A 56,287-nucleotide genomic window follows, 5' to 3' on the forward strand; every position below is an offset into this window, starting at 1 on the left:
ACCCCTGTCCACTACCGGGACCAGGTCAGCGACCGCGCTACACCACTATCGGGGACTCAACTCCTCGCCGTCGTGGGGCTGGCCACGCGTGCCCGCGATGCACTGGCACGTCCGCTCGTCAACCGCGGTGTCGAGGGCGGTACGGGCGTCGTCATGCTTGGTTTCGCGGGGGCTCTGGCCGCGGAGGGCTGACCTCGCGCCCGTTCGGCCGCCAGATTCGTGGTCGGTGGGCGTCCCAGGCAGGGTGCGGATAGGTTGAAGGCATGGCAACCAAGCGCATCACCTACGTGCTCATCGACGGCGAGAACATCGACGCGACGCTGGGCACGTCCATCCTCGGACGACGACCGCACCCGGACGAGCGGCCGCGCTGGGATCGGCTGCTGCGCTTCGCGGAGCAGGAGTGGCGTCAGGACGCCAAGGGCCTGTTCTTCCTCGCCGCGAACGGCCCCGAGCTGCCGATGTCGTTCATCCAGGCGCTGACGGCCCTGGGTTACCAGCCGATTCCGCTCTCCGGTGCGTCCGACGAGAAGGTCGTCGACATGGCCATCCAGAAGACTCTGGACGCGCTGCGGACCTACCAGGCCGACGTCATGCTCGTCAGCCACGACGGAGACTTCCTGCCGCAGGTGGAGCCGCTGCTCGGAGGCTCGCGCAAGGTGGGACTCATCGGCTTCAAGGAGTTCCGCAACTCGGGCTTCGCTCCCCTCGAGGCGCAGGGCATGGAGTTCTTCGACCTCGAGCACGACGTCAAGGCGTTTAACGCGACGCTGCCGCGTCTGCGCATCATCCCGATCGACGAGTTCGACCCGATCGCCTACCTCTGAGTGCTGGCCCGCCTCCGCACAGGGAAAGCAGGCTTCGCCCGAGAAGGGCCTCGTGGGAGCGTCACCGCGCCCACGAGGCCCTTCTTTCGTTACGGTCGCCGCGCCAATTGCTCCCGTGACGCGACGAAGGCCCTCACCTGTGCGGTGAGGGCCTTCGTCGTTCAGTGGAGGTAAGGGGACTCGAACCCCTAACCCCCTGCTTGCAAAGCAGGGAGGATAGTCAAGTTTTGCCTGATAAACGAGGGTTCCTGAAAGCCTCGGGGCGCACACGGGGCGCACATCCCTTCTTGCTCCCGAAGACGGGTTCGATCGACGGCGTCCTCGTTCCTCGGTCAACGCTTCCGATCACACGGCAAACGCCGACCCGCAGATGAGGCAGTAGAGAGTCCCGGTGTGATCTTCAGGGACCTTCACCGGCTCGAAGTCATGGCAGGGCGAGGTCACGATGACCATGTCGTCGGGTTCAACGAGTGGTTCGGCCGGCTCCGTCACGTCATCCCGCCCGCGCTGGTACGTGAATCCCTTCGTCCTGCGGAACATCGACTCAAGCTCGTCCTGCACGGCCTCGAGCACCACAGGCATGGCCACCGGTTCGAACAACTCGACCTGCTCTGGGGTGTTCCACGAGTCATCGGCGGCCGGCTGACCGCACAGTGGGCAACTGTAGGCCGCTGGCCGGGCATGGTTCTCTGCCTCCTCATTGGCAGGCCCGTTGTGCCATTTGAACTGCCGCCCGCAGTGCGGGCACTCTCGACGCAGGAAGCCGTCTGCGTCGAGCGGGACCGACACCTGGATCGTGTACTCATCGTCCACTTACGAACTCCTCAGCTCTGATCTCCACACCATCGGCTGTCTTCCCGGTAAGCACCACTGTGAAGTAGGCAGGCGATGACGACGCCATCGAAAGGAACCGGGCAGCACTTACGGACTTCCCAGCTGGCAGCCTCGGTACCGGGAACCCCTCCTCGCGCCACTCGCGCGTGCTTTCCCGGTCGTCGGCCAGAGCGAAGTCGAGGTCATACACATCGCCGGGCCCGTGGTTGGTGATGGTCATGCGCTGCTGGCTCTTGCCTGACTTGCTAAGGGTCGCCTCAAGGCGCGGCTGGCCCGACGTCTGGGATGAAGGAAGCTTGCGACCGAGCGGCAGCCCGCCGCCTGGCGGGGCCGGCGGTGTCAGGTCACCCTCGGTGTGCCAATCGGTGCCCCCTAGGTTGACGGCGCATCCGGCGGTGCCCAGGCGCTGGGCAAGTTGCTGGCGCTTCGCCGTGCTGTTGTCGAGACGAACCACGTGACGACCGTGAATGTCGCTGAAGCTCTTGATCTGACCGAGCTCCACGATGATGGTCCGGTCCGCATCGCGCGCCAACGCCATGCCCGCCTCGAAGAGGACATTCGGACGAGGCTGCATCTGCGGGCTTGTCTCTGGGTCGCCAGGGTAGGTCAGCGACTCATGAAGGTGCGCGACGTCGTCTGGCGTCTGAAGCACAACCACAGCCTGGGCCGCTCCGAAGGCGACGTTGAGGACGTCCCCGATGTACGGCGATCCCTGTCCGGTCATCGAGATTGCCTCGGACCACTCAATAGGCTCCAGCCCAATCGAGCGAAGAAAGGCGAATAGGCCCTTTCGCGCGGCCTCATTCCGCCCGTGGATGACGAAGACCGCTCGACGGTCGGCCTCCGATTGTGCTTCTGTCACTGGCAGTCCCTCTCGTCCGACTTGTGTCCAAGCCTAGATGGCCGCACCGACAACGATGGCTACTCGGGGAACGCATCCCGGTCGGGTCAGCCCGATCAAGACATGGTCGCGACGATCGCGTCGATCTTCCCCATGAGCGGCGCGAGACCCTTCTTCGAGAGGTGCCCGTACCGGTCGAGCGTGATCGACGGGCGGGCGTGACCCATCGCGTGCGAGACGCTCAGGAGGTCGGCACCGGCCTCGGAGAGGGAGATGGCGGCGAAGGTGTGCCTCAGCCCGTGAACGGTGAGGCGGGGGGCCCTGTTCCGGCCGACCCCCGTTCGCCTTCGTGATCGCTCGAGTCAGGGCCTGGTTGGGGAACTGCGTGGCGATCGCGCAACCTGCCTTGCGGGTGCTCGGAAACAGCCAGTCGGACTTGGGGCGATCGCCTGCGAGGTCGACCAGCCAGGGAAGCACTGTCATCGGGATGGGGAGCACCCGCCGTGAAGCTGTCGTCTTCGTGGTATCGGTGCCGGCCCCGCCGTTCTTCACGCAGGTGTCCCTCCCTCAGGTCACCGACGAGCAGTGATCGTGCTTCCCCGGATCGGTGGTCGTCGGCTTCCGGGCTTGTTCCGCTGCTTCGCGCTTCCGGCGAAGACTGAGGGCCCGCGCGCGAGGCTGCCGGTCGAGTGCGTAATTGTGGCTTTCGCCGGGACGCACGGGCGCACATGGTCGGATCGCCGGTTCACCACCCGCGTCATCCCGCGGATCTCAGGACGCACGAGACGCAGCCGACCCAACACAGACTCATACCGATATTCGACCAATCTAGTACCAATGCGCACCGGTCACCGAACCTCGGGTACGACGACACGGATGCAGCAAAGTGCCGCTGACCTGCACCGATGCTTACGCCGAAGGCCCGCACCATCCCTGGTGCGGGCCTTCGGTTTCGGGTGGAGGTAAGGGGACTCGAACCCCTAACCCCCTGCTTGCAAAGCAGGTGCGCTACCAATTGCGCCATACCCCCGGAGGGTGACGGTCAGTTCTTGCCCGGTGCGGTGTTCTCCGGCTGATCCGTCGCTTTCGCCCACAGCTCCTTGCCCAGTTGTTGCTTCTGGTACTCACTGTTCGCGTAGATGGCTGTCGCCGCGGCGGCGGCGGCGAGAAGAACCTTGTACATCGGGAACTCCCAAGCGAACTCGAGGGGCAGTGGTGGTGGGCCTAACTGGACTTGAACCAGTGACCTCTGTCTTATCAGGACAGCGCTCTAACCGACTGAGCTATAGGCCCCTGCACCGCTTCCGCGCCTGCTCGTTCACCGAGCGGCACGAGCGTTGAGATTACCCTACGCCGCGCGCGCCCCGCAAATCCGAGGGGCACCGGCGACGCAGGGGCCGTCGCGCAGACGAGCCCCACCCGGATCTGGGGAACTTCTGCCGATCTGACGGCGATATATCGCGGCCAGATCCACACATCTGCACCGGCCCGAACCGAGGATGCCCACAGACGCCCGAAGGCCCCCACCACGAGTGTGGTGAGGGCTTTCGAAACAGCTCCCGCGGGCCTGAAAACCCAGCAGCAGACCAACCGGACCAGCGCAGACCTTACGAGACCACGCTGGAAGCCGACCGCCCCCGAAGGCCTGTCGCACCGAGGCTGGGCAGCGAGCTTGCGAGCTGCCCAGCCCGGAAGACGGGCCGAGGGAGCTCACTCGTCGCTGAGGGTCAACTGCACGCCGCCGACGAGGGAGGCGCAGATGTTGTAGAGGAACGCGGTGAGGGTGGCGATGGCCGTCATGAGGATGATGTTGAGCACGCCGATGACGATGCTGAACGAGATGGCGCGTCCGAATCCGACGTAGTCGAGGATGTCGAACTGCGATCCCTGACGGTCGAGGGTGCGCAGCATGTCGTTGGCGGCGCTGAAGGTGCCCATGCCGGCGAGGACGGTCCACAGCGTCGCGACGAGCACGACGGACGCGATGGCGACGGCCACGGACAGCAGGAAGGCGATCTTCAGAACCGACCAGGTGTCGACGCGCGACAGGGTGAGGCGCACGCGACGAGGCGTGGTGCGCCGCGGTGCCGGACGCCCCGCGCCGCCCTTCGGCGCTCCCGCGGCCGAGCGGCCGGCTGGTGACGCGACGCGCTGCTGCGGCGGGCGTCCCTGGCGTGGTGCCGCTGCGGTCGCCTCAGCGCCCGGCAGTTTGGTGCGCGGTTCTCGCGAGTTACTCACTCACTGTCTCCCGACTCGTCGTTCTCGGCGGTAACGGCGTCCTCCGAGGGGTTTGTCACCTCTGCGTCATCAGCCGTATTCGCATCCGAACCTACCTGCTCGTCGGCAATTTCCTCGGCTTCCTTCTCGGCGTTGCGCGCAACCGCGACGATGGAGTCGCCCTTGCCCGGGGTGGCGAACTGGACGCCCTGGGTGTTGCGCCCGGTCTCGCGCACCTCGCTGACGGCGCTGCGCACGATCTTGCCCTTCTCCATGACGACCATGACCTCGTCACGGTTCTCGACGACGAGCGCGCCGACGAGGTCGCCGCCTCGTTCGGAGATCGTGGCGACCTTGACGCCGAGCGTCGCGCGGCCCTTCGTCGGGTACTCCTCGACGGGGGTGCGCTTCGCGAGGCCGTTCTCGAAGACGACGAAGACGTAGAGCTTCTCGGCGGCGCCGCGCTCCACCTCGTTCGAACCCTCGGGCACGACGCTGAGCGACAGCAGTTCGTCGCCGTCGCGGAACTTCATGCCGGTGACACCGGACGTGGAGCGGCCCATCGGGCGCAGCGAGTCGTCCGTGGCGGCGAAGCGCACGGCCTGACCCTTGCGCGAGACGAGCAGGACGTCGTCGCTCGCCTCGGCGAGCTTGGCGCCGACGAGTTCGTCACCGTCACGCAGGTTGACGGCGATGAGGCCGCCGGAGCGCGGCGAGTCGTACTCGGACAGGCGCGTCTTCTTCACGAGGCCGTTGCGGGTGGCGAGCAGCAGGTACTCGTGGTCGGAGTACGTGCGCAAGCGCAGCACCTGGGCGATCTGCTCGCCCGGCTGGAACGCGAGCAGGTTCGCGACGTGCTGGCCCTTGCTCTCGCGCGAGCCCTCGGGCAGTTCGTAGCCCTTGGTGCGGTAGACGCGGCCGGCGTTCGTGAAGAACAGCAGCCAGTCGTGCGTCGACGTGGTGAAGAAGTGGCCGACCACGTCGTCGCCGCGCAGCGTCGCGCCGCGCACGCCCTTGCCGCCGCGACGCTGGCTGCGGTACTCGCTCACCTTCGTGCGCTTGACGTAGCCGCCGCGCGTGATGGTGACGACCACGTCCTCCTCGGGGATGAGGTCTTCCATGTTCATGTCGCCGTCGAACGGCACGATCTGGCTGCGACGGTCGTCGCCGTACTTGTCGACGATCTCGGCGAGCTCGTCGGAGACGAGCTGACGCTGACGCTCCGGCTTGGCCAGGATGTCCTTGTAGTCGTCGATCTGCGCCTGGATCTCGTCGTGCTGCTCGATGATCTTCCGACGCTCGAGGGCCGCGAGGCGGCGCAGCTGCATGTCGAGAATGGCGTTGGCCTGGATCTCGTCGACGTCGAGCAGGTCGATGAGGCCGGCGCGGGCCTCCTCGACCGTGGGGCTACGACGGATGAGGGCGATGACCTCGTCGAGCGCGTCGAGCGCCTTGAGGTAACCGCGCAGGATGTGGATGCGCTTCTCGGCCTCGTCGAGGCGGTACTGCGTGCGTCGCTGGATGACGTCGATCTGGTGCTCGACCCAGTAGCGGATGAACGCGCTGACCGGCAGCGTGCGGGGCACACCGTCGACGAGGGCGAGCATGTTCGCGCCGAAGTTCTGCTGAAGCTGCGTGTGCTTGTAGAGGTTGTTGAGCACGACCTTCGCCACGGCGTCACGCTTGAGCACGATGACGAGGCGCTGGCCGGTACGACCCGACGTCTCGTCGCGGATGTCCGCGATGCCCGCCATCTTGCCGTCCTTGACGAGCATGGCGATCTTCTCGGCGAGGGCGTCGGGGTTGACCTGGTAGGGCAGCTCCGTGACGACGAGGCACTGACGGCCCTGGATCTCCTCGACGTTAACGACGGCGCGCATCGTGATGCTGCCGCGACCCGTGCGGTAGGCGTCCTCGATGCCCTTCTTGCCCATGATGAGGGCGCCCGTCGGGAAGTCGGGGCCTGGGATGCGGCGCAGGCACTCCTCGAGCAGCGCCTCACGGCTCGCCTCGGGGTTGGCGAGCAGCCACTGGGCGGCGTCGGCGACCTCGCGCAGGTTGTGCGGCGGGATCTGAGTGGCCATACCGACGGCAATGCCGGCGCTGCCGTTGACGAGCAGGTTCGGGAAACGGCTCGGCAGCACGGTGGGCTGCATCGTCTTGCCGTCGTAGTTCGGCTCGAAGTCGACGGTGTTCTCGTGGATGTCGCGCACGAGTTCCAACGCGAGCGGCGCCATGCGGCACTCGGTGTATCGCGGGGCGGCGGCGCCGTCGTTACCCGGCGAACCGAAGTTGCCCTGGCCGTCGACGAGCGGGTAACGCATCGACCACGGCTGAACGAGGCGCACCATGGCGTCGTAGATGGCCGAGTCACCGTGCGGGTGGTACTGACCCATGACATCACCGACGACGCGGCTGCACTTGTTGTAGCCACGGTCCGGTCGGTAGCCACCGTCGTACATCGCGTAGACGATGCGGCGGTGCACGGGCTTCAGGCCGTCACGCACGTCCGGAAGCGCACGGGAGACGATGACACTCATCGCGTACTCGATGTAGCTGCGCTGCATCTCGGCGTTGAGGTCGATGGGGTCGACGCGGTGGGCGACCGGGGCCTCGACGGCGGCGCGAGCCTCCGGAGTGTTCGGCACCTTCGGCGTCTCGCCGTCACCGGGCGTGCCGGCGGTGGCCGCTGCGGCGCCGCTCACGGGCGCGTCGGGGTCTCCGGCGGGCACCTCGGGGAGGTCGGCCGCGTCGTCACCCGGCAGGTTCGTGTCGTCAGACATAGTTTCTTTCCTTCGACGAAGGGAAATTCATTGAGTTCTTAGGTGGTGTTCCACGTGAAACGAAGGACGGGAACGTCCGACCGTTCCACGTGAAACACGATGTTCAGTTGGCAAGGATCGCAACCCAGCGCGCACCTCGCGTCAGATCCGACCCCGGACGGCGACGCCCCCTACGGGAGCCGACCGCCCACGACGTCGCGCCGCCGATCAAGCGCGGGAAGCAGGGGATGCGACGAAGGAGCAGACCCTGAAGCCCGCGCGCTGAGAAGGCGCGACAGAGGTTAGATATCCAGGAAGCGGACGTCCTTGGCATTGCGCTGGATGAAGCTGCGGCGCGACTCGACGTCCTCACCCATGAGCACGGCGAAGATCTCGTCGGCTGCCGCGGCGTCCTCGAGGGTGACCTGCAGGAGCGTGCGCGCCTCCGGGTCCATCGTGGTCTCCCACAGCTCCTGGTAGTTCATCTCCCCGAGACCCTTGTAGCGCTGGACGCCGTTGTCCTTCGGCAGACGACGGCCCTTCGACTGACCTTCGGCGATCATCGCGTCGCGCTCGCGGTCGGTGAACGCGAACTCGTGCTCGTGGTTGCTCCACTTGAGGCGGTAGAGCGGCGGCTGCGCGAGGTAGACGTAGCCGGCCTCGATGAGCGGGCGCATGAAGCGGAAGAGCAGCGTCAGCAGCAGCGTGCGGATGTGCATGCCGTCGACGTCGGCGTCGGCCATGAGCACGATCTTGTGGTAGCGCGCCTTGTCGATGTCGAAGTCCTCGCCGATGCCGGTACCGAAACCGGAGATGAGGGCCTGGACCTCCTGGTTGGCGAGCACCTTGTCGATGCGGGCCTTCTCGACGTTGAGGATCTTGCCTCGGATGGGCAGGATCGCCTGGTTGAACGGGTTACGACCCTGCACGGCGGAGCCGCCTGCGGAGTCACCCTCGACGATGAAGACCTCGGACAGGCTCGGGTCCTTGCTCTGGCAGTCCTTGAGCTTGCCCGGCAGACCGCCGCCCTCGAGCAGGCCCTTACGGCGTGCGGTCTCACGTGCCTTGCGGGCCGCCATGCGCGCCGAAGCGGCGGCAATCGCCTTGTTGACGATGGCCTTGCCCTCGCGCGGGTGCATCTGCAGCCAGTGGTCGAACTCGTCGCGCACTGCGGCCTGGACGAAGCCCTTGATCTCGGAGTTGCCGAGCTTCGTCTTCGTCTGGCCCTCGAACTGCGGCTCGGCAAGCTTGACGGAGATGACGGCGGTGAGACCCTCGCGGATGTCGTCACCCGTGAGGTTGTCGTCCTTCTCCTTGAGCAGCTTCTCGCGGCGGGCGAAGTCGTTGACGAGCTTCGTCATCGCGGCGCGGAAGCCCTCTTCGTGCGTGCCACCCTCGTGCGTGTTGATCGTGTTGGCGTAGGTGTGGACCGACTCGTTGTACGCCGTCGTCCACTGCATCGCGACCTCGACGGAGAGGTAACGCTCGGTGTCCTCGGCCTCGAACGCGATGATGTCCTCGTTGACGACCTCGGCGCGCTTGCTCGAGTTGAGGTGCTTGACGTAGTCGAGCAGACCGTCGTCGTAGCGGTACGTGACCGACTTGCCCTTCTTCGCCTTCTCGGCTGCGGCGTCGGCCGTCTCCGCGTCGCCGCCCTCGGCTGCTGCGTCAGCAGCGGCCTCGTCGGCCGCGCCCTCGTCGAGCACCTCGGCACGCTCGTCGGTGAGCGCGATGGTGAGGCCCTTGTTGAGGAACGCCATCTGCTGGAAGCGAGCGCGCACCGTCTCGAAGTCGTACGTCGTCGTCTCGAAGATCTCGGGGCTGGCCCAGAACGTGATCGTCGTACCGGTCTCGTCGGTGGCCTCCTCCTCGCGCAGGGGGCCGAGCGGCACGCCGCCCTCGAACTCCATGCGGTAGACGTGGCCCTTCTGGCGCACCTCGACCTCGAGGCGCGTGGAGAGCGCGTTGACGACGGAACTACCGACGCCGTGCAGACCACCGGAGACCTTGTAGCCGCCGCCGCCGAACTTTCCGCCGGCGTGCAACTGCGTGAGGACGAGCTCGACGGTCGACATGTCGTACTGCTCGTTGCGGCCGGTCGGGATGCCTCGACCGTTGTCGCTGACGCGTAGACCGTTGTCCGGCAGGATCGTCACGTCGACGCGGTCGGCGTGGCCGGCGAGGGCCTCGTCGACAGAGTTGTCGACGATCTCCCACACGAGGTGGTGCAGGCCGCGTTCACCGGTCGAGCCGATGTACATACCGGGGCGCTTGCGAACCGCCTCGAGGCCTTCGAGGACCTGAATGGCGCTGGCGTCGTACTCGGTGTCGATCTGCGAGCGCACGTGTGCCTCGGGCGGAAGCACCTGCTGTGCTTCGCCGCCGGGGATCGGCTCGTTCGTCGCGTCGTCGTGCGTGGGCTGGTCGGCCACTGTGCTCCTTCACCGTGCGGTGCCTGCCACGGTGGTGCGGACGCGACACGGGGTCGAACGTCACAGATCGGCGTACGAAGGCCGAGAGAGGGTGGCAGGTCCTGATCGTGTCCATTCTACCGGGTCAGTGGACGCAGGACTGCCCCGAAACATGCCCACACAGGCATTTTCCGCGATTTTCTCTCGCCCGGCGTGCCGGGGATCGTCCCTGGGGCCACCGAAGGCGCTCGGGGCCGTCTGCGACGTGTCGCGCGTCCAATCTGAAGGGGATCAGCCGGCGCCTTCCTGAACCCAGATGTCAACGTCGGGATCGCTCGCCCGGAAGCAGTTGACGAGCCCACCCCGGCGCGAGCAGGTGAGGTCGATGTACCCGTCGGAACCGGCGACGTTCTCCTTGCGATAGGCGCTGTAGACCTTCAACGGGAAGGAGGCTGTGTCAGGCTTTCGCGCCACCTGGCTCAACGCTGCGTCACGCACGGTGACGAGGAAGGGGCAACTCGAATAGTGCCCCTGCCCTTGGCGCACCTGAACGGCGGTGTTGGTCTGCTGACTCGTGCGGTCGCCACACAGGTTCCACGTCGTGGCCGGGAACGGCGTCAGACCCGTTCGCGTTGGAGTCGGGGTGCTGGTCGGAGCCTCGGCCACGGAGCTTCGGCTCTCACTGTGCGCTGGGGACGACGGCGCAGGCGCCGCGGTTCGGGAGTCGCCACCGGTCTCGCTCGTCGTCGACGACGGCGCCGAGGACGAACTGCTCGAGGAACTCGAGGAGGAGGAACTCGAGGAGGAGGAACTCGACGTCGACCGCGCGTCGCTCGAGGTAGCGGGGTCGGAGGGCGGCGGCGGGGATGCGTCCTTCTGTCCGCGCGTCAGGGCGAGCGCCCCCAGTGCCAGCGCGAGGACGAGCACGGATGTGAGCGCGACGGCGATGACAAGGCCACGTGAGGGCGATCGCCGCTCCGGCGTCTCGGCCTCTGGCTCGTTCCAGAACGCCGGGGTCTTCGGTTCCGCGTCGTGCTCGGGGCCCGACGCGCGCGTCTCCTCGTCGTGGGTCATGGCCCGACCGAGTCCTTCACCCACGCCCTCACAGCAGTGCCACCCGTGCAGAGGCTGAGGTGATCGGAGCGTTCACAGGTGAGCGGCACGTACGCGCGCTTCGCGACGCTGTAGGGGTTGATCGTGAACGAGGTAGCGCCCGAATCCTGGGCGAGGTGCGCCAGCACGTTGCTCCGGATCTCCACGACGTAAGCGCAGCTCGTGTTCGACTCGCGTGCAATGCGGATGTCGGGAACGGTGATGGGGTCGCCCTGGCCGCACGTCGTCACGCTGTCGTTGGGGAAGGTGGCCTCGGCAGCGCTCGGGTCGCTGGGCGTGGAGGACGGTGCCGAGGCAACGGTCGAGGACTGGGTGCTCGCCGGCGTCTCGTCGCCCCCGGATATGAAGAAGGTGACGGCGGCGAAGCCGACGATCGCGGCAGCGACGAGCAACACCGGTACGAGCCACTGCTTCGGCCCGCGAGGGGGTTCTCCGTGGTACTGCTGCGACGCGCCCCCGCTGTCGGCCATCGTCCGGTCGGCCGTGACCCACGACGTCGGTGCTTCGTGTGGCTTCGGCGACTGCGGTAGCCCCGTGTCTCGTCCTCGTACATGGTGATCGTCTTCCCCTCTCCGCCGTCAGTCTAGGTGGAGGAGGAGACGCCGGTTGCCACAGTTCAGCCGACGCTGTCGCTCACCCAGAGACGAACGTTGGAACCACCGGTGCATTCGGAGAGGTGGTCGGCGCGGGTGCAGTGCAACGTCACGACCTTGCGCAACGAGGAGCTGTACGGACTGACCGTGTAGGTCGTGGCACCCGGATTCTCCGCGAGGTGCGCGTTGACCTTGGTCACGACGTCGGCGACGTAGGAGCAGGTGGAGTTCGTGCCGCGGGCGAGACGAACGCTGGACGTGGGTACGGCCTCGCCCGAGCCACACGTCGCCACGGTACCGGCAGGAAAGGATGCCTTGGTCGCCGCGGAGGAGGAGGGCGTCGTCGACGAGGACGTCGGCGCCTCGGACGTCGATGGAGCGGCTGTCCCGGTCTGCGGCTGCGTCCTGGACGACGGTGTGTCGGAGGGAGCCGTGGCCGCCGACGGCTGAGCGACGGGTGGCCGGCTGCCCGATCCCCGGGTGATGAACCACGCCGTGGCGAACGCGAGGCTGGCGAGCACGATGACGAGCGCCGGCGCCAACCAGTCGGGTCGGCGTGAGGTGCGGTAGGGCACCGGTTCGCTGGCCTGACCCCACAGGTCGGCCACACCGGGCTCGGTTTCGGCACCCGGGTCGGAGCCACTGCCGCGTGACGGGGGTCGGTCGATCCCCCGATTCCACTCGTCGAAACCGTTCGGATCGTTCATTCGTCACCTCTCGTTCCGTCCTCATGTTCCACGTGAAACGCGGGGTGAAGCGATCGCGCCCCCTATGGCGCCGGACATACCACGCTAGCGGTGGACTGCGTTGTGTCGGAAATGTCAGCCGTAGGTGTCCCGCGGACCACGCCCGGCGACACGTCGGGGACCTCGCACCCAACTGGGGGCAGAGGGACCGACGATCTTGAGCTCCGCCACCACGCCGTCACCGACGCCCTGTTCGATCGACCGGATGATCGTCGACGCAAGCAAGGTCAGCTGGGTCGCCCACGCCGTCGACTCCGCCCGTACCGTGAGAATGCCGTTCTCGAAGCTGACGGGAGAGGCGTGGTCCGCGACACCCGGTCCGACGAGATCGGCCCACCGTGACATCACGGTGCCCGCGGCGACATCGACATTCCATCCGCGGTCCTCGAGCAGTCGCTTCATGTTGTTGCCGAGCAGCAGCGGGTCGCGACCGTTGCGTCCGCCTCGTCCTTTGCGCGCGTCGTGTGTGTCCGTGGCGCGTGGGCTTCGACGCATGGGTCGAGACCCCGGACGGAACCCGCGTTCGGCGGCACCCCGTTGAGCGCGAGCCAACGCCGCTCGGGCTGCCGTCAGGGGGTCGTCCTCGACAGCAGACGTCGCGGGTGCCTCCACCGAACTCTCGTCGAGTGCCGCGTGCGTCGACCGGGCGTCCGTGGACTCGTCCCCGCGGCCGTCGCCGTCGCCGTCAGTCATGATCGGCACCGCCGTCATCGGACGTTGCGTCGGCCGACCCCGAGGTGGTGCCGGATTCGGTGAGCGGGGCAGCATCCGCCTCCTCGGCGGAGACCGACCCCTTCGTCACGTAGTACGTGCGCCCGCTGAGTGCGTCGGGGACGTCCTCGGCCACCGCGGCGGTGATGAGCACCTGCTCGGCGTCGGCCACCATGGCGGCCAGGCGCTCGCGTCGTCCCGCGTCGAGCTCGGCGAAGACGTCGTCGAGCACGAGAACCGGGTCGGTCTTGAGGTCGTTGCGCAGGAGGTGGAAGGCCGCAAGACGCAGGGCGAGGGCGAACGACCACGACTCACCGTGGCTGGCGTAGCCCTTCGCGGGCAGGTCACCGAGTGTCAGCGTGACGTCGTCGCGGTGCGGCCCGACGAGGGTCACGCCCCGGTCGATCTCGCGCTGACGCATCTCCTCGAACGCTTGGTGGAAGGCCTTCTCCAGTTCCTCGCGCTCGGGCACCTCGCCGTCGGCGATCCGACGAGCGACGGCCTCCGGCAGCGACGAGACGTACGTGAGCCGAGCCTCCGAGCGGCCCGCGCTCACCTCGTCGTACGACGACGCCACGTGCGGTGCCAGATCGCGCAGCAGACGCAGGCGAGCATAGAGGAGAGAGGCGCCCACCGCGGCAAGGTGGGTGTTCCACTCGACGAAGGTGTCGAGAGTCGTTTCACGTGAAACGGCCTCTTCGGGGGTCAGCGTGCCGCCCCGGCTTCCCTTTCGCAGGACGGGCTGCGCCGAACGGAGGAGGGCGTTGCGCTGCTTGAGGATCTTGTCGTAGTCGGAGCGTGCGCCAGCCCACCGAGGCTGGCGAGCCACGAGCAACTCGTCCAGGAAGCGGCGACGTTCTCCGGGGTCGCCCTTGACGAGAGCCAGATCCTCCGGCGCAAAGAGCACGGTACGCAGCGTGCCGAGGATGTCACGGGGGCGCGTGGCAGCCGATCGCCCTACGCGTGCCCGGTTCGCTCGGCCGGGCACGATTTCCAGTTCGAGCACTGTTTCACGTGAATCACGGACGACGGCCGCACGGACGAAGGCGCGTTCCGCACCGAACCGGACGAGGGGAGCGTCGTTCGAGACACGGTGCGACCCCAGGGACGCGAGGTAGCCGGCGGCTTCGACGAGATTCGTCTTGCCCTGGCCGTTGAGTCCTACGAATGTGGTGACTCCTTCGGTGAGATCGACTTCCGCTTCGCTGTAGGAGCGGAAGTCACGCAGCGACAGGTGACGCAGCCTCACGTCGAACTCGTGTGCCCTGGGGTCGAAAGAGGAAGACTCAGTGCTCGCTCTTGGCGGCACCCGGACGCGACGCGCCGTCGTCCTGCTTGGGCTGGGCCGCGGGCGAGACCTCGGCCTGGCCCTCCTTGGCGACGCGGTAGGGCTCCTGGCCGAACTGCATGACCTCGTGACCGCCGAACTGTCCGCGCAGCGCGGCGACGGCCTGCATCTGCGGGCTGTTCTCCTGGCGCGACGTGAAGCGGGAGAAGAGAGCGGCGGCGAGCACCGGCATCGGCACGGCGTTCGCGATGGCCTCCTCGAGCGTCCACCGACCCTCACCGGAGTCGGTCGAGTACTCGGAGATTCCCTCGAGGTGCGGCGTCTCCTCGAGCGCCTTGACCATGAGATCGAGCAGCCAGGACCGCACGACCGTGCCGCGCGTCCAGGCCTTGAAGCAACCGTGGACGTCGGTGACGATGTCCTTCGCCTCGAGCAGTTCCCAGCCCTCGGCGTACGCGTGCATGAGGCCGTACTCGATGCCGTTGTGCACCATCTTGGCGTAGTGACCGGCGCCCACCTTGCCCGCGTGGACGAAGCCCTCTTCGCGAGGTCCTTCGGGGCGCAGCGCGTCAAAGACGGGCATCATGCGCTCGACGTCCTCCTCGGCGCCACCACACATGAGGCCGTAGCCGTTCTCCTTGCCCCACACGCCACCGGACACGCCGCAGTCCATGAAGTGCACGCCGGTCTCGGCGAACTGCTCCGCGTGCCCCAGGTCATCGGACCACTTGCTGTTGCCGCCGTCGATGACGAGGTCACCCTCGGCGAGCAGGCCCTGCAGCTCGGACATGACCGAGTCCGTGATCTTGCCGGCCGGCACCATGACCCAGATGTTGCGGGGAGCCTCGAGCTTCTCGACGAGTTCCGCGAGATCGGCGACGTCGCTGATCTCGCGGTTGGTGTCGAAACCGATGACGTCGATGCCGGCGGCCTTCATGCGGTCACGCATGTTGCCGCCCATCTTGCCGAGGCCGATGAGTCCGAGCTGCATGGTCTAACTCCTTGCTGAGGAAGTCTGGTTGCCGCACCCGAAGGCGCGGCGTTCGGTGCTCACGCTACGCCGCCGTCGCGGGAACGACCACATGCCGTCCGACACCGCCGGACGAGGCTGGTCAGTTGGCGAAGCGCACCGGCATGATGAGGTAGCGGTAGCTGTCGTCGGCCTCGCCGTCGAGCTCGTCCTGACCGGACAGCACGGCCGGACGCGTGGGCTGGGTGAAGCCCAGGCGCACGTACTTCGTGCCGACGACCCCGAGGCCGTCGAGGAGGAACTGGGGGCTGAAGGCGATCTCGAGTTCCGGCCCTTCGATGCGGGCTTCGAAGGTCTCCGAGGCCTGGGCGTCCTCGCCGGTACCGGCCTCGATGCGGACGGCGTCGTCACCGAAGCGCAGACGCACGGGCATGTTGCGCTCGGCGACGAGCGAGACACGCTTGGCGGCCTCGACGAGCATCGCCGTCTCGACGACCGCCGTCGTGTCGACGCTCGTGGGGAACAGGCTCGTCACCTTGGGGTAGTCGCCGTCGAGCAGGCGCGTCGTCATGCGGCGCTGGCCTGCCTCGAAACCGGCGAGGCCGGAGCCGGTCGACGCGCCGCTGAGCGACAGCGAGACGCTGCCCGCCGCACCGAGCGCCTTGGCCAGGGAGTCGAGCGTGCGAGCCGGGACGAGGGCCGCGTACTGCGCGTTCTCGTCACCGCCGTTCCACAGCACCTCACGCATGGCGAGGCGGTAGCGGTCGGTGGCCAGCAGGGTGAGCTTGTTGCCCTGAACCTCGATGCGCACACCCGTGAGGATCGGCAGGGTGTCGCCGCGGTCCGCGGCCACGCTGACCTGCGCGACGGCCTGGGTGAAGACGTCACCGCCGATGACGCCGGTGGGCTCGGGGTTCTCCGGCAGCGTCGGGTACTCGCCCGTCGGCATGCTCTGGAGGCTGAACTTGGCCGAACCGCAGGTGACCTGGACCTTGGAGCCCTCGCTCACGAGCTCGATCGGCTTGTGCGGCAGGCTCTTGCTGATGTCGGCGAGCAGGCGGCCGAGCACGAGCACGGTGCCGGGCTCCTCGACGTCGGCGTCGACGGTGACCTTGGCCGAGACCTCGTAGTCGAACGCGGAGAGCGTCAGGCCGTCCTCGGTGGCTTCGAGCAGGACACCCGCGAGCACCGGAACCGGCGGGCGCTGCGAGAGACCTCGAACGGCCCACGCCACAGCTTCGGCCAACACATCACGTTCAACCCGGAGCTTCACGTCCACCGTCCTCGTCACTTCGTGGTTCGCCTACGTCGTGGGGAAGCGAGCGCAGGAGCACAGGTATTCGCGGTGAGCTTAACGCAGGTGGAGCTGACGCCCCAAGCGTCGAGGAGCTGTCCTAGGCGGTCGCCGCGGTTGGCCTGGGTGTGGATTCGTGGGGCGCTTGATCGCGATGGAGAAAGAGTTGGTCGTCGTCATAGGGGGTGTGGATTCTGGGGACAACCACATCTGTGCCGGAGATCCCGCGGTTTCCGGTTGTGGGCAGCGTGGGGATGGTCGTTGGGGACGACACAGTGGGGGTGTGGACGGATTTTTCGCGTCCACAGACGCCGACGGCGCTCAAGGGGTGTTATCCCCTGATTTCGACCGTTGTCCACGGAGTTATCCCCAGATTCTGTGGAAAAGCGTGTGACGAAGGGGTCCTGTTCATGTGGGGCAGGTGAATCACAGTGGTGTTGTCCACAAATCCACAAGGATGTCCCCAGGCGGATTTTCGCGGAATGTCGGGGCTTCTCCGGCTGTGATGGGGCGTCCGAGCGGTCGTTGCACACAGCGTCCCCAGGGTTGTCCCCAGAACCTGTGGACAACCCCGACTATCGGCCCCAAGCTCAAGACCGACGGGACGAGCCGGGGACAGTGCGTCGGACGCTCTGACGGAGCGCGTTGACGGGGCGGGTCGAGACGAGGTGCCACAGCCACATCGCGGCCCCGAGCATGACGAGACCGAGCGCCGTGACCGCCATCGTCCAGGCGCTCTCGGCCGCGAAAGGAGCCACGAGACCTGCCACGAGAGCGCTTGTCACGAGGTTGACGAAGGTGCCCGCCGACGCCGCGCTTCCGCGGGCGTGGGGGAACTGGTCAAGCATGGCAATTTGCAGGGTGGGCAGTGACAGCCCGATCCCATAGGCGATGAGAGCGGGAGCCACGATGGCCCACGGCAGGACGTCGCCGACCGGCGTCACCGAGACAATGGCGCCCGCTGAGGCCGCGAGGAGGGCGAAGCCCAGGCCGTAGGTGATCTGACGGTCGCTCGTCACCCGTCCGGCGAGCCGTCCACTCGTCCAGGATCCGGTGATCATGCAAGCCACCATCGGGACGAAGAACACCCAGAAGTCTGATTCGCCGAGACCGAGCAGTCCGATGAGGAACAACGGTGCGGCGGAGATGTAGAGGAACTGGCCCGCAAAGGAGAACGCGGCTGCGAAGGCCACGCGCATGAAGCGGCCGCTCCGCATTGCGGCGAGCAGCCCAGACACGAGTGAGCCCACGCGCAGCGGCGTCCGGTGCTCGGCGGGGAGGCTTTCCGGCAGAGAAAGAGCAACCGAGACGGCCATGATGATGCCGAAGGCGACGAGGAACCAGAAGATCGTGCGCCAGGAGCCCACCTGGAGGAGGAGCCCGGACAGGACGGGCGCCACGGCCGGTGCGACACCGAAGATCATCGAGACCTGGCTCATGAGTCGCTGCGCTTCCGCTCCCTCGAAGAGGTCACGGATGACGGTTCGCGCGATGATCTGCCCTGCACCGGCCGCGAACCCTTGGAACATGCGGAAGACGAGCAGCATCTTCAGGGAGGTCGACAGGGCGCATCCGATGGACGCGACGACGTAGACGCCGATGCCGATGAGCATGACGGGACGCCTGCCCACGGCGTCGGAGATGGGGCCGTGGAGCAGGCTCATCAGCGCGAAGGCGAGGAGGTAGACGCTGACGACCAACTGCATCGCGGCTGGTTCCACGTGAAACTCCGCACCCATTTCGCCGAAGGCGGGCAGCGGCGCATCGACGTTGAACGGGCCGAACATCGACAGGCCGGCCAGGATGAGGGTCAGCAGGACGCCGGCGCGTCGTGGGGCGGAAGTCACCGACCGAGCCTACGAGAGAGGGTGTGTTTCACGTGAAACACACCCTCGTGGATCAAGCGCTGCGGCGCCTGATCTGTGTCGTCAGCTCGGTGATCTGGTCGTAGATCGGCTGACGTTCGCCGATGAGCTGGCGGATCTTCTTCTCCGCGTGCATGACGGTGGTGTGGTCACGTCCACCGAAGTGCTGCCCCAGTTGGGGGAAGGAGTGCTCGGTCAGTTCACGCGAGAGATACATCGCGATCTGGCGCGCGGTGACGAGGTTGCGCGAGCGGGACGTGCCCTTGATGTCGTCCACCGTGACACCGAAATAGACGGCCGTCTCGGAGATGATCTGATGCACCGTGATCTGCCCGGTCTCACTCGGTACGACGTCCTTGAGGACGAACGCCGCCTTGGCCCGGTCGACCGGCTCCTTCTGGAGCGAGGCGTACGCAGCGACGCGGATGAGCGCGCCCTCGAGCTCTCGGATGTTCGTCGAGATCTTCGAGGCCACGAGTTCGAGGACGTCGTCGCCGATGTCCATGCGCTCGGCGTTGGCCTTCTTGCGCAGGATCGCGATGCGGGTTTCCAGTTCGGGAGGGTGCACGTCCGTCGTGAGGCCGGACTTGAACCGGCTGCGCATGCGGTCGGCGAACGTCGTCAGCTTCTCCGGCGGCTGGTCGGAGGTGAGCACGATCTGCTTGCCCGAGGAGTGAAGAGCGTTGAACGTGTGGAAGAACTCCTCCTGCGTCTGCTCCTTGCCCTGGAGGAACTGGATGTCGTCGATGAGCAGGACGTCGACGTTGTCGCGGTAGCGGCGCTGGAAGGTGGCCGCACGGTCGTCGCGGATGGAGTTGACGAAGTCGTTCGTGAACTCCTCGGAGCTGACGTAGCGCACCCGCAACTTGGGGTGGTAGTCGTGCACGTAGTGCCCGATGGCGTGCAGCAGGTGGGTCTTGCCGAGGCCCGAGTCACCGTGGATGAACAGCGGGTTGTAGGCCTGTCCGGGCTCCTCGGCGATCGCGATGGCGGCCGCGTGGGCGAAGCGGTTGCTGTCACCGATGACGAACGTGTCGAAGGTGTACTTCGGGTTGAGCCGTGGCGAGTACTCCTCGTCGCTCGGCGGCGGAGCGTCCGTGCGGCCACCCACGGAACGGGGGGGCAGAACGACGCCGGGGTGCGCCGATCGAGGACGCGGAACCTGCTCGGCCGCGATCTGGGAGCCGCCCGGCAGCGAGAATCCGAGTGTGCCGTCGGAGTGGTCGGGCTCCTGGGCGTTCATGTCGGGATTCGCATCTGCGCCAGTCTGTGCAGCACCTTCCGCATCGGCGCCCGCGCCGTCGAGTTCCTGGACTGCGGCCTGGAGGCTCTCGTCGACGGAGATGGCGACGCGAACCTGCTGTCCGAGCTGGTTCGAGAGTGCCTCGGCGACCTGGTCGCGCAGCGGACCTTCGAGCATGCGCTTGGTCTGTTCGAAGGGAACGGACAGCAGGACGTTCTCACCGATGAGGCCGACGAAGCGCGTGAGGTTGAGGAAGGCTCGGTCACGAGAACCGATGCCGTGCTTGCTCATTTCCGCCAGGGCGGCGTGCCACGTGCGTTCGTAGTCGACGGGTTCGTCGGTGGTCACGAAGGCTCCTCCTGGTGCGGTGCTCGTCTGTGGAACGCCCATACTAAGGGTGGTTTCCACAACGTTATCCACAGCCTGTGTACCGGAGTGTCGCGGCTTCGGGGCGCTGGAGAGGACAACGGGTTTGCTTCCGGACACGTTAACGGCGTGTCGACTGGATTTCACCCCGCCCGTATGAATCACACATGTGTTAGTTGCGCGTGCGCGCCGTTGAACATCGAGTCGCGCGTGTGTCGTTTTGACCGGCTTGGTCGCGGCCCGTACAGTTGACGGCGATTGTCTGCGCCCCAAATGGGGCTCGGGTCGAGACGCGCACATCGCCACATCGCCCGAAACAACCGAGAAATCGGCGGCGCGACAACTAGACCACCAGTACGACGGCGACGCGTCAGCGCTCGCCCATTTCATCGGAGATCGACGTGAGCAAGCGCACCTTCCAGCCCAACAACCGTCGCCGCGCCAAGACGCACGGCTTCCGTCTGCGTATGCGTACCCGCGCCGGCCGCGCCATCCTGGCCAACCGCCGCGCCAAGGGCCGCAGCAAGCTCTCCGCCTGAGCCTCGGCGGCAACGGCCGTGCTGCCAGCGCCTCACCGTCTGCGTGACGCCGGGCAGTACCGCGCCGTTCTGCGGAATCGCCGCTCCGGTCGAGCCGGCGGTTCGCTGCTTGTGGTCCAGATGATCGACGCCGACGCGTCCGGCCTCGCGCACCCGGAAAGGGTGGGGCCGCGCGTCGGTTTTGTCGTATCCAAGGCCGTGGGAAACGCCGTGGTTCGCTCGCGCACGAAGCGGGTGCTGCGTCATCTCGTGCGTGACGAGTTGCCTCGCCTCGATCCGAGTCTCGACATCGTCGTGCGCGCCAACCCGGCCATCGCCGGCGCCGGCACGGACGCCGTCCGTGCCGAACTGCAGCGCATGCTCACGAAGGCGCACAAGCGGATTCGGACCGACGACGGCGTTCCACGTGAAACGGCGAGTGCCGGAGCGGAGCGATGACGACGTCCACGGCCGACGATGTGACGGGTTGGCGACATGTTGCCGTCTGGCCCCTGCTCGTCATCGTGCGCTTCTATCGCCGCTGGATCTCGCCCGCGCTACCTGCTACCTGCCGGTTCTACCCGACGTGCTCGTCCTACGGCCTCACGGCGCTCACCCGGTTCGGGCCGATCAAGGGCACCTGGCTCACCCTGAAGCGTCTCGCGCGCTGTCACCCCTGGAACCCCGGCGGGGTCGACCACGTTCCACCGAAGGGCCACTCGGCCCACGGGGAGCACGGACGGTCCGACGCCGCACCTGCACCCGTCAAAGCGAAGGATGATTGATGCTTGACACCCTGCTCTATCCGCTCGAGTGGTTCGTCGCCGCCATCATGGTCGGCTGGCACAAGCTCTTCACCCTCGTCGGGCTGCCTGAAGCGTCGGGCTGGACCTGGGCCCTCTCGATCGCCGGACTCGTGATCGTCCTGCGTATCTTGCTCATCCCGCTCTTCGTCAAGCAGATCCACGCCTCGCGCCGCATGCAGCTCGTGCAGCCCGAGATGCAGAAGATCCAGAAGAAGTACAAGGGCAAGAAGGACCCGGAGTCCCGCCAGAAGCAGCAAGAAGAAATGATGGAGTTGTACCGGACCACCGGTACCAACCCCATGGGTTCCTGCATGCCGATCCTGCTGCAGGCACCGTTCTTCTTCGCGCTCTTCCGCGTGCTCAACAACCTCGACGACATCGCCCGCGGTGACCGTGGGCCCATCGGCTTCCTCACGAAGGAGCTCGCGAGCCAGGCCGAGAGCTCGACTCTTCTCGGAGCGAAGCTCTCGTCCACCTTCATGGGAACGTCGGGCTGGGGTGCAGCCAAGTGGGTCGCCGTCCTGCTCATCATCCTCATGTCGGCGACGTCGTTCATCACGCAGCACCAGCTCATGCGCCGCAACATGCCGAAGGCCGCGCTCGAGGGCCCGATGGCCAAGCAGCAGCAGATCATCATCTACCTCATGCCGCTATTCTTCGCGATCTCCGGTGTGAACTTCCCGATCGGTGTTCTCATCTACTGGTTCGTCACGAACCTGTGGACGATGTTCCAACAGTGGTACGTCATCCGTCGCATGCCGACCCCTGGTTCGGACGCCGAGAAGAAGCTCGAGGAGCGCAACCGTTCCAAGGGCCGTGAGCACAAGACCGTGACGATGGACGACCTGCGCAAGGAGAACGAGGGCAAGCCGAAGACGCGTTTCCAGCAGGCGATGGACCGCGCTCAGGAGCAGGCCAAGGCGCAGCAGGCCGCGAAGAGCGGTGCCACGCCGGCGTCCGCGAAGAAGGACAAGTCGGTGAAGACCTCGGACACCTCCACTGAGGTTTCCAGCCCGGTCAAGGAGAACGTCCGTCCGGCCAAGGCCCAGCAGACCGGCCCGCGTAACCAGCCCAAGAAGAACACCCCGCGCGCGAAGCGCAAGAAGAACTGAAAGCAGAGGTAGCAAGGATGTCCGAGAACACCTCCGCGCGTTCCGACGTGACGAACCTCGAGCGCGAGGGCGAGATCGCTGCCGACTTCCTCGAGAAGCTGCTCGACATCGCCGACCTCGACGGTGACATCGACGTCGAGGTCGACGGTGACCGCGCGTCCGTCTCCATCGTCGACTCCGAGGAGGGGCAGGTGCCCCGCTCGCTCGTCGGTTCGAACGGCAAGACCCTCGATGCGCTGCAGGAACTCATGCGCCTCGCCGTCCAGGCCGAGACGGGTGAGCGCAGCCGCGCGATGCTCGACATCGCCGGCCACCGCGCCGAGCGACGCTCGACGCTGGAGACCAAGGGTGCCGAGGCTGTCGCGCGCGTCAAGGAATCCGGCGAGAAGGTCGAGATGGAGCCGATGAGCGCGTTCGAGCGCAAGGTCGTCCACGACGTCGTGCTGGCCGCCGGTCTCACCTCCGAGTCCGAGGGCACCGAGCCGAACCGCTACGTCGTCGTTCTTCCGAACTGACGTTTCACGTGGAACGACCGGACGTGAACACCCCGGAGGAGCAGCCGACGATCGGTGAAGCGGCTCCACCGCCGCCCACTCCGGATGCCGCGCGAGAGTTTCTCGGTGCGCGTGTCGACGTCATGGAGCGCTACGTCGCGCACCTGTGTGACACAGGGGTGACGCACGGCCTCGTCGGGCCACGTGAGGTTCCGCGCATGTGGGAACGGCACGTGCTCAACTGCGCCGTCGTCCATCCCGGTATTGCGGACGAGAGCGCCGTCGCCGATATCGGCGCCGGCGCCGGACTGCCCGGCTTGGTGCTCGCCATCGCACGGCCGGACCTGCGCTTGACGCTCGTCGAGCCGTTGCTGCGCCGCACCGTCTGGCTCGAGCGCGTCATCGACGACCTCGAACTCGACAACGTCGAGGTGGTGCGGGCTCGGGCTGACGAGTTGTGGGGCAAGCGTTCGTTCGACGTCGTCACCTCCCGTGCCGTGGCCCGGATAGGCGAACTCGCCCGATGGTCGTTGCCCCTCGTTCAGCGGGGTGGCGAGATGTTCGTGCTCAAGGGTTCGAGCGCGGCTCTCGAACGGGACGAGGACGCCTCGATCCTGCGCAAGCTCAAGGTCGTCGAGGCGGACGTCGAGACGTGGGGCGCCGGAATTGTCGACCCGGAGACCGTCACCCTGCGCCTGAGTGTCGAGGGCGTGGCACCGCAGCTCACCCGGAAGCAGGCCGGAACCGGCCCGTCAACGGCGAAGAAGAAGGCGGCGCGCAGACAGGGTCGTCGCGACTGAGCCCAGTTTTCTTGACGTTGTCCCCAGGTGTGCCGGCTAGCCGGCACACCTGGGGACAACTGCGTTCGGGGCCGTTCGCGAAGGTGACACAATGGGCGGGCTCGTCAACGCGACTTCAAGGAGAAACGGTGACAACGACCGCACCCGTGGGCTGGCCGGCGATCACGCCGGGCGCCGCTGAATCTGCCTCTTCACCGACACCGGTGGGATGGCAGGGGTTGCCGACGTCGGCCGTTGAGGAAGTCGTCGTCGAGACCGCTGTCGACCTTGACGGCGCCCCTCGTGATTCACGTGAAACGAGGATGACGAACTCGGAAGGCGCAGAGTCAGTGGTGCTCGACCCGCAGACGCCGGTGCAGGCGGAGGCGCTCGAGCCGATCGCCGAGACCCCTGCTCCTGAGAACGATCCAGATGCCCGACGTGATGTTCCGGCGGACGATGCTTCAGGCGTCGCTCCCTCCGAGGCGAAGGGCTACGACATCCTCCTCGGGAGCCACGATGTTTCCCGTGAAACATCGCAGGTGGATCAGCCCGCGGTGACACAGCAGGACGGCGCTTCGACACACAAGCTCGAGGAAGTCGCCGTCGAGGACGAGGCCGCGGTGGGTGACGCGGCAACGACCGTCACCGAGGTACCGGCGGCAGATCCGGCCGAGGCGAGCGAGCCCGCCTACGTGCCTCGGCATCACGCGTCGGGGGCCGACATTTCGGCCTCTTCGGAGGGTGCAACGGCACCGGCGTCGACCGAGTCGGCCACCGCGGCCGGCGCCCTCAGCGCACCTGCTTCCATTGACGACGATGCTGCGCAGATCCCGGCCGACACCGCCTTGGCCGCTCAGGCTCTGCCCTCCCGCAAGGCTCGCCGAGCCGGACGACCGCGGGTGCCGAGTTTTGACCGCGTCACGGACGATGCCTGGCGCGAACAGGAACCCGACGAGGACGAGCCGGCGGTTCCCGCTTATGCCCCTCTCGGGTCGACCGTCACGCACGAGACGTCCGGCCAGGACATGATGACGAGCGAGGAACCCATGGAAACGCCGCTCGCGCAGAGCTCCGACGGGGAGCAGGAGGTCCGGGCACGCGCGGCCCGCGCCGCCCTCACGAGTGTGGAACGACTTCCGCGTCCGGCCCACCCGCGGGTGCTGACTGTGGCCAACCAGAAGGGTGGCGTCGGCAAGACGACGACCACGGTCAACGTGGCCGCCGCCCTCGCCCAGGCCGGCCTCCAGGTCCTCGTCATCGACATCGACCCCCAGGGCAATGCGTCCACGGCACTGGGCATCGAGCACCACTCGGACGTGGCGAGTGTCTACGACGTCATCGTCGAGGGCACGCCCCTGGCCGACGTTGTCCAGGAGTGCCCGGAGATCCCGGGCCTGTGGTGCGCTCCTGCCACCATCGACCTGGCCGGCGCGGAGATCGAACTCGTCTCGCTCGTCGCCCGCGAGTCGCGCCTGCACCGAGCGATCAACGCGCAACTTGCGGCGGCGAGTGACGAAGACCGCTACGACTACGTCTTCATCGACTGCCCGCCGAGCCTCGGTCTGCTCACGGTCAACGCCTTCGTTGCGGCGGACGAGGTCTTCATCCCGATCCAGTGCGAGTACTACGCTCTCGAGGGGCTGAGCCAGCTCCTCAAGAACATCGAGATGATCAAGATGCACCTCAACCCGGGCCTCCACGTCTCGACGATCCTGCTCACGATGTACGACGGACGCACCAACCTGTCCGCGCAGGTGGCCGAAGAGGTGCGCACGCACTTCCCGGACCAGGTGCTCGGCGCCCTGGTGCCGCGTTCGGTGAGAATCTCGGAGGCACCGAGCCACGGCGAGACGGTCATGACGTACGACCCGTCGAGTACCGGCGCTCTCAGCTACCGCGACGCTGCGAGGGAGATCGCGCTGCGCGGCACAGAGGTTCCGGAACCCTCCGGACGTATCGGCCGATGACGCCCACACACCACCCCGCCGGCTCGACCGGCATGTTCGGATCACGAGCCGTGAGCGGTTCGATCGACTCAGTAGGAAGTGGACTGCGATGAACGACAAGCGACGCGGCCTCGGGCGAGGTCTCGGTGCCCTCATCCCCAACGCGACCGAGCCGACACGGGTGACGCGACCCACCGACGTCTTCTTCACCGACAGCAAGCGCGAGCAGGCTGCTCAGGAGGCCGCCGCGGCCCCCGCAGCCCGTGAGTCGCGCTTCAGCGAGGCCCTCACGCCCCGCCCTTCGTACAACCAGCCGCGCGAGACCGAGCCCCGCACGGCGCCGCGCTCGGCCACGCACCGGCGTGCTGACCTCGCGGCCGCGGCGGCCGCGGTGACGCAGCCCGCCGGCAAGGCTCCCACCGTTTCACGTGAAACGGAGATCGAGAAGCTCGAGAACGCCACGCCGAGCGAGACGCCGACCGAAAAGGAACAGCCGGAACTCGCTCCCGTGCCCGGCGCCGAGTTCGCCGAGATTGCACCTGCGCTCATTCGCCCGAACCCGAAGCAGCCGCGGTCGGTGTTCGACGAGGAACACATGGCCGAGCTGGTCCACTCGATCGGCGAGATCGGCGTTCTCCAGCCCATCGTCGTGCGTCCCGTGCCGGCGGAAGACCCCGAGCACGCGACGACACCGTACGAGCTCATCATGGGTGAGCGCCGTTGGCGCGCCTCGCAGGAAGCCGGCCTCGAGGCCGTACCGGCCATCGTCCGTTCGACCACGGACGAGGACCTGCTGCGCGACGCGCTGCTCGAGAACCTCCACCGCAGCCAGCTCAACCCGCTCGAAGAGGCCGCCGCGTACGCGCAGCTGCTCGAGGACTTCGGCTGTACGCACGACGAACTCGCCTCGAAGATCGGTCGCAGCCGCCCGCAGATCTCCAATACGATCCGTCTGCTCAAGCTGCCCCCGGTCGTCCAGCGTCGTGTCGCAGCAGGCGTGCTGTCGGCCGGCCACGCCCGGGCCCTGCTCGGCATGAGCGACCCGGCCGCCATGGAGCGTCTCGCCCAGCGCATCGTCGCCGAGGGCCTCTCGGTGCGTGCCACCGAGGAGATCGTCGCGATCGGTGAGGACAAGAAGCCCCGCCGCACCGCCACGCCGCGGGAGCCCAACCCGGAGCTCGACGACCTCGCGTCGAACCTGTCGGACAAGCTCGACACGCGCGTCGGCATCACGATGGGCAAGAACAAGGGCAAGCTCACCGTCGAGTTCGCCTCCGTCGACGACCTCAACCGCATCATGGACGCCCTCGGGATCGATCGTGACTGAGCGCAAGAACCCCACGCCGGACGGCGACCTGCCTGAGAACTCCGAAGCCAAGGGCGCTCAGGGGGAGCACCTGAACCCCGACGGCAGCAGTGCCCTCGACTCGACGCAGGACGGACGCTTCACCCGCGACGACGTCGCGAACTCCCCGTTCCAGCAGGGCACGGACCCGTTGAGCGACCGGGCGATCGATCGGCGCACCGGTCGTCCCTCGATCCAGCTCATCGTCTTCGCGATCCTGGCCGTCGTATTCGGGTACTTCTTCGTCAGCGACCTCATCAACGGCGAGTGGCTGAAAGCCGTCCTCGGCGCGGCAGTGCTGGGCATCTGTGCGGTCGCAATCACCCGTGAGCTGCGGGGTGGGCGTCCCCGCGACTGACCGAACCATGCCCGCTCGAGCGGGCGAGCGCACCGGCCCCACGTCCGACATCGGGCGTGGGGCCGCTGTGCACACCCGCACAGACACACGGAACATCTGACGAAACACCGGCGTCTTCAACCAGTTTCATTCCGGCATCGGCTCTCTGCGCACCGTAGGGTACGGGGCATGGAAGCAGCAGCCGACTTCATTGCGACGATCAACGACAAGTTCTGGTATCTCGTCATCGCCCTGCTCGTGGCTGCGGGCCTCTGGTATTCGGCGCGCACCCTGGTGGTCCAGGTGCGGCTGCTGCCGGAGATGTTCCGAGCCATCAAGGAGACGCCCTCCGGTGCCGGCGAGAACGACGGGATCTCGGCGTTCCGCGCCTTCACCATCTCCGCGGCGTCCCGCGTGGGTACGGGCAACATCGCCGGTGTCGCGGTAGCCATCGCCATCGGTGGCCCCGGCGCCGTGTTCTGGATGTGGATGCTCGCCATCCTCGGTGGTGCCACCGCGTTCATCGAGTCCACGTTGGCGCAGCTCTACAAGGTGCGCGGCAAGGACGGCTACGTCGGTGGTCCGGCGTACTACATCCGCGAAGGCTTGGGCCGCAAGGGCATGGCCGCAACGTTCGCCGTCGTCATCACCGTGACGTACGGCTTCGTCTTCAACGCCGTGCAGGCCAACTCGATCAGCGCCTCGGTGCAGGCCAACTTCGACGACGCCAAGGGCCTGGCCTGGATCATCGGGCTCATCGTCGCCGCGCTGACCGCAGCCGTCATCTTCGGCGGCGTGCGTCGCCTCTCTGCCGTCACGGAGATCATCGTGCCGGTCATGGCCGTCGCCTACGTCGGCGTGGCGCTCGTCGTCGTCGCGATGAACATCGGCGAGGTTCCGGCGATGATCGGCCACATCGTCGGTCACGCCCTCGGCTTCGAGCAGGTCACGGGTGCTGCGTTCGGTGCGGCCCTCATGCAGGGCATGCGTCGTGGTCTGTTCTCCAACGAGGCCGGTATGGGTTCGGTGCCGAACGCCGCCGCAACCGCAGAGGTATCGCACCCGGTCAAGCAGGGTCTCGTGCAGGCCTTGGGCGTCTACTTCGACACGATCATCGTGTGTTCGGCGACGGCGTTCATCATTCTGCTGACGCAGCCTAAGTACGGCGTGAGCGACCCGGAGGGCATCGGACTGACGCAGACCGCCCTCCAGTCGCAGGTCGGATCGTGGGCCGGGCCGTTCCTGTCGATCGTCATCTTCTTCCTCGCCTGGTCGTCGATCCTCGGCAACAGCTACTACGGCGAGGCGAACATCCGCTTCCTCACCGAGTCCAAGCCGGGCGAGGGCCTGCTCACGGCGTTCCGTGTCGGCGTCCTCGTGTGTGTAGTCGGCGGTGCTCTTGGTTCGGTGGCCCTCGTGTGGAACATAGCGGACCTCGCGATGGGCATCATGGCCACGATCAACCTGCTTGCCCTGCTCCCGCTCGGCGGGCTGTCCGTGGCGCTGCTCAAGGACTTCCTCACGCAGCGTGCCGCCGGCAAGGATCCCGTGTTCGAACGCTCGAGCCTCCCGCAGGCGAAGAACGTCCAGCTCTGGGACGCGCCCCCGGCGCGCAGCGCAACACCCGAGTGATCGGCGCCTGACCTCCGTCAGCGCTCGACACGAAAGACTGCGGCCCCGTCGATTCGACGGGGGCCGCAGTCTTTGCTGAAAGCGATGATCAGCCGATGAAGGGCTCAAGCTCGCGCAGGAGCTTCGGCTTCGGCATGGCGCCGACGATCGTCTTGACGACCTCGCCGTTCTGGTAAACGTTCATCGTCGGGATACCCGTGATGCCGTACTTGGCGGACGTCGCGGGGTTCTCGTCGGTGTTGAGCTTGAAGACCTCGATCTTGTCGCCGTTCGCGGCGGCGATCTCCTCGAGGATCGGCGCGATGGCGCGGCACGGGCCGCACCATTCGGCCCAGAAGTCGACGAGGACGGGCTTGTCGTTCTTGAGAACGTCAGCCTCGAACGTGGCGTCGGTGGTGGGCTTGGTGGTTGCCATGGGGCATTCCTTCCGGGACGTCGGTCAGTGCTGGTGAAGAGAAACGGTGGGGACGACGCGCGTCAGCGCGGCTCGTCCGTGCCCTGCGGCTCTGCGGTGAGGGACGCGTCGGGCTTGGGCTCGCCGGCGGCGTCGAGCGAGGCGAGGAAGCGCTCCGCGTCGAGGGCGGCCGAACAGCCGGAACCGGCGGCCGTGATGGCCTGGCGGTAGACGTGGTCGACGAGGTCGCCGCAGGCGAAGACGCCGTCGACGTTGGTGTGCGTCGTGCGGTCCTGGACGAGGACGTAGCCCTCGTCGTCGAGGTCGATCTGGCCGGTGACGAGTTCGTTGCGCGGCAGGTGGCCGATGGCGATGAACAGGCCCGTGGTCTCCTGCTCGCGCTCCTCGCCGGTGACGGTGTCGCGCAGCGTGACGCTCGAGACCTTGGCGTCGCCGTGGATCGCGACGACCTCGCTGTTCCACGCGAAACGGATCTTCGGGTCCTTCTCGGCGCGCTCGGCCATGATCTTGGAGGCGCGCAGCTCGTCGCGGCGGTGCACGAGGGTGACGCTGTTCGCGAAGCGCGTGAGGAACGTGGCCTCCTCGACGGCAGAGTCGCCGCCGCCGACGACCATGATGTCCTGGTTGCGGAAGAACGCGCCGTCACACGTGGCGCACCACGAGACGCCGTGACCCGACAGGCGCTTCTCGTCGGGCAGCCCCAGCTCGCGGTAGGCCGAGCCCATGGCCAGGATGACGGCGTTCGCCCTGTGAACGACGCCCTCACCGTCGGTGACCGTTTTGACATCGCCCGTGAGGTCGACGGCGGTGACGTCGTCACGCACGAGCTCGGCGCCGAATCGCTCGGCCTGGGCGCGCATGTTCTCCATGAGGTCCGGGCCCATGATGCCGTCGGAGAAACCGGGGAAGTTCTCGACCTCGGTGGTGTTCATGAGCGCGCCACCGGCCGTCACGGAGCCCTCGAACACGAGGGGCTCGAGGTTGGCACGCGCCGCGTAGACGGCAGCGGTGTACCCGGCGGGGCCGGAGCCGATGATGATGAGGTTGCGCACGGCCTGGTCGCTCACGAAAGCTTCCTTCGTCGGTTTGATGCGGTTCGCGTAGGTCAACGCACTCTATCCGCGCGTCATTCCCCGGCGCACACGCGCGCTCGGCATCAGGTGGAGATGGGCGTCGGCCCCGCCTTGAGGTCATCGGCCTTGCTGCACGTGCGCGAGACGACCCAGGCCGTCTTCTTGCCGTCCTTGACCGTGACGACGATGACGGCGGGCTGGCCGTCGTAGGAACCGAAGTCGGCGTACACCTTGTCCGGCGCCTGCGCGAGGCCGGCGTCGACGGCGTCGAGGCAGGACTGCACACCGGTGCCGGTGGCCAGCGGGCCGAGCGACTGGGCGTCGGCCTGCTTGGGCTCGATCGGGGTGCTCGTCGAGGTGGGCAGCGAAGCCGCCTGCGTGGCGAGCGAGTCCGACGTGTACTGCGTCTCGGTCTGGGTGACGCGCACCCGCGAGGCGTAGTTCTGCGTGCCGTCGTTCGCTCCGCTGCTCACCGACGACGACGGGCTCGGGCCGTCAGCGACCTGGGCGTCGTCGTTGCCGCCGAGCGACTTCGAGACGCCGACGGCACCGATGGCGACGGCGGCCGCAGCACCGAGCGCGAGCGCGGCCTTGCCGAAGCCACCCTTCTTGCGGGCACGGTGCGCGTCGAGCGAGGCGACGGAGTGATCACGCTCGGACTCGGCGCGTGCGGACGTCTCCGCTGCGGGACGGGCAGGCGCGGGACGCGACGGCGTCACGGACGCCGGGCGCGTGGAGTCGGGGTCGTACTCGGCACGCTGCGCGGATTCGGTGCGGCGCGGACGGGCCGGCAGCGGCACGACGGTGGAGCTGCCGGACGAGGCCCGCTTGCTCTCGTCGAATCCGGAGGCGCGGTCGCCGAACTCAGCCTTGAACGCCTCACGCATACGCGCCTCGACATCGCGGGGCATGGCGAGTTCGGGCCCGTCCTCGGCTGCGCTGCGGCGCAGCAGAGCCGAGATCTCGTCCTGGACGTGTTCGGGTGCGAGGTCGGCGGGCTGCTCGTCCTTCGAGCGGCCGCTGTTGGCCGCCTCCCACTCGTCACGGAAGTTCCGGGTCATCTCGGGCCTCCTTTCTGCTGGGCATACGTTCGCTTCATGGTCTCCGACGCGAGGGACGTCGCTTCGGTTCCATCACGGTTCGAGAATTTTTCGGAACGTTGCGTGAGGAGCCGGCGAGGCGCGTTCAGGTGACCCCGAGGAGCTCGGCCAAAGCGGTGCGCCCACGGGCGCAGCGGGACTTGACGGTGCCTTCGGCGATGCCGAGTTGTTGGGCGACCTCGGCGACGGACAGGCCCTCCATCTCGAGCAACACGAGGCAGACGCGCTGGCCCTCGGGGAGCTTGTCGAGGGCCTCGCGCACGTCGAGGCGGACGTCGGTCTGTGCGTGTTCGTCGCGTTTGTCGGCGATGTCGTACTCCGGCCACTCCTGCGTGGGCTTGAGCCGGCGCAGTCGATCGAGGGAGGAATTGACGATGATGCGGTGCAGCCACGTGGAGAACTGGGCGTCGCCGCGGAAGGAGTCGATGCGTCGGAACGCAGCGATGAAGCCTTCCTGGACCGCGTCTGCGGCGAGCTCCTGGTCGCGGGTCGTGCGCAACGCCACGGCCCACATCTTGTCCTTGTAGCGTTCGAACAGCACTCCGAAAGCGTCGGCGTTGCCCTCGCGATACGCGTCGACGAGAGCGACGTCGCTCAACTCGCGAAGTTCGTAGCCGTTCACTTCTCTACCGAGACCTCGGAGACGGCCGACTGGTAGTAGGACGTGCCGGGCGCGAGGCTCTGCGTCGTGATGAAGATCGTCACGTAGCTTCCCTTCGCAGTGGACGAGATCGTCTGCTGGCTCGTCGCATTCGAGACCGAACCCACCTTCTTGCCCGCGGTGCCGGGCGCGTCACCGACGTAGACGTTGGCGGTGAGCGGCTGGCCCTCACCCGGCGTGATCTTGATGCTCTTCACGTCGGTCGAGGTGCCGAGATTGAGTGCGAGGCCACCGTAACCCGGGTAACCGCCCCAGGGGCGGTTGCGATACAGAAGGCTCTTCCATGCTGTGCTGGCGTCACCGTCGACAGCCTGCGCCATGGAGCTGGAGTCGTTGACGCGCATGCCGCGCTGATTGACGACGGAGGCGCTCTGGACCTTCACGGGAGTGCCGGCCCGACTGGCCGAGCCCGAGGGCGACGCGCCGGACGACGCAGCGCCCGAGGACGCGGAGCCGGAGTTGGACGCGGCAGGGGTGTCGGCATTACCACCGATGCCGCGGATGCCGAGGACAGCGAGCACGAGGGCACCGATGACGAAGAGCGCGACGATACCGAGCGCGAGCTTGCTGCTGCCCGCGTCGGGGTCGTCGGTGCCGCCGTGGAAACCGGGGACCGGCGGCTCGAGCTCCTCGAACGAGGGGTCGTACGTCGTGCGGTGGTAGGCCGCGTCCTCGTCATCGAGGGAGAACTGGGTGGTCTCGTCGGCGTCGAACTGGACCGGGCGGCCGATCATCGTCGCGTCCGCCGGATCCTGCTCATTCGCCGCACGGGGCGCGGGCTTGCGCGGCAGGGCTGCGCGCGGGCCCTCCGCCCGGGCGCCCGGATCGGTGTCGTCGTCGGCGTTGCTGAGTCGTCGAGCACCCTTGGCGGCGCCCGCGGTGCCTGCGGCGGCCAGGGCGGCCGCGCCGACGGCACCGACGCCGCGTCGGCCCTCACCCTCGATGCGGTCGGCGGCACGACGCACGGTGAAGTTCTGGTCCTTCTCGTCCTCGTCGCCCGCGGCGTCGTCCGAGCGTCGTCCCTTGCCGGGTGCCGTGATCATCTGTGCCGACCAGGGGGCGAGCTGACGGGCGACCTCGCCTGGCGTGCGCGGTGTCTCGTCGTAGTTGAGCGACTGGCGGCACATCGTGTCGAGGTCGCTCGGGATGCCGTCGACGACCTCGGACGGGGTGGCGATCTGCCCGTCGGCGCGACGCTCGGCCACGGTGAGGCCCTTGAGGCCGGTGATCTCCTCGGCCTTGCCCGGCCACTCGCCCGTGAGCGCGGTGTAGAGCAGCTTGACGCACGCCGCCGCGTCACGCTTGGTGGCCTCGGCGGAGGAGATGTCGTCACGGCCGGCGAGGGCGCCTCCGACGGCCACCTGTGTGACGGCGATGGAACCGTCTGCGAGGCGCAGCACGTGGCGGGGGGAGAGCGTGAGGTGGTGCAGGCCCCGCTGACGCGCGGCCTCGAGGGCGCTCGCAGTCTCACCGACGATGCGGCGAGCCTCCTCCGGGTGCATGGCTTCGAAGCGGACGAGATCCGCGAGGCTGTGCGCGCCCGTGTGGGCCTCCTCGACGACGAAGGAGTGGTCGTCGTCGCTCCCTGCGTCGAGCACGCGCACGAGGCGGTCGTCCTCGACGCCGGCGGCGCGGCGGGCGCTGTCGAGCGCAGCCGCGGCATGGGAGGACTTGGAGCCGAATACCGTGATGGCGACCTCGCGGCCCAGCTTCTCGTCACGGGCGAGCCAGCGGGCGAGCCCGGGCGCGTCCGAGATCTCGGACGTCAGTTCGTACCGGTTTCCCAGCACTGTGCCCTTGGTGATGCCCTGCACTCGAACTCCTCGTCGTCGACGCCATCGATGTCGCTGCCGTCCGGGTACGACGCTGGACGTCGGGTGAGCGCGGGCGACAGCAGGCTCGGCTCATCCTAAGCAAGGGGCCTGACAACCGGCCGGTATCGCGGGGCGTTCGGCGCGCCGAACGCCGGGCCCCGGCGAGCGCGAAGCCCGCCGCCCCGAGGAGGGCCGGCGGGCTTCGAGGTCAGGAACGCTTGAGGCGCCGCGCGACGGGGCCGGTGAGGCTGTTGATCTCCTCCACCCGCAGGCGGTTCGCGACGAACAGGTACACCGCGAGGAAGATCGAGCCGACGACCGCGATCTCGAGGAAGGAACCGAAACGCGACACCGGCAGCGCGTCGTGCAACGGTAGCTGCACGAGGAAGCCGACAGCCGTGGCGAGCAGTGAGGCGATCGCGAGACGTACGTACGTGCGTACCGTCTCGGACATCGGCACGTGACCGATCTTGCGCTTGAGCAGGACGAAACCGACGGATGCCTGGACGACGTTCGACAACGTCTGCGCCAGGCCAACGCCGACGCCGACCCAGTGGACGCCGGGCTGGCCGAAGAAGTGGGCGCCCTGCAGCCCGGTCCAGTCGGTCAGCGCACGCCCGAAGATCTCCTCGGTGAGGTTGTGCCAGTTGAACCACGGGAGGGTGAGCCCGATGGCGGTGCCGGTGCACAGGATCTGCATCCAGAAGGGCGTCTTGGCGTCACCGTAGGCGTAGAACACGCGCTGGATGATGAGGCAGAGGCTGAACGGCACGAGGCCGATCATCATCGTGATGGCGATCGATCCGATGGCCCACAGGCTCGACTCGACCGGCCCGACCCACAGGCCCACGAGGGGGAAGACGAGGACGAAGCAGCCGAACGTCAGCATGACGGACGCGATACCCGACAGGCGGATACCCGTCGTCATGTCGTCCTTGACCTTCTGCGTCTCGCCGCGACCGGCCGCCACCGACATGCGCGTGAACAGCGCCGTCACGAGAGAAAGCGTGATGAGCGAGTGGGGCAGGCTGAACAGGAGGAAGGCGTTGCTCTGGGCTGCCTTGTTCGGCTGGCCGTCGGGCTGGGAGGAGAGCAGCTGCGTCGTGACGACGAGGCCGATCTGCTGGACGATGACGGCGGCGAAGGCCCATCCGGCCATCGTCGAGGCGCTGCGCAGACCGACGCCGCGGAACTGGAAGTTCGGCGAGTAGGTGTATCCCGCGCGCTTGAGGAGCGGGATGAGCACGACGGCCTGGGCGAAGATGCCCAACGTCGCGGGCAGCGCCAGCATGATCATCATTTGGGTCGTCATGCCGCTGAAGCCGGGCGTGTCGGCGCCGTGCGGGTACATGAGGATGTAAGCGGCGAGGCCCGCAATGATGACGACGTTCGCGAGGGCGGGGCTCCACATGAAGGCGCCGAAGCGACCCCGGGCGTTGAGCACCTGACCGAGGATCGTGTAGAGGCCGTAGAAGAAGATCTGCGGCAGACACAACAGGGTGAAGATCAAGGCCACGTGTGCCTTGTCGTCGGTCATGTTGTTGTTGTCGAAGAGGCGATAGACGAGTGGCGCCGCTGCCATGAAGACGACGGTGACGCCCGCCAGGATCATGAATGTCAGCGTGAGAATGCGGTCGGTGTACGCCTTGCCGCCGTCGGAGTGCTCGAGCGCACGGGTGATCTGTGGAACGAGGACGGCGTTGATGACACCGCCGGCGAGCAGCAGGTAGATGATGTTGGGCAGCGTGTTCGCGACGTCCCACGTGTTCGCGACGCCGGTGCTCAGACCGATGGCGGCCACCGTCATCGAGGTTCGCAGCAAGCCCAGAACGCGCGAGACGAGCGTGCCGGCCGCCATGATGGCCGAACTGCGCAGGATTCCGCCGCGCCCGCCCGTGTCGGCGGCCTGGTCGGCTGCGTTGCCACCGACCTCGCCGGGGGAGGTCTGTGGAAGCGCCTGGGTTGCGGGCGCACCCCCTGTTTCACGTGAAACGCCGGCCTCGCGGCGCGAACGGCTCGAGACGTTGAGCGCGGCGTCGGCGTCGGTGTCCCACGTCTTCTCGGCCTCACGACGCTCGCGGTAGGCGTCGACGTCGGAGCGGGAGATGACCTGCGTGTGGTCGCTGCTCGCGTGGCTCCGACTCTCGTCGAGGTTGCGCAGCCACTGAGCCTCTTGGTCGGCCTCGAACCAGGCGTCGTAGGCCGAGCCGATGCTCGTGCCCGCGACGGAGGGCATCTGCGGCACGTGCCGTCGGGCGCTGGATTCGTACAGCGCGCCGAGAGAGCCGGGGCCGTCGTTCGACATGGGCAGGGTGCTCCTACAACTGGATGTCCCGCGCGAGCTCATCGCGTCGGCGGGTGCCCTTCTGCCTGTTGCGCACGAGGCCGTAGCAGAAGACGAGCAACGCCACGATACCGAGCACCCAGAAGATCCAGGTACCCGTGGGACGCGCGTTGATCTCGATCTCGGCCCCGTGCTTGTCGCTCTCGCCGAGGCGGACGTCCCCCGGGCCGGTGACCTTCGCGTCGACACTCACGCGCCCGGCGGCCTGCGCAACCGTGGGGACGCGCACCGACGTCTGTCCCTTGCCGGGGATGTCGACGGCGTCCGGCTGGCTGCGGAAACGCACGGCGTAGGTCCGCGGCGTGAGCTTGACCTCGATGCCGTGGACGGCGCGGGCCAGGCCGTTCTTGACGGTGACGCTGATGGGACCGGAATCGGAGAAGAAGTTGACGCGTGACGGCACGACGGCGATCTGTTGGGGAATGGCGGAGACGGTCGACGACGCGTGCTCGACGAGACCGTCGACGTCGGCCGGGTCGCCGCGCCAGCGGGTGCTCGTCACCTGGTCGAGGTTGCGAGTCCAGGCGGGAACGATGTCATCGCCGTCCACGACGATCTCGGCCATTTTCGTCAGGGTGGCGAGGGTCCTGTCGGCAGTCGTGATGTCGCCGGCGTCGAAGGCGGGTGCGGCGACTCGCGGCCACACGGTTTCGGACGGCGGGGCCTGGGGTGCCAGATCGACGACGGGCGCCGAGGTGGATTCCTCGGTACTGAGAGCTGCCGGCTGCACCCAGGGTGCCTGCTTGAGAGCCGAGGCGATCGCCTTCAGCCGACCGACGGGGACGGTCTCGCGCCCGCCCATGATGACGAGCGAGCGCTCGGCGGTGGGCTGCTGCTGGTAGATCGCCAGACTCGATGCGCGCAGCGAGGCGGCGGCCTCGGCGTTGGACATGGACGCGTCGTTGAGCGTGCGGCTCAGCGGCGCGTTGTACCCGACCATCGTCACCTGATTCGTCGTGCGTCGTGTCGCCGAGGTGACGGCAGCGACGTCGGTGCGATCGAGGGAGACGTTCGGGGTGAGAACCACGGGCCGCGAGCCACGCGTCTTCTGCCACGCGGCGGTCAACCGGGCGGTGGAGCCGGCGTCCAGCGGCGCGACAGGTGCCGCGACGACCGTCTCGGACAGTTCGGACAGCTCACTCGAGAGCGGACGCGAGAGCGAGCGTTCGAGGATCTTCTGCGACCCGGCGGGGCGCCGGGCGCTCGTCAGCGCGGAGAGGTCGGGGTCGCCGTAGGGCGTGAAGGCGATGCTCTGGTTGCCGGGACGCTCGGCGAGCTTGGCCCGCAGGTTCGCCGCCAGTTCGTCGACGCTCGCTGCGGGTTCGCTCGGCTGGGTGCCGGGCGACGTGGATCCCGAGTCGGCGGAATCCGTCGACTCCGAACTCTCTGAAGGCTCCGACGTGCCCGAGGAGTTCGACTCCGTCGAACCTTCGCTCGACGGCGATGCGGAGCCGGACGCCGATTCGGACGGGCTCGACGTGCCGTCGGACGTGGGGGAGGCAGACGGTGACGCCGGGCTCTCCTGCGTCGTTTCCTGCTCGGCCGTGGGGAGAGTGCCGTCCTGAGCCGCAGCGGGGTCGAGCACCGCAGGGTCGATGAGCCACGTGACGGGCACGCCAGGGTCGGAGGTGATGAGCCGCTCGATCGTCGAACCCGGACCGATCGCCTTGCGCCACGCCTCGAGGCGTTCCTCGCCGGTGGCCGTGAGGAGCTTCGGGTCGTTCGGCAGGGTGACGGGCACGACGACGGACGCCGACATCCGCGTGAACGTGGCGTCCTTCGCAGCCCACGAGACAAAGCTGTGGAGCCTCGTCGTGGGTCGGCCGGCACCGCGCAGTTCGATACGCAGCGGCAGCGTCGCCATCGTGTAGCTGAGGTCGAGTTCGCTCGAGGTGAGGGACAGCTTCACCGTCTCGGAGGTGCCGGGCATGATCGTCGGCACATCGGCGTCGGCGGACGCCGACGCTCCGAGCGGTAGCTTTCCCTCCTCCCACCGCTGCTGCGCGGCGAGGGAGTCGAGAGGCCGAGTACCCACACGAGCACGCAGAGTGGCTCCGTCGATGGGCGTGTCACCGGTGTTCTCGACGATGACGCTCACGGTGGTGCCGGAACCGGTCGTCGCGGTGGCCGGAGCGCCGCTCGTCATCCACATCCGGACGTCGCCGTTGGTGACGATTCCGGGCCGTGGGAGCGCGCTGACGTTCGAGCGGGGGTTCGGCGGTGCGGCGCTCGCAGCAGGAGCGAGGCCGAGGAGCGCGAGCAGGCAGACGAGGGCCGCCACGAGCGCGCGGGCCGACGCGGAGCGTGTCATCTGGGGGCCGGAACCGATCAATGTCCGGTGAGCCGGGCCCAGGCGGTGGCTGCGATGCGGCGCTCGTTGGGGAAGGTCAGCTGTTCGTGGGCGCGGTCGAGGCGGAACCAGCGCGCGTCGATGGCCTCGTGGTCGGGGTCACCTTCGATGCTGATCTCTCCGCCGACCGCTTCGAGCAGGTAGTGGTGGACCATTTTGTGGATGCGGAAGCCCGGAATCGAGAACCAGTAGTCGATGACGCCGAGCGTGACGAGGGCGCGGCCCTTGATGCCGGTCTCCTCCTCGACCTCGCGCTCGGCCGTCTGCACGAGCGTCTCGCCTTCTTCGATGTGGCCCTTGGGCAGGCACCACTCGACGCGTCCGGCTCGGTTGTGCCGCGCGATGAGAGCGAGATAGGCCTGCTGGTCACGAACGTCGACGACGACTCCGCCCGCAGAAATCTCCTCCAGCGAGCCCAGGCGTGAAGCCCGCTGCATGCGCGACGAGGAGACGGTCATTGCTCCACCTTAACGAGAGCGGCTGGGAAATTCTGGTGCCGCCGGGCCCCTCGATACCCTTGGCCGGTGACGCCTACTCGAGCAGCCTCCGTTCAGCCCGCGCAAAACCGACCGAACGGGTCGGTACCGAGCGGAGCGACGATGCTGGCCGAGGCTGTCTCGCACCTCGAACCGGTCATGCCGATGCTGCGCGAACTGGGTGAACGCTTCACGTCGGCGGGCCACGAGATCGCCCTCGTCGGTGGGCCGGTGCGTGACGCTTTCCTCGCGCGCACGTCGCCCGATCTCGACTTCACGACGTCGGCGCGCCCTGAGGACACCGAGCGCATCGTCGCCGGATGGGCTGACGCCGTGTGGGATCTCGGGCGTGCTTTCGGGACGATCGGCGTCCGTAAGGGCGATTTTCAGGTCGAGATCACGACGTACCGAGCCGACGCCTACGACCGCGAGACGCGCAAGCCGGTCGTCGAGTTCGGCGACTCGCTCGACGACGACCTCGTGCGTCGCGACTTCACCGTCAACGCGATGGCGCTGCGGCTGCCCGACCTCACCTTCGTCGACCCGTACGGCGGCCTCGCGGACATGGCGGCGCGGAGTCTGCGCACACCCACGTCGCCGGAGGTCTCGTTCGGTGACGACCCGCTGCGCATGATGCGCGCGGCGCGTTTCAGCTCGCAGCTGTCGTTCGACATCGCTCCCGAGGCGTTCGCGGCGATGACGGAGATGGCCGGCTCGATCCGCATGATCTCTGCCGAGCGGGTGCGTGACGAACTCGTGAAACTCCTCATGTCGCCGGCGCCGCGGCGCGGGCTGACGGCGCTCGTCGACTCGGGTATCTGCGAGTACGTGCTGCCCGAGGTGCCGGCGCTCGCGTTGGAGATCGACGAGCACCACCGTCACAAGGACGTGTACGAGCACTCCCTCACGGTGCTCGAGCAGGCGATGGACCTCGAGGGTCCGCGCGACGTTCCCGGGGTCGAGGAGGCGGAGGTCGTCGAAGGGCCCGACCTCGTGCTGCGCCTGGCCGCGCTGCTGCACGACATCGGCAAGCCGGACACGCGTCGCTTCGAATCGGGCGGCGGCGTCAGCTTCCACCACCACGAGCTCGTCGGTGCGAAGCTCGCACGAAAGCGGTTGCGGGAGCTGCGCTTCGACAAGGACACGATCAAGGCTGTGTGCCGGCTCGTCGAGCTGCACCTGCGCTTCCACGGCTACGGCAACGGGGAGTGGACGGACTCGGCGGTGCGCCGCTACGTCACGGACGCCGGACCGTTGCTCTCACGCTTGCATCTGCTGACGCGCGCCGATTCGACGACGAGAAACAAGCGCAAGGCAGCTCGCCTGCAGGCCACCTACGACGACCTCGAAGCCCGCATCGAGCGGTTGAAGGCCGAGGAGGAACTGGCGGCCGTTCGTCCGGAACTCAACGGCAACGAGATCGCCGAGGTGCTCGGCATCAAGCCCGGCCCGGTGCTCGGCAAGGCCTACCAGTACCTGTTGTCGGTGCGCCTCGACGAGGGAGTCATCGGCAAGGAGGCGGCGGCCGACCGGCTGCGGACGTGGTGGGCCGAGCAGCCTGAGTCGCAGGGCTGAAACCGTGTGTTCTTCGGGTGCCGGCCGAGGTCGCGTGCGTAGCGTGATGGCTGCATGTGTCATCTGCTGATGCGAGAGGGAGTGGCGCGATGACGACGGTTGAGGTGGTCTGGCGCGGGCTGGACGACGAGTCGCGTCTCGACGTCGCGTCGGTCGAGTTCGACGCCGACGGCGGCTTCGTCGCCACGGGGCGGCAGTCGACGGAGCGCTACCGCGCCCAGTGGGATCTCGTCGTCGACTCGTCCTGGCGCACGCGCCTGTTCACGGTCGACGTCGAGGGCCACGCGCCGTCGTCGGCGGCCGAGGATCTCGACGCCCCCGACGAGACCGGTGGCTCCCCCGAGCCGGTGTGGCAGCGCCACCTCAATCTGTGGCGTCGTGACGAAGGGTCGCGCTCCGTGTGGCGGTGCGAGAGCGGCGAATCCGGTGATGTACCGGGCGATTTCGGCCCGATCGGCATCGCAGATGACGCGCTGGAACTCTTCGTCGAGTCCCTCGACGTCGATCTAGCGGGGTGCCCGCTGACGAACACGATGCCGATCCGCCGGCTCGGCGTGGACGCGGCCGGCGTCGGGGAGCGTCCGATCACGACGGCGTGGGTGTCGTTGCCCGACCTCGCCGTCATCCCGTCGGCGCAGGTGTACTCCTCGGGCCCCGAGGGACTCTCGGACATCGCGTCGGCCCTCGACGATCGCGTCGTCTCCGTCGTGCACTACCGCTCGGCAACGCGTGACGTGAGCGTCGACCTCGCCGTCGACGCTCACGGCCTCGTCGTCACCTACCCCGAACTCGCGGCGCGCATCGACGTCGACTGACCCGCTCTCGGTTGCAGCGTGACCACGTCTGAAGCCCGGCCGCTGGTGCGGCCGACGTCTCTCGTGCTCAGTCCGCCGGCGTCGAGCGTGCGGCGGACGCCGTCGGATTCCTCGTCGTAGAGCTCCTCGGGCAACTCGCGGCTCACTTCTCCTCGATCTTCACGCTCGTGATCGTGTGCTTCTTCACGGGCGTGCCTTCCTGTGAACCGTCCTGGTTGCCGTCGGCCTCGATCTTCTTCACGACGTCCATGCCCTTGCTCACCTGGCCGAAGAGCGTGTACTGCGGCGGCAGGGCCGTGCCGGAATCACCGGTGACGATGAAGAACTGTGAGCCGCCCGAATTCGGCTGGCCCGTGTTCGCCATCGCGATCGAGCCCTCCTTATACTCGCCCTCCTGCGGGAACTCGTCCTCGATCGTGTAGCCCGGCCCGCCCGTGCCGTCACCCTTCGGGTCGCCGCCCTGCGCCATGAAGCCGGGGATGACGCGGTGGAAGCTCACGCCGTCGTAGAAGTGGTAGCGGGAGAGGACGACGAAGTTGTTGACGGTCTTCGGTGCCTTCTTCGCATCCAGCGTGATGACGACGTCGCCGACGTCCGTCGTCATCGTCGCGGTGTAGGTCTTGTTCGCGTCGATGCACATGGGCGGGGCGTCGTCGAAGCTCTGCTTCTTCTGCGCGGAACCGTCGGCCGGCGGGCACTGCGTCGAGGCATTCGCACTGCCCGAGCCTCCCGAACTCGACGAGCCGGACGACGAGTCGTCCTTGCCGCATCCGGCGAGAGCGAGCGAACCGGCGAGCAGGCCGAGGGCAACGGTGCGGCGGGGCAGCGAGAGGTTCATGCTGCGCAGGGTACTTCGCCGACGCGCGCGGGTGCCGAGAACTGCTGGCGCGACGACGTGTCGGGGCGGTCGCCGATCAGTCGACCGTCACGAGGTGCAGCAGCAGGCCCGCATGACGCTCCGTCGCACGCCGCGCTTCCCGCAGCACGGCCAAGGGGTCGTTCGGATCGTCGTTCGTTTCGGCCGACGACACGACCGACAGGCCGACCATCTCCATGCCGCGCTCGCGGGCCGCAAGGGCACCCAGCACGGTCGACATCCCGACGCAGTCCGCCCCGGCGTTGCGCAGCATCTTCACCTCGGACGGGGTCTGATACTGCGGCCCGGGAACGAACGCGAAGCACGCGTCACGCAGAGACGGCTCGTGCTCACGGGCGAGTTCGGCAAGGTTCTGCGACCACATGCCGCGCAGGTCCGCGAACTTCGCCGAGCCGACGAGCGGCGTCGCGAACGTTGGGTTGAGGTGGTCACGAATGATGAGCACGGTGCCGGGGGCGATGTCGTCGCGCAGCGAGCCGCAGTCACTCGTGAACACGACACGCTCGGCGTTGAGTGCCGCCGCAACCCGAATGGGGTGGACGACGGCGTGCACCCCGTACCCGTCGTAGAGGTGCGCTCGCCCGGTCTGGACGAGGACGTGGCGCACATCGCCGGCCACGTCGCCGGGATCGTCCGAACCGATCCGCACGAGGAGAAGTTCGGCATGGTTGTCCTCAGCCGCGGGCTCGACGAAGCCCGGCACGGACGGTGCGTCGGCACGCCACAGCACCTCGACCGACGTCTCTGCGTCGATGTTTCCCGTGAAACCGTCGGCGTCGCTCTCGTCTGCGGCGGAAGTCCCCGTCAGCGCGTCCAAGGCTCCGCGCCATCCCGTGCCGAGGATGAGGAGAGCGTCGACGTACTCGACGCCGGAGGCGGCCCGAATGTAGGCGGCGGCCGAGTCGGCCAGCGTCATCGCGGCGTTGAACTCCGCGGCCGCGTCGGTGGGCCAAGAGGGCAATCCGTGGGTCTGGCTCTGCGTCATGTCTTCAACGTAACGCGGCAGCGTGCGCACAGGAGGACTCCCCGGCGGACTCCGGATGTATCGAACCGAGACATTGCGTGGTGCACAATGGACGGCGATACCTCTGGCCGCACATGTGTTCGGCCTGTTCTGGAAGGAACGCCCATGCGTAAGTCCCTGTCGATGGCGGCCGTCGCCGTCCTCGCCACGTCGCTCACCGCCTGCAGTGCGACGGGTGGCCGCAAGGCCGAGGAGCAGGCGTCGATGAACGCCGGCAAGGCCACGACGCCGCGCATGACGGTTGCGCTCATCACGCACTCCGGCCCGGGCGACACGTTCTGGGACATCGTCCGCAAGGGCGCCGAGGACGCGGCGGCCAAGGACAACGTCAAGCTCGAGTACACGGCCGACCCCGACGGCCCGAAGCAGGCGAACCTCGTGCAGCAGGCCATCGACAAGAAGGTCGACGGCATCGCCGTCACCCTGTCGAAGCCTGACGCGATGAAGAGCGCCGTCGACGCCGCCCGCAAGGCCGGCATTCCGGTCGTCGCCCTCAACGGTGGTCTCGACGACTGGAAGAAGATGGGCGTCGAGAGCTACTACGGCCAGGACGAGAAGATCGCCGGTGAGGCCGCGGGCGACAAGCTCAAGTCCGGTGGCGCGAAGAAGGTTCTGTGCGTCATCCACGAGCAGGGCAACGTCGGCCACACCGACCGCTGCGCCGGTGTGAAGAGCAAGTTCGCGCAGACGGAGAACTTCTACGTCAACGGCAAGGACATGCCGAGCGTGCAGAGCGCCATCACGAGCAAGCTGCAGCAGGACAAGACGATCGACTCCGTGCTCGCCCTCGGTGGTCCGTACGCGATGACGGCGACGAAGTCGGTCAAGGAATCCGGTTCCAAGGCCAAGGTGTTCACGTTCGACACCTCGAGCGAGGTCATCGGCGCGATCAAGAACGGCTCCGTGCAGTGGGCTGTTGACCAGCAGCCGTACCTCCAGGGTTACCTCGCCGTCGACTCGCTGTGGCTGCGCAAGAACAACGGCAACATCGTCGGTGGTGGCCAGCCGGTGCTCACCGGCCCCGCGTTCATCGACAAGAACAACGTGGCCGACGTGGAGAAGTACGCCAAGAGCGGTCGCCGCTGACCCTCACCCGGACGCATCACGCCTGACGATGCCCGCCGCACCTCACGTCGAGGGCGGCGGGCATCGTCGTGGGTGAGGCTCGACGGGTTCGACGTCTCGCCTGCGCCTTGGGGTGTGACGCGTCCACAGTTACTCGTCGGTGGGACGCGCGGGTAACCGATCGGCTCTGCGACGATGCCAGCATGGCCGCCCAACACATCGCTTCCGACCTCGTCGCCAACGTTCACTCCGTCGCGGTGCGCGTCGGGCAGAAGGTCGAGGCCGGTGAGGAGCTCGTGCTCCTCGAGTCGATGAAGATGGAGATCCCGGTCGTGCCCGAGGAACCCGGCACGGTCGTCGAGATCCGCGTGGAGCCCGGTGACGTCGTGCAGGAAGGTGACGTGCTCGTCGTCCTGCAGTGACACCGGCCGGGAGGCCGACCCGCTGACGACGAAATGTATCGAGTCGATACACGCGTGACCTACGATAAAGGACGGCGAGGGCGCCCCTTCGCCATGCCCGCACATCCGAAAGGGAGTTCCGCGTGTCGACTCCTGCCACTTCGAGCGACTCGTCGAGCGCTGCCGACGACCGGGTGAGGAACCGCCACGTTCTGGCGCGATACCTCTCCCGCCCCGAGATCGGCTCGCTCTTCGGCGTTCTCGCGATCGCCCTGTTCTTCCTCATCGTGGCCGAGCCGTTCCGCCACATGGCGAACACCGGCACGATCCTCTACCAGGCCGCAACCATCGGCATCATGGCCGTGCCCGTGGCGCTGCTCATGGTCGCCGGCGAGTTCGACCTCTCCGCAGGTGTCGCCGTCACGACCGCCGGAATGTCGGCGTCGTTGCTCGCCTGGTACTTCAACTTCCACGTGTGGGCCGCCGTCGGGCTGAGCCTCCTCATCGCGCTCGCGATCGGCGCGATCAACGGTTTCATGCTCAACCGCAGCGGGTTGCCGAGCTTCCTCATCACCCTGGCGACGTTCTTCGTCCTCCAAGGCGTCAACCTCGGCCTGACGCGCGCCGTCACCGGCGGCGTGGCGAGCAACGACATCAGCGACATGGCCGGCTTCGACTCGGCGAAGGCGATCTTCGGAGCGTCGTTCTCGATCGGCCCCGTCAACATCAAGATCCCGATCATCTTCTGGATCATCCTCACCGTGATCGCCGCGTTCGTCCTGCTGCGCACCAAGATCGGCAACTGGATCTTCGCCATCGGTGACGACGAGAAGGCCGCTCGCGCGGTCGGCGTGCCGGTGTGGAAGGTTCGCATCGGCCTCTACATGTTCATCGGCTTCTGCGCCTGGCTGTCGGGCATGCACCTGCTCTTCGCGTTCAACCGCGTCCAGTCCGGTGAGGGCATCGGCAACGAGTTCATCTTCATCATCGCCGCAGTCGTCGGTGGCTGCCTGCTCACCGGCGGCTACGGCTCGGCGGTGGGCGCCAGCCTCGGCGCGCTCATGTTCGGCATGACGCAGCTCGGCATCAACTACGCGGGCTGGAACCCCGACTGGTTCAAGGCGTTCCTCGGCGTCATGCTCCTCGCGGCCACGCTGCTCAACACCTTCGTCAAGCGAAAGGCGGACTCACGATGATCCGCATCAAGACGGGGCAGCCCGAGAAGCCCGGCAAGGGTAGTGTCGGCGGCGAGCACGCCGAGCGGCCCGGAAGTCTGCCGGTCGACGGCACCGACGCGACGAAGTGCGACGCCGTTTCACGTGAAACTGCCGAGACGCCCGCGGAGCGTGAGAACGCGCCGATCGACTCGACGCCGGCTGGCCGGGTGACGAGCGACGACGTCGCCGACCCCGACGCGCTCGTGCAGCTCCTCGACGTCGGCAAGGCGTACGGCAACGTCGACGCACTGCGCGGCGTCGACCTCACCGTCCGCCCGGGCGAAGTGACGTGCGTGCTCGGCGACAACGGCGCCGGTAAGTCGACGCTCATCAAGATCATGTCGGGCCTGCACGACTACACGTCGGGCACGATGCTCGTGGCCGGCGACGAGCGGCACTTCAGCTCGCCGCGCCAGTCGCTGGCGTCGGGTATCGCCACGGTGTATCAGGACCTCGCGCTCGCTCCGCTGCAGTCGGTGTGGCGCAACTTCTTCCTCGGCAACGAGCTGACGCGCGGCCCGTTCGGCGTGCTCGACATCAAGAAAATGAAGGCCATCTGCGGCGAAGAGCTGACGAAGATGGGCATCGTCATCCCCGACCTCGACCGTCCGGTCGGTGGGCTTTCGGGTGGTCAGAAGCAGTGCATCGCCATTGCGCGTGCCATCTACTTCGGCGCGAAGGTCATCATCCTCGACGAGCCGACGGCGGCGCTCGGCGTCAAGCAGTCCGGCGTCGTGCTCAAGTACATCCAGGCGGCGCGCGACGCGGGCCTGGGCGTCGTCCTCATCACGCACAACCCGCACCACGCCTACCTCGTGGGCAACCACTTCGTCGTGCTCAAGCTCGGCCGTGTGGCGCTCGACGCGTCGAAGGACGAGGTCAGCCTCGACGAGCTGACCGCCCAGATGGCCGGCGTCTCCGAACTCGAGGCCCTCGAGCACGAACTGCGCAAGGACGACGTCACGGTGAGCACCTCACCACTCGACGTCGACTGACGCCCCATACCGAAGTGCCCCGGATCGCTCGGCGATTCCGGGGCACTCGTGCGTTCAGGCCGCCGGCGTCAGCGCAGCACGTGCGAGTGGGCGAGGACGAAGTTGCGCTCGTCGTAGCCGTACGCGCCCGCAACGGCCGAGAGGATGCCCGAGAGCGGGTCGTGCTCGTGGCGGATGACGACGAACTCGTCCACCCGCGTCAGGGTCAGCCGCGGCCAGACGCCGAGGCTCGTGCCGCCGTCGATGGGGATGATGACCTGCGTCGAGCCGTTGCTCACGCGCAGTTCCGAGGCGGGCACAGGCATCGTGCCCTGCGTGCCCGTGGCGATGAGGACGCGGTTCATCGGCTGCGTGAGGTCGATCGTCAGGGTGTTGGCGCGGGCCGCCACGGTTGAACCGTCCTGCAGCGCCAGCAGGTCGAACCCGCGCTGACGCACGCGCCACTCGACCGTGAGGTAGCCGATGCCCGACGCCAACCGGTCGAGCGCCACGACGCGGTGCAGCTTCACGGTGCGCCCACCGACGACGCTGATGCCCTGTGGCGGCCGCGACGGTCGACGGCGCGCAGGCACGACATCGACACTCTTGCGTCCAGTGTTGTGCCGGGGCGCAGCCACTGAGCTGCTCGACGCAGGGGACGGCTCGCTGCCGCCCCACGACCCACCGAGGCTCTGCGTGGGCGCCGCGCTCGGTGCCTCCGCCTCGATCTCACCCGTCTCGACGCGCTCGCCCTGCTGACTGTCGGACAGATGCACCGGGCTCGGCTCCGCGCTGATGACGCGCAACCACGCGCCGTCAGGGTTGCCGAGCTGCGCGTCGGGGACGTCGCTCGGACGCGCGGCTGCCTCGGGCGCCTGCGGCGGCACCGGGGCGGGCTGGGGTGAGGGTGCGTGACGCGCCGCGTCACCCGAGTTGTAGCCAGGAGGGGGCTGCAGCGTCACAGCCGGCTCCCCGCCTGCTGCAGCGCGCCGTCGAGCCCGGCCTCGAAACCACGCGCGGAGACGTTGACGCGCCACCCGTCACCGTCCCGCACGACCTCGGCGACGGCGGCGGCCGTCACCGGACCGATGGCGCGCGCCAGGTTGTCCGTGCGCGCGATCTCGCGGCCGGACGAGTCGTCACGGAACGTGATCGACAGGTCGCTCACCTCGTCGAGGGTGCGCTTCGACGCGTTGGCCCGCGGGTGGACGAACGCAAGCACGACGACGCGCTCGACGTCCGCCGGCGCCGCGGCGAGGTCGACCTCGACAACGCCGTTCGACGCCCCCAGCCGCGTCGTCTCGTCCGGCGTGGCCGGCTGGTTCGAGTGAACGACGTGCTCGCGGCTCTCGACCCGGTCGCGCACGAGGGGCATGGCGGCCAGCCCGATGCGTTCCGACAGCGCCGTCTCGGTACCCGTGTTCCAGCGCACGTCGATCGACAGCACGCGCACACCGGCGTCACGCCCGAGCGGGAGGCCGTCTCCGGGAGCCAGATTCGTCGTGTCAGGCATGTCCGAACTTCTCCTCGAGGAACGCGCCCTGGATCTCCAGGGCGTCACGGGCACTCTCGATCGAACGCTTCGCAGCCGACGCCGCGACGCCCTCGATCGTCGTCAGTTGCCGGATGAGCATGTCCTGCGCCCCGCTGACGCCGCGCGCGGCCAGGTAGGCGTTGATCGTGTCGGGCACGTGGGCACTCGCGGTGCGCTCCAACGTGACGAGCGTCTGCACGTCGAGCAACTTGGCCGACGGGTCGCCCACGACGTCCTCCAGGTGGTCGCCGATGAGCCGGCACAACACCATGGCCCGCCCGGGCACCTGACTGCCGAGCGAACGCAACCACCGCACGTACGGCACGAGCGCAGCACCGACGGCGTCGACGGTTCCGGGCGTCGGGCCGCTCGGGCGCTGCGGTTCGTCGCGCGAGAACCACCCCACGTCAGATCACCTCAGGAACGGCCCGGCAGCTGACCGCTGTTACGCGACTCGTTGCTCTCGATCTGCTCCTTGCGCGCACGCTCCATGTACGGCTCGGCGCGCTTGATCTGCGTCTGCAGCGACGAGATCGTCTGCGCCATCGAGTCGGTGGCGGCGGCGCGGTAGGAGTCGATGGCGTCCATCGTGGCGAAGACGTTGGTGAACGCGTTCTCCAACTTCTCCACCTCGACGAGCGACTCGGTCGACTTCGCGTTGATCTCCGCACCCTGCGTGCGCAGCTGCTTGCTCGTGGCCTCGATCATGTTCGACGTGGTCGAGCGCAGTGCGTTGATCTGGTCGAGCACGAGCTTCTGGCGAGCCAGCGCCTCGGAGACGATGACGGCCGTGTACAGCGCGGCGACCGTGGTCGACTTCGCGCGGTCGACGGCCTGGATGAGCTGGTCGTTGTTCTGCAGCACGAGGCCGAGCGACATGTAGCCCTGCGTCGCGACGGCGATCTCCGTCGCGAGGTCCTGACGACGCTGGCGCACCGTGAAGAGCACCTGCGACTTCATGGCGTCGGCCTTCTCCGTGTCGCCACGCGCCTGCAGTTCGGCCACGCGCTGCTCGATCGCGCCGTCGAGCTGCGTCATCTTCTCGTCGAGTTCACGCAGACGCAGAAGCGCGTCCCACAGACGCGTCTGCTCGAGCTGGATGCCCGCGTTGTCCTTGCGCAGGTCGTCCTGACCCGATTCGAGCGCGGCGATGATCGAGTTCAGGTGCGTCTGGCTCGACTGGTACTTCATGAAGTAGCGGTCGACCTTGTCGCCGCCCGGCAGCCACTTGAGCACCTTCTTCGCGCCCTTGAGGTCGGCGCGGTGCGGGTCGAGGTCGGTGATCGTCTGGCGCAGTTCGACGAGGGTGTTGCCCACCTTCGTCTGCGACGAGTCCTTACCCGCGAGGGAGGGGCGCTGCAGGATCGAGTTGCTCACCTGCGTCGCCTTCATGGACTCCTCGCGGCCCATGTTGGTGATCTCCTTGAGCCGCGCACGGAACTGCGGGTCGTTCGGGTCGATCTCCTCGAAGCGCGCGACCGTCTGCGTGGCCTCGGTGGTGGCCACCTGCTTGGCCTGCTCGTCGATGGGCACCATCGCCGCGGCCTTCTCCGGCTCGACGAGGTCGACGGCCTTCGGCGGCGCCAGCATCGTCTCGGGCTCGGGGGCCTGCTGGGCCTGGGGAGCCTGCTGAGGCTGTGCCTGGGGCCCGCCGTACTGCTGATTCGGATCCTGGTACGGCTGCTGTCCGGGGTTCGTCATCGTGCCTCTCCTGCGAAGGTTCAGGGCGAATGAAGGAGCTCGTCTTCGAGCCTAGTCCACCCACCCGACAACGAGCCTGTGGTGCGGGGCGTTCCCGCAGGTGGAGCGGTTGTCGCGGTTCGACGTGTCTGCGTGGGCGCACACACATCGTCGGACGATGGGGCTCAGGCGTGTCGGCGCTACGCTGGGTGTTCAAGAGCCCCCGCATGCCCTTTTCCCAGGGTCGGGTGTGCCCGGTTCGTGCCCGCTCCCCGGAAAGTGTTCTCCATGCTTCTCAAGACGTTCGGATGGTCGGTGGCCATCACGGTCGCCGGCCTCGTCGGCGGTTTCTTCCTCGGGGGAGTCTCCGGCCTGGCCATCGTCGCCATCCTCATCGTGCTCGAGGTCTCGCTCAGCTTCGACAACGCCGTCGTCAACGCGACGATCCTCAAGCGGATGAACGCGTTCTGGCAGAAGATCTTCCTCACGGTCGGCATCCTCATCGCCGTCTTCGGTATGCGCCTCGTGTTCCCGCTGCTCATCGTCTGCCTGACGGGTGGCGTCGGCCCGATGAAGGCCATCGACCTCGCCATCAAGGGCGGTGACCAGGAGACGCCCGGCACGTACGCCTACATGCTGCACGAGGCTCACCCGAGCATTGCGGCCTTCGGTGGTTCCTTCCTGCTCATGCTGTTCCTCAACTTCGTGTTCGAGGACCACAAGGTGAAGTGGCTGAAGCCCATCGAGCGTCCGCTCGCGAAGATCGGCAAGCTCGACCAGCTCTCCGTCGTCGTGGCGCTCCTCGTGCTCGTGCTCGCCTCGCAGTTCCTCGCAGAGGACGCAGGAACCGTCCTGTTCTCCGGGGTGCTCGGCGTCATGACGTACCTGCTCGTCGGTGGTCTGGGCGACCTGTTCGAGCAGCAGGGCCTGGCCGAACACGACGCCGCGGACGACGCCGACGAGGCGGAGGCCGACAGCAAGGAGAGTGCCGAAAACGGCAAGGACGGGAAGGAACTGCCCGGTGTCGGCAAGGCCGCGGGCAAGGCCGCGTTCTTCCTCTTCATGTACCTCGAGGTGCTCGACGCGTCGTTCTCGTTCGACGGCGTCATCGGCGCCTTCGCCATCAGCCAGGACATCTTCATCATCGCCGTCGGCCTCGGCGTCGGCGCCATGTGGATCCGTTCGCTCACGGTCTACCTCGTGCGTCAGGGCACGCTCGACGACTACGCCTACCTCGAGCACGGCGCCATGTGGGCCATCGGGGCGCTTGCGACGATCCTGTTCATCAGCATCAAGCACGAGGTGCCCGAGGTCATCACCGGCCTCATCGGCGTCGGTTTCATCGGTGCCGCTTTCCTCGCGTCGGTACGCCGCAACAAGCGGATTGCCGCCGAGGGCGGAGAGGTCGAACACGTCCACGCCTGACGGATCTCGAGGCTGGTCAACGACGGCCGCACCCCACATGGGGTGCGGCCGTCGGTGTTTCTGCAGTGAAATCGCTTGTGGCCAAACGGCCAACGCGCCGACGGTCGCTGACACACTTCACGACATGCTCTGGGGCTGGGTGGGTGCTGCGTTGTTCCTTGCGGGCGCCCTCGCGCTCATGACGCGTCATGTCGTCCCGGAGGTCGCAATGCCCGGTTCGGAAGCGGCGTACGAGCGTCGACGCGACCGGGAGGCCCTGCTCGCGGTCGCTGCGCTCGTAGCCGCGGGGGGCATCGTCGGGCGCTGGTGGAACGAGGCGCCGGGTTTCGCCACGGCCCTGCTCCTCGTGCTGCCCCTCCTACTCGCGCTCACCCTCGTCGATCTCGACGAACACCGCCTGCCCAATCGCCTCACCCTGGCGTGCGTCGTCGTGACGACCTGCGGCCTCGCCCTCGCGACGCTGGCGACGTCATCCGCCGGCTGGCTCGAAGCACGGCGGGCGCTGGCCGGGGCAGCCTTGCTCGGGCTGTTCTACCTTGCGCTGGCCCTGCTCGGTGGTGGGCGTGGCATGGGCCTGGGAGACGTGAAGCTGGCCCCCTCCCTCGGTGGCCTGCTCGGTTGGGTCGGGTGGGAGACGTGGGCGGCGGGCGCGTTCGGCGCTTTCCTCCTCGGTGGCCTGTGGGGTGTTGTCCTCATGCTCCGGGGTCGAGGCCGGAGCGCGCGAATGCCCTTCGGGCCGTTCATGATCGGCGGCGCCCTGGCCGCGCTCTGCCTCGCCTGAGCGCAGCGAGGCACATCGCGGCCACCTGCGTCGCGCGTCGAGTTCATTCATGGCGGCGGACCGCGCTCACCCACCTCGATGAGGTTCGACATTGAGGGACTCAGCGAACTGCCAGGGACTCGGCGTCGCGTTTTCGATATGTCGAGTCGATATATCTGCTAGAACTGTCGACGAGCGTTCACCCGCTCGCCATTTCCCGTCAGTGGCCGTTCTTGAAAGAATGAGCGTTCGCATCGGACGCGGGGATGGCCACGCCACCCGGCCAGACGAAGGAGAAGCGCATGTCACGCCGTGGCACAGTGCTCGAATTCGCTGTTCTCGGGCTGCTGCACGAAGCACCGCTGCACGGGTACGAGCTGCGTAAGCGACTCACCGGTGTGCTCGGTGCCTTCCGTGTCGTGAGCTACGGGTCGCTGTACCCGTGCCTCGCGAAGCTGTCGCGCAAGGGCCTCATCACCGAAAGCGCGTCGTTCGCGCCCGGGGGGCGTCGCCCGCGTATCACGTACGAGATCACGGACGAGGGCCGTGACGTCTTCGCCGATCAGTTGTCGCGCTCCGGCCCGGCTTCCTGGGACGACGACAACTTCGACGTGCATTTCGCCTTCTTCTCCCGCGCGAGCGCCGAGGTGCGCCTGCGCATCCTGGAGGGGCGACGCCTGCGTCTGCAGGAGCGTCTCGAACGCTCCCGCGAACAGGCGCGTGACAGTCGCAGTACGCGTGACTCCTACATCGCGGAGCTGTTCCGCCACGACGTGGAGTCCACGGAGCGTGAAGTGGGCTGGGTGAACGAACTCATCGAGATCGAGCGGAAGGCCGTTGCCGATCCGCGCCCGCTGTCCTCCGAGGTCTGACCACATTTCCTCTGGGGGCTCGTCCATCAGGAGTGAGTTCCATGGGTTCCATCCGCGTCGCCATCGTCGGCGTCGGCAACTGCGCCAGTTCGCTGGTTCAGGGCGTCGAGTACTACAAGAACGCTTCCCCGGACGCGCACGTGCCGGGTCTCATGCACGTGACGTTCGGTGACTACCACGTCGGTGACGTCGAGTTCGTCGCTGCGTTCGACGTCGACGCGAAGAAGGTCGGCTTCGACCTTTCCGAGGCGATCAACAACTCGGAGAACAACACGATCAAGATCGCCGACGTGCCGCCCACGGGCGTCACGGTGCAGCGCGGTCACACGCTCGACGGCGTGGGCAAGTACTACGCGCTGACGATCGACGAGTCGGACGCCGAGCCGGTCGACGTCGTCCAGGCGCTCAAGGACGCGAAGGTCGACGTCCTCGTCTCCTACCTGCCGGTCGGCTCGGAGACGGCCGACAAGTTCTACGCGCAGTGCGCGATCGACGCGGGCGTCGCCTTCGTCAACGCGCTGCCGGTCTTCATCGCCTCCGACCCGGAGTGGGCGAAGAGGTTCGAGGACGCCGGTGTGCCGATCATCGGTGACGACATCAAGAGCCAGGTCGGCGCGACGATCACGCACCGCGTCATGGCGAAGCTGTTCGAAGACCGCGGCGTCGCCCTCGACCGCACGTACCAGCTGAACGTCGGCGGCAACATGGACTTCAAGAACATGCTCGAGCGCGAGCGCCTCGAGTCGAAGAAGGTCTCGAAGACGCAGGCCGTCACGTCGAACCTGTCGGGTTCGCTCGCGGGCAAAATCGACGACAAGAACGTGCACATCGGCCCGAGCGACTACGTCGCGTGGCTCGACGACCGCAAGTGGGCGTACGTGCGCCTCGAGGGTCGCGCGTTCGGTGACGTGCCCCTGAACCTCGAATACAAGCTCGAGGTGTGGGACTCGCCGAACTCGGCCGGCATCATCATCGACGCCATCCGCGCCGCGAAGATCGCCAAGGACCGCGGCGTCGGTGGCCCGCTCCTGTCGGCGTCGAGCTACCTCATGAAGAGCCCGCCGGAGCAGCGCGAAGACACCGTCGGCCGCGAGATGTTGGAGGCCTTCATCCGCGGTGACGAGGAGCGCTGAGGATCAAGCGAACGGAGGTAGGACCGCAGCGAAGCGAGGATCCTGCCGAAGTGAGCGATGACGAAGCGCTCGAGAAAAGTGAGGAGCGCTGAGTCGTACCTTTCGCCGCGTCTTCCGGCGGGGTGGCTTCGCAGGCTCAGCCGCCCCGCTCGGTGCGACACGAGTGTTGACGAAGCGCTCAAGACAAGGAGGAGCGCTGAGTCGTAGCCCTCTGACACTGCACGGTGTGGAATCCGCCCTTCGTGTGCCCAAGCCCCGAGCTTGCGCACATGAAGGGCGGATTTCTTTCCTACGGAGGTGGTCGTCGGTTGGTGCCATCGAATGAGGACTCCGCCGTCCTGACCTCTTCGTGAGAATGCGTATCACCGCCGGTCGGCGTAACGTCACGGCCATGACCACAGCTGTTGCCTGCTACCAGGCCGTTGCCGCCGACGCCCCCCTCGAGAAGGGCACCGTCGAGCGCCGAGACCTGCGTCCCGACGACGTCCGCATCGAAATCGAGTTCGCCGGAATCTGCCACTCCGACATCCACACCGTGCGCGAGGAGTGGGGCAAGATCACCTTCCCGATGGTGACCGGCCACGAGATCATCGGTCGCGTCACCGAGGTCGGCTCCGACGTCACGAAGTTCACCGTCGGCGAGCGCGCCGGCGTCGGCTGCCTCGTCGACTCCTGCCGCGAGTGCGAGTGGTGCCTCGCCGGCGAGGAGAACAACTGCCCGAACTCCGTCGGCACCTACAACGGCATCGACCGCTTCGACGGCACGCCCACCGCCGGCGGCTACTCGACGCAGATCGTCGTCTCCGAAGCCTTCGCCATCCACATCCCCGAAAGCCTCGACGCCGCAGCCGCCACCCCGCTGCTGTGCGCCGGCATCACCACCTATTCGCCGCTTCGCACCTGGGGCGTCAAGGAAGGCTCCAAGGTCGCCGTCGTCGGGATGGGCGGGCTCGGCCACGTCGCCGTCAAGCTCGCCAAGGCCATGGGCGCCGACGTCACCGTCATCTCCCAGACCCGCTCCAAGGAAGAGGACGGACGCCGCTACGGCGCCACCGACTGGATCGCGACGACCGAAGACCCCGACGCCGTCAAGAAGCGTCGCGGCGAATTCGACGTCATCCTCAACACCGTGTCCGCACCCATCAACGTGCGCCACTACCTCGCCGCGCTGCGCCCCCACGGCGCCCTCGTCATGCTCGGCCTGCCCATGGACAACCTCGAGTTCAACGCGGCCAACGTCATCCTCGGCCGCAAGTCCGTCACCGGCTCCAACATCGGCGGCATCCGCGAAACGCAGGAAATGATCGACTTCTGCGCCGAGCACGACGTCACCGCCGAAATCGAACTCATCAACGCCGACACCATCAACGAGGCCTACGACCGCGTCGTCGGCTCCGACGTGAAGTACCGGTTCGTGATCGACGCCAAGACGTTTTGATTCTCCCTTGCCCCGTGTTCCGGCGGGTTCACTGACGGCGCTCGTAGGCTCGCGCCGTCAGTGAGCCCGCTCGGTTCGACAGGGCTTCGGGTCGCACGTTCCTCGTCGGTGCGGAGTCCGCTTCCAGCGTGGTGCTGTTGAGGGGGAGTGTCTCGGCTTCGTGACCTGGCCGGGGGCTGCTCGGTAGTCGGCTGAGGTGCGTGGCGCGCCT

At 67.5% G+C, this 56,287-nt stretch carries 52 protein-coding genes, 2 tRNA genes and 1 pseudogene; 23 read left to right on the forward strand and 32 right to left on the reverse strand.

Annotation, left to right across the window (positions count from 1 at the left end; translation table 11 throughout):
- The coding region (locus EVU97_RS15155) for a hypothetical protein (RefSeq protein ID WP_370448539.1) at positions 1-192 on the forward strand (192 nt) is incomplete at its 5' end.
- A 71-nt stretch (positions 193-263) separates the two neighbouring features.
- A complete protein-coding gene (locus EVU97_RS13405) occupies positions 264-827 on the forward strand; it encodes an NYN domain-containing protein (protein WP_047310850.1) in 564 nt (187 codons plus the stop codon).
- Between the two features lie 345 nt (positions 828-1,172).
- On the opposite strand, the gene EVU97_RS13415 is transcribed toward EVU97_RS13405, so the two are convergent.
- From EVU97_RS13415 to dnaA, 18 genes and pseudogenes are all read right to left on the reverse strand, one after another.
- Positions 1,173-1,640: a hypothetical protein gene (locus tag EVU97_RS13415; protein WP_205744924.1), complete on the reverse strand. Its 468-nt coding sequence runs from the start codon at positions 1,638-1,640 to the stop codon at positions 1,173-1,175.
- Positions 1,630-2,523, reverse strand: a complete 894-nt coding sequence (locus tag EVU97_RS13420; protein WP_205744925.1) for a TIR domain-containing protein — start codon at positions 2,521-2,523, stop codon at positions 1,630-1,632. The genes EVU97_RS13415 and EVU97_RS13420 overlap by 11 nt, the downstream gene beginning before the upstream one ends.
- Before the next feature lie 95 nt (positions 2,524-2,618).
- A pseudogene (locus EVU97_RS15365) lies at positions 2,619-2,834 on the reverse strand (tyrosine-type recombinase/integrase); the annotation flags it as partial.
- A gap of 625 nt (positions 2,835-3,459) precedes the next feature.
- A tRNA-Ala gene (locus EVU97_RS13430) sits at positions 3,460-3,532 on the reverse strand.
- Between the two features lie 12 nt (positions 3,533-3,544).
- On the reverse strand, positions 3,545-3,685 hold the full coding sequence (locus EVU97_RS15040) for a hypothetical protein (RefSeq protein ID WP_165357973.1): 141 nt from the start codon (positions 3,683-3,685) through the stop codon (positions 3,545-3,547).
- Positions 3,686-3,718: 33 nt separating this feature from the next.
- Positions 3,719-3,795 (reverse strand) — tRNA-Ile (locus tag EVU97_RS13435).
- A 417-nt stretch (positions 3,796-4,212) separates the two neighbouring features.
- Positions 4,213-4,740 (reverse strand): DUF3566 domain-containing protein, encoded by a 528-nt coding sequence (locus EVU97_RS13440; RefSeq protein WP_118913923.1) that lies wholly within the window; start codon positions 4,738-4,740, stop codon positions 4,213-4,215.
- A complete protein-coding gene (gene gyrA / locus EVU97_RS13445) occupies positions 4,737-7,502 on the reverse strand; it encodes a DNA gyrase subunit A (protein ID WP_129666534.1) in 2,766 nt (921 codons plus the stop codon). Before gyrA ends, EVU97_RS13440 begins: the two co-directional genes overlap by 4 nt.
- Positions 7,503-7,783: 281 nt before the next feature.
- The gene (gyrB, locus tag EVU97_RS13450; protein ID WP_370448540.1) at positions 7,784-9,913 is read right to left on the reverse strand and encodes a DNA topoisomerase (ATP-hydrolyzing) subunit B; all 2,130 of its coding nucleotides are present in this window, start codon (positions 9,911-9,913) and stop codon (positions 7,784-7,786) included.
- A gap of 270 nt (positions 9,914-10,183) precedes the next feature.
- A complete protein-coding gene (locus EVU97_RS13455; protein WP_047310853.1) occupies positions 10,184-10,966 on the reverse strand; it encodes a hypothetical protein in 783 nt (260 codons plus the stop codon).
- Positions 10,963-11,475, reverse strand: a complete 513-nt coding sequence (locus EVU97_RS13460) for a hypothetical protein (protein WP_129666536.1) — start codon at positions 11,473-11,475, stop codon at positions 10,963-10,965. Before EVU97_RS13460 ends, EVU97_RS13455 begins: the two co-directional genes overlap by 4 nt.
- A 146-nt stretch (positions 11,476-11,621) precedes the next feature.
- Positions 11,622-12,305, reverse strand: a complete 684-nt coding sequence (locus EVU97_RS13465; RefSeq protein ID WP_129666538.1) for a hypothetical protein — start codon at positions 12,303-12,305, stop codon at positions 11,622-11,624.
- Positions 12,306-12,419: 114 nt separating this feature from the next.
- Positions 12,420-13,037, reverse strand: coding sequence for a DUF721 domain-containing protein (locus tag EVU97_RS13470; RefSeq protein WP_129666540.1), 618 nt, complete (start codon positions 13,035-13,037; stop codon positions 12,420-12,422).
- Positions 13,030-14,304 carry a DNA replication/repair protein RecF gene (gene recF / locus EVU97_RS13475; protein ID WP_129666542.1) on the reverse strand — a complete coding sequence of 425 codons (1,275 nt, stop codon included), beginning with the start codon at positions 14,302-14,304 and terminating at the stop codon, positions 13,030-13,032. Before recF ends, EVU97_RS13470 begins: the two co-directional genes overlap by 8 nt.
- Before the next feature lie 37 nt (positions 14,305-14,341).
- Positions 14,342-15,334: a phosphogluconate dehydrogenase (NAD(+)-dependent, decarboxylating) gene (gnd, locus tag EVU97_RS13480; protein ID WP_047310857.1), complete on the reverse strand. Its 993-nt coding sequence runs from the start codon at positions 15,332-15,334 to the stop codon at positions 14,342-14,344.
- 121 nt (positions 15,335-15,455) lie between these two features.
- The gene (dnaN, locus tag EVU97_RS13485; protein ID WP_129666544.1) at positions 15,456-16,586 is read right to left on the reverse strand and encodes a DNA polymerase III subunit beta; all 1,131 of its coding nucleotides are present in this window, start codon (positions 16,584-16,586) and stop codon (positions 15,456-15,458) included.
- Positions 16,587-17,197: 611 nt separating this feature from the next.
- On the reverse strand, positions 17,198-18,454 hold the full coding sequence (locus EVU97_RS13490) for a multidrug effflux MFS transporter (RefSeq protein ID WP_240730240.1): 1,257 nt from the start codon (positions 18,452-18,454) through the stop codon (positions 17,198-17,200).
- A gap of 52 nt (positions 18,455-18,506) precedes the next feature.
- Positions 18,507-20,006 (reverse strand): chromosomal replication initiator protein DnaA, encoded by a 1,500-nt coding sequence (dnaA, locus tag EVU97_RS13495; RefSeq protein ID WP_047311220.1) that lies wholly within the window; start codon positions 20,004-20,006, stop codon positions 18,507-18,509.
- A gap of 476 nt (positions 20,007-20,482) precedes the next feature.
- On the opposite strand from dnaA, the gene rpmH reads away from it, so the two are divergent.
- The 10 genes from rpmH (at position 20,483) to EVU97_RS13545 (ending at position 29,053) form a co-directional block, all read left to right on the forward strand.
- Positions 20,483-20,620, forward strand: a complete 138-nt coding sequence (rpmH, locus tag EVU97_RS13500) for a 50S ribosomal protein L34 (protein ID WP_047310858.1) — start codon at positions 20,483-20,485, stop codon at positions 20,618-20,620.
- A gap of 18 nt (positions 20,621-20,638) precedes the next feature.
- Positions 20,639-21,058 (forward strand): ribonuclease P protein component, encoded by a 420-nt coding sequence (rnpA, locus tag EVU97_RS13505; RefSeq protein ID WP_129666546.1) that lies wholly within the window; start codon positions 20,639-20,641, stop codon positions 21,056-21,058.
- Positions 21,055-21,384, forward strand: a complete 330-nt coding sequence (gene yidD / locus EVU97_RS13510) for a membrane protein insertion efficiency factor YidD (RefSeq protein ID WP_047310860.1) — start codon at positions 21,055-21,057, stop codon at positions 21,382-21,384. The genes rnpA and yidD overlap by 4 nt, the downstream gene beginning before the upstream one ends.
- Positions 21,384-22,517 carry a membrane protein insertase YidC gene (gene yidC / locus EVU97_RS13515; protein WP_118913936.1) on the forward strand — a complete coding sequence of 378 codons (1,134 nt, stop codon included), beginning with the start codon at positions 21,384-21,386 and terminating at the stop codon, positions 22,515-22,517. The genes yidD and yidC overlap by 1 nt, the downstream gene beginning before the upstream one ends.
- A gap of 17 nt (positions 22,518-22,534) precedes the next feature.
- Positions 22,535-23,032, forward strand: a complete 498-nt coding sequence (locus tag EVU97_RS13520) for a R3H domain-containing nucleic acid-binding protein (RefSeq protein ID WP_047310862.1) — start codon at positions 22,535-22,537, stop codon at positions 23,030-23,032.
- Positions 23,033-23,055: 23 nt separating this feature from the next.
- Positions 23,056-23,811, forward strand: coding sequence for a 16S rRNA (guanine(527)-N(7))-methyltransferase RsmG (rsmG, locus tag EVU97_RS13525; protein WP_231579517.1), 756 nt, complete (start codon positions 23,056-23,058; stop codon positions 23,809-23,811).
- A 1,028-nt stretch (positions 23,812-24,839) separates the two neighbouring features.
- On the forward strand, positions 24,840-25,760 hold the full coding sequence (locus EVU97_RS13530) for a ParA family protein (RefSeq protein ID WP_240730242.1): 921 nt from the start codon (positions 24,840-24,842) through the stop codon (positions 25,758-25,760).
- An 88-nt stretch (positions 25,761-25,848) separates the two neighbouring features.
- Entirely contained in the window at positions 25,849-27,066 is a 1,218-nt protein-coding gene (locus EVU97_RS13535) for a ParB/RepB/Spo0J family partition protein (protein ID WP_129666548.1), read from the forward strand.
- Positions 27,059-27,442: a sulfite exporter TauE/SafE family protein gene (locus EVU97_RS13540; RefSeq protein ID WP_129666550.1), complete on the forward strand. Its 384-nt coding sequence runs from the start codon at positions 27,059-27,061 to the stop codon at positions 27,440-27,442. Before EVU97_RS13535 ends, EVU97_RS13540 begins: the two co-directional genes overlap by 8 nt.
- 168 nt (positions 27,443-27,610) lie before the next feature.
- On the forward strand, positions 27,611-29,053 hold the full coding sequence (locus tag EVU97_RS13545; protein WP_129666552.1) for a sodium:alanine symporter family protein: 1,443 nt from the start codon (positions 27,611-27,613) through the stop codon (positions 29,051-29,053).
- 88 nt (positions 29,054-29,141) lie between these two features.
- On the opposite strand, the gene trxA is transcribed toward EVU97_RS13545, so the two are convergent.
- The 8 genes from trxA to EVU97_RS13585 form a co-directional block, all read right to left on the reverse strand.
- A complete protein-coding gene (gene trxA, locus EVU97_RS13550; protein ID WP_047310866.1) occupies positions 29,142-29,468 on the reverse strand; it encodes a thioredoxin in 327 nt (108 codons plus the stop codon).
- A gap of 62 nt (positions 29,469-29,530) precedes the next feature.
- On the reverse strand, positions 29,531-30,535 hold the full coding sequence (gene trxB, locus EVU97_RS13555; protein WP_047311223.1) for a thioredoxin-disulfide reductase: 1,005 nt from the start codon (positions 30,533-30,535) through the stop codon (positions 29,531-29,533).
- A gap of 89 nt (positions 30,536-30,624) precedes the next feature.
- On the reverse strand, positions 30,625-31,602 hold the full coding sequence (locus tag EVU97_RS13560; protein WP_129666554.1) for a hypothetical protein: 978 nt from the start codon (positions 31,600-31,602) through the stop codon (positions 30,625-30,627).
- 124 nt (positions 31,603-31,726) lie between these two features.
- Positions 31,727-32,263: an RNA polymerase sigma factor SigM gene (gene sigM / locus EVU97_RS13565; RefSeq protein WP_118913946.1), complete on the reverse strand. Its 537-nt coding sequence runs from the start codon at positions 32,261-32,263 to the stop codon at positions 31,727-31,729.
- Positions 32,260-34,116 carry a protein kinase family protein gene (locus EVU97_RS13570; protein WP_129666556.1) on the reverse strand — a complete coding sequence of 619 codons (1,857 nt, stop codon included), beginning with the start codon at positions 34,114-34,116 and terminating at the stop codon, positions 32,260-32,262. The genes sigM and EVU97_RS13570 overlap by 4 nt, the downstream gene beginning before the upstream one ends.
- Positions 34,117-34,324: 208 nt before the next feature.
- Positions 34,325-36,421 carry a murein biosynthesis integral membrane protein MurJ gene (murJ, locus tag EVU97_RS13575; RefSeq protein WP_165357975.1) on the reverse strand — a complete coding sequence of 699 codons (2,097 nt, stop codon included), beginning with the start codon at positions 36,419-36,421 and terminating at the stop codon, positions 34,325-34,327.
- Between the two features lie 13 nt (positions 36,422-36,434).
- Positions 36,435-38,771, reverse strand: coding sequence for a DUF6049 family protein (locus EVU97_RS13580; RefSeq protein WP_129666560.1), 2,337 nt, complete (start codon positions 38,769-38,771; stop codon positions 36,435-36,437).
- Positions 38,772-38,788: 17 nt separating this feature from the next.
- Entirely contained in the window at positions 38,789-39,268 is a 480-nt protein-coding gene (locus EVU97_RS13585) for an NUDIX hydrolase (RefSeq protein WP_047310871.1), read from the reverse strand.
- Positions 39,269-39,409: 141 nt separating this feature from the next.
- Between EVU97_RS13585 and EVU97_RS13590 the strand changes: the two genes are divergently transcribed.
- Positions 39,410-40,861, forward strand: coding sequence for a CCA tRNA nucleotidyltransferase (locus EVU97_RS13590; protein ID WP_129666561.1), 1,452 nt, complete (start codon positions 39,410-39,412; stop codon positions 40,859-40,861).
- Positions 40,862-40,950: 89 nt separating this feature from the next.
- Positions 40,951-41,676 carry a putative glycolipid-binding domain-containing protein gene (locus tag EVU97_RS13595; protein WP_129666564.1) on the forward strand — a complete coding sequence of 242 codons (726 nt, stop codon included), beginning with the start codon at positions 40,951-40,953 and terminating at the stop codon, positions 41,674-41,676.
- Between the two features lie 142 nt (positions 41,677-41,818).
- On the opposite strand, the gene EVU97_RS13600 is transcribed toward EVU97_RS13595, so the two are convergent.
- Together EVU97_RS13600 and EVU97_RS13605 are read right to left on the reverse strand one after the other, a co-directional pair.
- Positions 41,819-42,514, reverse strand: coding sequence for a peptidylprolyl isomerase (locus EVU97_RS13600; protein WP_129666566.1), 696 nt, complete (start codon positions 42,512-42,514; stop codon positions 41,819-41,821).
- 76 nt (positions 42,515-42,590) lie between these two features.
- Positions 42,591-43,538 carry a purine-nucleoside phosphorylase gene (locus tag EVU97_RS13605; protein WP_129666568.1) on the reverse strand — a complete coding sequence of 316 codons (948 nt, stop codon included), beginning with the start codon at positions 43,536-43,538 and terminating at the stop codon, positions 42,591-42,593.
- A 144-nt stretch (positions 43,539-43,682) separates the two neighbouring features.
- Here EVU97_RS13605 and EVU97_RS13610 point away from each other — a divergent pair, with 144 nt between their 5' ends.
- From EVU97_RS13610 to EVU97_RS13625, 4 genes are all read left to right on the forward strand, one after another.
- Positions 43,683-44,663: a sugar ABC transporter substrate-binding protein gene (locus EVU97_RS13610; RefSeq protein ID WP_047310875.1), complete on the forward strand. Its 981-nt coding sequence runs from the start codon at positions 43,683-43,685 to the stop codon at positions 44,661-44,663.
- 182 nt (positions 44,664-44,845) lie between these two features.
- Positions 44,846-45,064, forward strand: coding sequence for a biotin/lipoyl-binding carrier protein (locus EVU97_RS13615; RefSeq protein WP_047310876.1), 219 nt, complete (start codon positions 44,846-44,848; stop codon positions 45,062-45,064).
- A 122-nt stretch (positions 45,065-45,186) separates the two neighbouring features.
- Positions 45,187-46,239 carry an ABC transporter permease gene (locus EVU97_RS13620; RefSeq protein WP_047310877.1) on the forward strand — a complete coding sequence of 351 codons (1,053 nt, stop codon included), beginning with the start codon at positions 45,187-45,189 and terminating at the stop codon, positions 46,237-46,239.
- Positions 46,236-47,255, forward strand: a complete 1,020-nt coding sequence (locus EVU97_RS13625; protein WP_129666570.1) for an ATP-binding cassette domain-containing protein — start codon at positions 46,236-46,238, stop codon at positions 47,253-47,255. The genes EVU97_RS13620 and EVU97_RS13625 overlap by 4 nt, the downstream gene beginning before the upstream one ends.
- A 68-nt stretch (positions 47,256-47,323) precedes the next feature.
- Here EVU97_RS13625 and EVU97_RS13630 read toward each other — a convergent pair whose 3' ends face one another.
- From EVU97_RS13630 to EVU97_RS13645, 4 genes are read right to left on the reverse strand one after another with little or no spacing between them, the layout of a single operon-like run.
- Positions 47,324-48,196 (reverse strand): hypothetical protein, encoded by an 873-nt coding sequence (locus tag EVU97_RS13630; protein WP_129666572.1) that lies wholly within the window; start codon positions 48,194-48,196, stop codon positions 47,324-47,326.
- Complete coding sequence (locus EVU97_RS13635; RefSeq protein ID WP_047310879.1) at positions 48,193-48,747, reverse strand: TerD family protein; 555 nt, start codon at positions 48,745-48,747, stop codon at positions 48,193-48,195. The genes EVU97_RS13630 and EVU97_RS13635 overlap by 4 nt, the downstream gene beginning before the upstream one ends.
- The gene (locus EVU97_RS13640) at positions 48,740-49,174 is read right to left on the reverse strand and encodes a hypothetical protein (RefSeq protein ID WP_047310880.1); all 435 of its coding nucleotides are present in this window, start codon (positions 49,172-49,174) and stop codon (positions 48,740-48,742) included. The genes EVU97_RS13635 and EVU97_RS13640 overlap by 8 nt, the downstream gene beginning before the upstream one ends.
- An 11-nt stretch (positions 49,175-49,185) precedes the next feature.
- Entirely contained in the window at positions 49,186-50,469 is a 1,284-nt protein-coding gene (locus tag EVU97_RS13645; protein ID WP_225911336.1) for a toxic anion resistance protein, read from the reverse strand.
- Positions 50,470-50,736: 267 nt separating this feature from the next.
- Between EVU97_RS13645 and EVU97_RS13650 the strand changes: the two genes are divergently transcribed.
- From EVU97_RS13650 to EVU97_RS13670, 5 genes are all read left to right on the forward strand, one after another.
- Positions 50,737-51,873, forward strand: coding sequence for a DUF475 domain-containing protein (locus EVU97_RS13650; protein WP_047310881.1), 1,137 nt, complete (start codon positions 50,737-50,739; stop codon positions 51,871-51,873).
- A 124-nt stretch (positions 51,874-51,997) separates the two neighbouring features.
- Positions 51,998-52,654, forward strand: a complete 657-nt coding sequence (locus EVU97_RS13655; RefSeq protein ID WP_052946852.1) for a prepilin peptidase — start codon at positions 51,998-52,000, stop codon at positions 52,652-52,654.
- A gap of 245 nt (positions 52,655-52,899) precedes the next feature.
- Positions 52,900-53,505 (forward strand): PadR family transcriptional regulator, encoded by a 606-nt coding sequence (locus EVU97_RS13660; protein ID WP_227484743.1) that lies wholly within the window; start codon positions 52,900-52,902, stop codon positions 53,503-53,505.
- A 41-nt stretch (positions 53,506-53,546) separates the two neighbouring features.
- On the forward strand, positions 53,547-54,638 hold the full coding sequence (locus tag EVU97_RS13665; RefSeq protein ID WP_129666574.1) for an inositol-3-phosphate synthase: 1,092 nt from the start codon (positions 53,547-53,549) through the stop codon (positions 54,636-54,638).
- A 391-nt stretch (positions 54,639-55,029) separates the two neighbouring features.
- Entirely contained in the window at positions 55,030-56,076 is a 1,047-nt protein-coding gene (locus EVU97_RS13670) for an NAD(P)-dependent alcohol dehydrogenase (RefSeq protein WP_129666576.1), read from the forward strand.
- Positions 56,077-56,287 lie beyond the last annotated feature (211 nt).

This window comes from Dermacoccus sp. 147Ba (assembly GCF_004151355.1).
Taxonomy (GTDB): Bacteria; Actinomycetota; Actinomycetes; order Actinomycetales; family Dermatophilaceae; genus Dermacoccus; species Dermacoccus abyssi.

What these genes read in the sequence shown, in the direction of transcription:
- EVU97_RS13405 (WP_047310850.1), top strand. Translation starts at nt 264, where the DNA reads ATGGCAACCAAGCGCATCACCTACGTGCTCATCGACGGCGAGAACATC.
- EVU97_RS15040 (WP_165357973.1), bottom strand. Translation starts at nt 3,685, where the DNA reads ATGTACAAGGTTCTTCTCGCCGCCGCCGCCGCGGCGACAGCCATCTAC.
- gyrA (WP_129666534.1), bottom strand. Translation starts at nt 7,502, where the DNA reads ATGTCTGACGACACGAACCTGCCGGGTGACGACGCGGCCGACCTCCCC.
- EVU97_RS13455 (WP_047310853.1), bottom strand. Translation starts at nt 10,966, where the DNA reads ATGACCCACGACGAGGAGACGCGCGCGTCGGGCCCCGAGCACGACGCG.
- EVU97_RS13460 (WP_129666536.1), bottom strand. Translation starts at nt 11,475, where the DNA reads ATGGCCGACAGCGGGGGCGCGTCGCAGCAGTACCACGGAGAACCCCCT.
- EVU97_RS13465 (WP_129666538.1), bottom strand. Translation starts at nt 12,305, where the DNA reads ATGAACGATCCGAACGGTTTCGACGAGTGGAATCGGGGGATCGACCGA.
- EVU97_RS13470 (WP_129666540.1), bottom strand. Translation starts at nt 13,037, where the DNA reads ATGACTGACGGCGACGGCGACGGCCGCGGGGACGAGTCCACGGACGCC.
- gnd (WP_047310857.1), bottom strand. Translation starts at nt 15,334, where the DNA reads ATGCAGCTCGGACTCATCGGCCTCGGCAAGATGGGCGGCAACATGCGT.
- dnaA (WP_047311220.1), bottom strand. Translation starts at nt 20,006, where the DNA reads ATGAGCAAGCACGGCATCGGTTCTCGTGACCGAGCCTTCCTCAACCTC.
- yidD (WP_047310860.1), top strand. Translation starts at nt 21,055, where the DNA reads ATGACGACGTCCACGGCCGACGATGTGACGGGTTGGCGACATGTTGCC.
- yidC (WP_118913936.1), top strand. Translation starts at nt 21,384, where the DNA reads ATGCTTGACACCCTGCTCTATCCGCTCGAGTGGTTCGTCGCCGCCATC.
- EVU97_RS13520 (WP_047310862.1), top strand. Translation starts at nt 22,535, where the DNA reads ATGTCCGAGAACACCTCCGCGCGTTCCGACGTGACGAACCTCGAGCGC.
- EVU97_RS13530 (WP_240730242.1), top strand. Translation starts at nt 24,840, where the DNA reads ATGGAAACGCCGCTCGCGCAGAGCTCCGACGGGGAGCAGGAGGTCCGG.
- EVU97_RS13535 (WP_129666548.1), top strand. Translation starts at nt 25,849, where the DNA reads ATGAACGACAAGCGACGCGGCCTCGGGCGAGGTCTCGGTGCCCTCATC.
- EVU97_RS13545 (WP_129666552.1), top strand. Translation starts at nt 27,611, where the DNA reads ATGGAAGCAGCAGCCGACTTCATTGCGACGATCAACGACAAGTTCTGG.
- trxA (WP_047310866.1), bottom strand. Translation starts at nt 29,468, where the DNA reads ATGGCAACCACCAAGCCCACCACCGACGCCACGTTCGAGGCTGACGTT.
- EVU97_RS13560 (WP_129666554.1), bottom strand. Translation starts at nt 31,602, where the DNA reads ATGACCCGGAACTTCCGTGACGAGTGGGAGGCGGCCAACAGCGGCCGC.
- murJ (WP_165357975.1), bottom strand. Translation starts at nt 36,421, where the DNA reads ATGTCGAACGACGGCCCCGGCTCTCTCGGCGCGCTGTACGAATCCAGC.
- EVU97_RS13580 (WP_129666560.1), bottom strand. Translation starts at nt 38,771, where the DNA reads ATGACACGCTCCGCGTCGGCCCGCGCGCTCGTGGCGGCCCTCGTCTGC.
- EVU97_RS13585 (WP_047310871.1), bottom strand. Translation starts at nt 39,268, where the DNA reads ATGACCGTCTCCTCGTCGCGCATGCAGCGGGCTTCACGCCTGGGCTCG.
- EVU97_RS13590 (WP_129666561.1), top strand. Translation starts at nt 39,410, where the DNA reads ATGCTGGCCGAGGCTGTCTCGCACCTCGAACCGGTCATGCCGATGCTG.
- EVU97_RS13595 (WP_129666564.1), top strand. Translation starts at nt 40,951, where the DNA reads ATGACGACGGTTGAGGTGGTCTGGCGCGGGCTGGACGACGAGTCGCGT.
- EVU97_RS13600 (WP_129666566.1), bottom strand. Translation starts at nt 42,514, where the DNA reads ATGAACCTCTCGCTGCCCCGCCGCACCGTTGCCCTCGGCCTGCTCGCC.
- EVU97_RS13605 (WP_129666568.1), bottom strand. Translation starts at nt 43,538, where the DNA reads ATGACGCAGAGCCAGACCCACGGATTGCCCTCTTGGCCCACCGACGCG.
- EVU97_RS13610 (WP_047310875.1), top strand. Translation starts at nt 43,683, where the DNA reads ATGCGTAAGTCCCTGTCGATGGCGGCCGTCGCCGTCCTCGCCACGTCG.
- EVU97_RS13615 (WP_047310876.1), top strand. Translation starts at nt 44,846, where the DNA reads ATGGCCGCCCAACACATCGCTTCCGACCTCGTCGCCAACGTTCACTCC.
- EVU97_RS13625 (WP_129666570.1), top strand. Translation starts at nt 46,236, where the DNA reads ATGATCCGCATCAAGACGGGGCAGCCCGAGAAGCCCGGCAAGGGTAGT.
- EVU97_RS13635 (WP_047310879.1), bottom strand. Translation starts at nt 48,747, where the DNA reads ATGCCTGACACGACGAATCTGGCTCCCGGAGACGGCCTCCCGCTCGGG.
- EVU97_RS13645 (WP_225911336.1), bottom strand. Translation starts at nt 50,469, where the DNA reads ATGACGAACCCCGGACAGCAGCCGTACCAGGATCCGAATCAGCAGTAC.
- EVU97_RS13650 (WP_047310881.1), top strand. Translation starts at nt 50,737, where the DNA reads ATGCTTCTCAAGACGTTCGGATGGTCGGTGGCCATCACGGTCGCCGGC.
- EVU97_RS13655 (WP_052946852.1), top strand. Translation starts at nt 51,998, where the DNA reads ATGCTCTGGGGCTGGGTGGGTGCTGCGTTGTTCCTTGCGGGCGCCCTC.
- EVU97_RS13660 (WP_227484743.1), top strand. Translation starts at nt 52,900, where the DNA reads ATGGCCACGCCACCCGGCCAGACGAAGGAGAAGCGCATGTCACGCCGT.
- EVU97_RS13665 (WP_129666574.1), top strand. Translation starts at nt 53,547, where the DNA reads ATGGGTTCCATCCGCGTCGCCATCGTCGGCGTCGGCAACTGCGCCAGT.
- EVU97_RS13670 (WP_129666576.1), top strand. Translation starts at nt 55,030, where the DNA reads ATGACCACAGCTGTTGCCTGCTACCAGGCCGTTGCCGCCGACGCCCCC.